Here is a 53,253-nt window from a genome sequence, read left to right on the forward strand (position 1 = left end):
CCGAACCCGGAAGCTAAGCCCTCCAGCGCCGATGGTACTGCAACGGGGACGTTGTGGGAGAGTAGGACGCCGCCGGACAAATATCGCTGTTCAAGGCCCACCCCCCAGGGGTGGGCCTTGACGCGTTTCCGGACTCCTTTACCGATCCTCAGACCGGGTTTAATGGCGTAGCAATCGCAGTAGGCGGGCGGCCTGAGCCTCAGCCGCGCCCGGCGGATTGCGATGAGCGGACCGGCCGCCGGGCAGGAGCAGCCGCAGCCAGAACATCGACCACACCCGGCGGGCCGCCCGCAGGCGCGAGCCGTCCACGTCGAACCGTGTGCAGAACGCCTCGGTGTCGGTCGCGCGCAGCGATAGATGCTCGGACAGGATCGCCAGTTCCACGGCGGGATCCGAGACCGCGGCATCCTCGAAGTCCACTATGCGCACGCGGTGCCCGTCCCACAGATAGTTGGCCAGGTGCGGATCACGCTGCCCGAGCACCGTGGCCGCCGGCGGCCGGCGCAGCGACTCCGGATCGGGGCCGTCCCACCAGGCAACGGCGGCGTCGTACGCCTCGGCGGTGAGGCCACCGTCAGGTCGCGGCCCGCCGGTGAGCATCCGCGCAAAACGGAGATCGTCCGACCAGGGCCAGGCAGCCGCCAGTTCCTCGTGTGGAACGCGCCAGAGCGCCGTCAGCGCCGCGTGGAGCGCATCAGCCTGTGCCGGGGTGAGTTCGCCCGCGAGGGGTTCGCCCGGCACCACCGACATGGTCACCGTCGGCGGAGTGGCGGTGAGATCCGCGGCCAGGGGCTGCGGCACCAGATCAGGTTCGTGGCGGTACGCCAGTCGCAGTACCGCCCATTCGCGCAGATGCTCGTCGCGTTCCCAGGAGACGTAGCGCTTCGTCAGCCGCGTTCCCTCGACCGTCAGCTCATGGGTGTGGGACACACCCGACACCCTAGCCAAAGTGATCGCCGGCAGCCGGGCCCTTCGGCCGGGCACGGCGGCGTTCCCGTCCTTGCGCGATTCCCGATCTCGCCGGTAATCATCGTGCTGCCGCCGACACAGAGCAGGGTGACAATCGCCATCGCAGTAAGGAGTTCGCATGGGCCCGCCGCCCGGCCGCGACGAAGGCTGGTTCACCAAGGTCTACGACGACCACTATCAGCAGATCCTCCAGTACGGCCGGCGGCGGCTGGCCGATATGGACGCGCCTGCTGAACTTGCGCAGGAGGTGTTCGCCGTCGCGTGGCGGCGCCGCGACGAGGTGCCGGACCGCTGCCTGCCCTGGTTGTACGGGGTGTCTCGACGCCTGCTGGCCAACCACTGGCGGGCTCGGCGGGCGGCGGGGCGGCAAGTGCCGATCACCGACGCGGACGTCCTGCGGGAACCGGGCGCGACCGGTGCCGACGCGACCGTCGGGGTGGCGGACGTCCGGGCCGCCTTGCGTTCGCTGTCCGACCTCGACCAGGAGATCCTTCGGCTGATCGGCTGGGAGGAACTGACGGTCGCCGAGGCCGCGCAGGTGCTCGGCTGCAGCCGTACGACCGCGGCGGTGCGGCTGCACCGTGCCCGCGGGCGGCTCATCGCTGCCATGGCGGCACCACCCACCCCACCCGTGCCACACCGCAGGCTGGCCCGATCGTGAGAGGACCTGTGATGTTCGGAGAACAGCGGACCCGTACCCTCCTCGGCTCTGCCGACCCGGCGCGCGAGCTGCCGCCCGAGTCACCCCGGCTCTCGGCTCGCGAGCTGATCGCCTGGGCCGACTCGACCGCCGAGCCGGTCGCTGCCCGCCGCGAAGGCCGACTGCCCCGGCGGATGGTCCTCGCGACCGGGGCGATCGCCGTGGCGGCCGGCGCCGTGGTCGTGCTCGGGTCGCCGGATCCGCCGGAGGTGGAGCTCGATCCCGCCGATCCGTCCGGAGTGACCGCGGGACGGGTTCTCGTTCCCGTGGCGTACCGGCCGGGCTCGGCCGAGGTCGCGGCGGGGCCCCGGCTGCGGGCGCTGGCCGACGGGCTGGTCGTCGCGCCGTACGAGAACAGCGTGGGCCGGTTCACCTATCACCACACGAAGGTGTGGGGTGATCCGGTGATGACGTCGCCCGACGGCCGGTTCTCCGTCGCCTTCGCCCGGGAGTCGAAGGTCTGGTGGACCCCCGGCGGGACGGGTCGGCAGACGACTTCCGAGGGCGTGCCCGAATACCCGGACCAGGCATCGCGCGACTACTGGGTGGGCCTCCTGGCGGTCACCGAGGCTTATTCGATCGACGACCTCCCGCAGCCGCCGTTCGACCCCGTCCTGCCCGTGGACCGGGCGGGGTTGGCCGGACTGCTCAAGACCGACCTGGGTGCGGGCGTCGCCAGCGTGGAGACCAGCAGGATCTTCGGCCGGTACGCCGTCCCGCGGCGGACCCGGGCGGAGATCCTGCGAGTCCTCGCCGACGTGCCGGGCTTCCAGTGGCGTGGTGCGGTGACCGACCGGGCCGGCCGCGACGGCGTGGCGGTCACCTTCGACGACCGCGTGCACGGCACGCAGCACCTGCTGATCTTCCAGGCGCGGACGGGTGAACTGCTCGCCTGGGAGCTGGTCACCCTCGGCCCGGTACGCATGAGCGCCTACGAGCTGATCCTGGCGACCGACCGAACCGACCACGTGGGCTGATCCGCGTCAGCCGGGCCGCCTGCGCCGGGCGGCCCGGCGAGCGCGAGCCGAGCACGATTGATCATGAAGTTAGGGCGCCGACACGCCGTCGACCCGTGCCACAAGTTCATGATCGACGCGGAAGGGGGTGGTCAGCGGGTGAGGGTGGCGGTGCGGATGGTGGTCATGAGGGGGGCGGCTTCGGCGGGGGTGCGGCCGGGGAAGAGGGCCAGGGCGATGCTGCCGTGGTCGGCCCAGCCGCAGACCGCCATCACGCCGTCGGGGCCGTCGGCGGAGCCGCACTTGAGCACGCCGCCCAGGTCGCCGGGCTCGTAGTCGGTCAGGCCGGCGACGCCGCCGGTCTCGTCCTCCATGAGCTTCAGCACGGTGTCGAGCTCCCGCTCGGGGCTGAACATGGTGGTGGTGCCACCGAACACCATGACGCTCTTCGTGGCGTCCTCGGCCGGGTCGGTGTAGATGCCCGAGGTGGAGGAGTCGAGCTCGATGCCGGCGGCCAGCGCGGTCAGCAGGTAGCCGGCCGTGTCCTTGGCCGCGGGGCTGTCGTCGCGGACCATCGCGCCGATCTTCTCGGGCATGGTCAGCTTGGCGTCGTTCTGCTGCGTGATCCGGATCAGCGTGGGGCCGAGCGTGACCGCGGCGGCCACCGCACCGGCGCCGAGCACGGCCATCGCGGTGAGGGTCCAGCGGCGGCGCTTGCTGTGCGCCGCGGGCTCGTCTTCCGGCTCCGCGGCCGTCGGGCCGGGCATCAAACGCACGGCGGGACGGGCATACTGCGGTATCTCGCCGGTGTCCGGCGTACCCGCCTCCGGCCGTACTTTCGCGTCCTGCTCTGACATGTGCCCACCTTCCGCCGACCCGCGGAGCCTAGCAAGCCGCAGCCTGCCAGCGGTGGACCCAAGCGAGCTTCGTAGACTTGGCGGGTGACCGAACTCAGCCAGCAGCCGCGCGAGCCGCGCGCCCCGTTGTCCTCCGAGCTTGCCGCCGCGTACCAGCCCGGCGAGGTAGAGCAGCGGCGGTACGAGCAGTGGGTAGCCGCCGGTCACTTCGACGCCGACGCGAAGAGCGACAAGCCGCCGTTCGCGATCGTGATCCCGCCGCCGAACGTGACGGGTTCGCTGCACGTCGGCCACGCGCTCGATCACACCATTCAGGACTCGCTGATCCGCCGCAAGCGCATGCAGGGCTTCGAGGCGCTGTGGCTGCCCGGCATGGACCACGCCGGCATCGCCACCCAGAACGTGGTGGAGCGCAAGCTCGCCGCGGAGGGTCTGTCGCGTCACGACCTGGGCCGCGAGACGTTCGTCGAGCGGGTGTGGCAGTGGAAGGCCGAGTCCGGTGGCGCGATCCTCGGGCAGATGCGCCGCCTCGGCGACTCCGTCGACTGGTCCCGCGAGCGCTTCACCATGGACGAGGGTCTGTCGCGGGCCGTGCAGACCATCTTCAAGAAGCTGTACGACGACAACCTGATCTACCGCGCCGAGCGCATCATCAACTGGTGCCCGCGCTGCCTGACCGCGCTGAGCGACATCGAGGTGGAGCACAGCGACGACGAGGGCGAGCTCATCTCCATCCGGTACAGCGACGAGATCGTGGTCGCCACCACCCGGGCCGAGACGATGCTCGGCGACACCGCGGTGGCCGTGCACCCCGACGACGAGCGCTACAAGCACCTCATCGGCACCGAGGTCGAGCTGCCGCTGACCGGGCGGCGCATCCCGATCGTGGGCGACGCGCACGTCGACCCGGCGTTCGGCACCGGCTGCGTGAAGGTGACCCCGGCGCACGATCCGAACGACTTCGAGATCGGCCAGCGGCACAACCTGCCCTCGATCACGATGATGGACGAGCGGGCGATCATCACGGTGCACGGGCCGTTCCAGGGTCTGGACCGCTACGAGGCCCGCCCGGCCGTGGTCGCCGCGCTGCGCGAGCAGGGGCGGATCGTCGCCGAGAAGCGCCCTTATCTGCACGCGGTGGGGCACTGCTCCCGCTGCAAGACGACGGTCGAGCCGCGGCTGTCGCTGCAGTGGTTCGTCAGCACCGGCCCGCTGGCCAAGGCGGCCGGGGACGCGGTGCGCGACGGCCGCACCCGGATCGAGCCCGCCGAGCTGTCCAAGCGCTACTTCGCCTGGGTCGACAACATGCACGACTGGTGCATCTCGCGCCAGCTGTGGTGGGGCCACCGCATCCCGGTCTGGTACGGCCCGGACGGCGAGGTCGTCTGCGTCGGCCCCGACGACGAGGTGCCGACCGGCGACGGCTGGCGCCAGGACGAGGACGTGCTCGACACCTGGTTCTCCTCGGCGCTGTGGCCGTTCTCCACGCTGGGCTGGCCCGAGCAGACCGCCGATCTGGCGAAGTTCTACCCGACCAGCGTGCTGGTCACCGGATACGACATCCTGTTCTTCTGGGTCGCCCGGATGATGATGTTCGGCCTCTACGCGATGGACGGCAAGCAGCCGTTCGATGTGGTAGCCCTGCACGGCATGGTCCGTGACCAGTACGGCAAGAAGATGAGCAAGTCGTTCGGCAACGTCGTCGACCCGCTGGACTGGATCGAGCGCTTCGGCGCGGACGCGACCCGGTTCACCCTGGCCCGCGGTGCGAACCCGGGCTCGGACGTGCCGGTCAGCGAGGAGTGGTGCCAGGGCTCGCGCAACTTCTGCAACAAGCTCTGGAACGCCACCCGGTTCGCGCTGATCAACGGCGCGCACACCGACGGCGAGCTGCCCACCGAGCTGTCGACGATCGACCGCTGGATCCTGTCCCGGCTGCAGCACACCATCGCCGAGGTCGACGAGTACTTCGAGAACTACGAGTTCGCGAAGGTCTGCGACAGCCTGTTCCACTTCGCCTGGGACGACGTCTGCGACTGGTACGTCGAGCTGGCCAAGCCGGTGCTGACCGGTGACGACGCGGCCGCGGCCGAGCGCACCCGCCGGGTGCTGGGGCACGTGCTGGACCAGCTGCTGCGGCTGCTGCACCCGGTCATCCCGTTCGTCACCGACGAGCTGTGGTGCGCCCTGAACAAGGTCGAGGGCGACGCGTCGGTGATGGTCGCGGCGTGGCCGGCGGCGAACCCGGCGCTGATCGACGACGCGGCTGAGGCCGAGCTGGAGACGCTGCAGCGGGTCGTCACCGAGGTCCGCCGCTTCCGCGCCGACCAGGGTCTCAAGCCCGGCCAGCGGGTGGCCGCACAGCTCGACGGGCTGGCCGCGGTCGGCATCGCCGCGCACGAGCCGCTGATGCGCTTCCTGGCCCGCCTGGACGTGCCCGCCGACGGCTTCACGGCCACCGGCACGGTCGCGGTCGCGGGCGGCGTGACGGTCTCCCTGGACACCCGGGGCAGCATCGACGTGGCCGCCGAGCGGGCCCGCCTGACCAAGGACCGGGCCGCCGCGGAGAAGGAGATCTCCCAGGCCACGGCGAAGCTGGGCAATGAGGGATTCCTGGCCAAGGCTCCGGAGCAGGTGGTGGCGAAGTTGCGCGAGCGGCTCGCCACGGCCGAAGCCGACGTGACTCGCATCGACGCCGCGCTCGCGCAGCTAGGGTGACATTCGTGAGCTCTTCCGCTCAAGACGGGCAGGACATTTCGTACGCCGAGGTGGAGGCCGCGCTGGACCGGCGCGGCTTCACCCGGATGGTCTTCGACCTCGGCCGCATCGAGGAGCTGCTGGATTTGCTCGGCAGCCCGCAGCGGGCGTACCCGTCGATCCATCTGACCGGCACCAACGGCAAGACCTCGACCGCTCGCATGATCGACAGCCTGCTGCGCGCGCACGGGCTGCACACCGGCCGGTACACCAGCCCGCACCTGGAGACGGTGCGGGAGCGGATCAGCCTGGACGGGCAGCCGGTCGACGAGGAGCGTTTCACTGCGGTGTACGCCGAGGTCGGCCCGCTGGCCGAGCTGATCGACGCGCGCAGCGACGAACCGCTGACCTACTTCGACATGACGACCGCGCTGGCGTTCGCGACGTTCGCCGACGCCCCGGTGGACGTCGCCGTGGTCGAGGTCGGGCTGGGCGGGGCCGAGGACGCGACGAACGTGATCCAGGCCGGCGTCGCGGTGATCACCCCGATCGGGCTGGACCACACCGAGTGGCTCGGTGACACCATCGCCGACATCGCGCTGGCCAAGTCGGGCATCGTGCACGAGGGCGCCACGCTCATCTGCGCCCTGCAGCCGGAGGAGGCGATGGAGCCGATCCTGGAGCGCTGCGCCGAGGTCGGCGCGACCGTCGCCCGCGAGGGCAGCGAGTTCGGCGTCATCGAGCGCAACCTGGCGCTGGGCGGGCAGGTGCTGACCCTGCAGGGCCTGGGCGGGGTGTACGACGAGATCTTCCTGCCGCTGCACGGCGCGCACCAGGCGCAGAACGCGGCACTGGCGCTCGCCGCGGTGGAAGCCTTCCTGGGCGCGGGCAAGGACCGGCAGCTGGAGGTGGAGGTGGTCCGCGAGGGCTTCTCGTCCAGCTCGTCACCCGGCCGGCTGGAGCGGGTCCGCAACGCGCCCACGGTGCTGGTCGACGCCGCGCACAACCCGCACGGTATGGCCGCGACCGTCGCCGCGCTGACCGAGGAGTTCTCCTTCCGCCGCTTGGTGGCCGTGGTCGGCATGCTCGGGGACAAGGACGCCGACGGGGTGCTGGAGCTGCTGGAGCCGGTCGTCGACGAGCTGGTCTGCACCCGCAACTCCTCGCCGCGGTCGCTGCCCGCCGAGGAACTGGCGGAGATCGCGTACGAGATCTTCGGCGAGGACCGGGTGCACATCCATCCCGAGATGCCCGACGCCATCGAGGCCGCGGTGACCTTGGCCGAGGCGGACATCGACGCGGGCATCAGCGGCGTGGGCGTGCTGATCACCGGGTCCGTGGTCACCGTTGCCGACGCCCGGAAGCTGTTCCAGCGATGAGCGGCGCGGCGGGCGGATCCTGTCGCCCGGTGCGGCCCGCGCCGTCCGGCGAGCGCTGGCGAGGAGCAGGCATGAGCGAGCGCCACGGGGAGCGGGCATGACTGAGCACAGCCACCCGGACGAGGCCGCGGCCGGCACCACGCCCGAGGGGCCGGCCGGGCACAAGCCGGGTGAGGCCCGCGAGCGTGACCTGCAGTTGAGCCTGGGCGGCAAGCCGAGCGGCCTGCGCAACCCGTCCCGTGCGGTGCGCGGGCTGGGCGCGGGCACGCTGGTGCTGGAGGCGCTGGTGCTGCTGCTGGCGCTGATGCCGATCTGGGTGCTGCGTCCACCGGGCGGCAGCATGGCCGCGGTGACCGTGGCGCTGGTGGCCGTGGTGGTGTCCATGGCGCTGACGGCGACCCTGCGCTTCTCGTGGGGCTGGTCGCTGGTCTCGGTGTTCCAGGTCGCGCTGCTGCTGCTGGGCTTCCTGCACTGGGCCTTCGCGGTGGTGGGCGTGGTGTTCGGGCTCACCTGGGTGTACGTGCTCCACGTGCGGCGGACCATCGCCGGCTAGCTGCGCGCCTTCCACTCGATGATCGCGATGCCGTGGCCGTCGGGGTCCTTGAACGAGGCGGCCCACAGTTCGAGGCGCTCGCCGTGGTTGACCACCCGGGGCGCGTAGGTGAACTTGACGCCGCGCACCTTCAACTCCCGGTAGACCGCGTCGACGTCGCCGACCTCCAGGTTGAGGTGCACGTGTCGGCGGTTGACCGGGGCCAGCTCAGGGGTGGTGCGCAGCACGAGCCGGGTGTCGCCGGAGGCGAGCACCAGGTTGCCCGGCCCGCCGTCGATCTCGTAGAAGCCGAGCAGGTCGTGGTAGAAGCCGCGGGAGCGCGCCAGGTCGGTGACCAGCAGCGTGATGCCCACGCCCTGGATCGACCCGGCCGACGCGGGCCGGGCGTGCGGTGACGCGACGAGCAGGTCGTCGATGCCGGTGCCGGACGCGGGCGGCAGCGCCACCGGCCCGGTGAAGGTGTCGGAGATCGTGGGTGCGGAGGGTTCCGGCACGTCCGCGAAGTCGATCATGTCGATGGAGGGGAAGTCCGGCGACTCCTCATCCATCGGGGTGCGGGGTCCGGGCACCTCGCCGGTGTACAGCTCGCCTTCCAGCACGGCGACCTGCACGGGGTCCTCGTGGGGGGCCGGGCGGCGGTGCGGGCTCGGCTGGCGGCGCGGCAGCGGGTCTTTCGCCGGCACCGTGTCGAGGTCGATCGGGTCGTCGTCGCGGAAGCCGGCGTAGGTGTCGTCGGACCCGTGCGGGTCGTCGTGGCCCGCGGCGTCGTCGTAGTGCGGGTCGTCGTAGTGCGGATCGTCGTAGTCGTCGCCCGGATCGTGGTAGAACTCGTCGTCGCCGCGGTCGAACCCCTGCTCGTACCGCTCGCCGTGCGTGCCGATCTTCTCCCACTGGATCTTGATGCGCCGCGCGTCGGCGACGGCGACCAGGGCGGGCAGCGTGTCGCCCGCGTCGGGCCACTTCAGCACCGGCACCCGGGGGTCGTTCATGACCACGGTCTGGCCGGGATGGCCCGGGGCGTCCACCAGCACCTGCATCTCGCAGCGGCCGAACTCGGCGTTCAGCGGCGGTTCGGAGGCCTTCACCACGTGCACGGTGCCCACCACGTATGCCTTGTCGGCGCCGAGCATCGAGGCGGTGGTCAGCAGGGCCACCCCGACGACGACCATCGCCGCGCCGACGGCGCCCAGCGGCCAGCTGCCGAGACCGGCGGACATCGAGATGACGAACAGTCCCAGTGCGCCGAGGCACACGGCGGTGGTCACCCGGCCGGGCCGGACCGGTTTGCGCCCTAACCGTGCCAACGCGTGCCTCCCCGAGCGCTGTGTGCACGGACCACAGCGCGCCGCCTCCCCGCAACGCTGTGTCTTCAATCCATGACCTTAGGCGGGTCCGTCGATCGAGGAAAGTGCAGTTCGGTAGGCTGATGAGCCCACCTCGTGTTGCCGCAGGTGGGGACATGTGTCGCCGTCAAGGAGGAAGTTCGTGTCGGAACGTTCACTCGTGCTGATCAAGCCGGATGCCGTGCGCCGTGGCCTGGTCGGGGAGATCATCGCGCGGTTCGAGCGCAAGGGGCTCGCCGTCGACGCGCTCGTGCTGCGGACGATGGACGCCGACCTCGCCGACGCGCACTACGCCGAGCACGTGGAGAAGGCGTTCTACCCTCCGCTCAAGGCATTCATGACCAGCGGGCCGCTGGTGGCCGCGATCGTGTCGGGTGACGAGGCCATCGCGGTGATCCGCCTGCTGGTCGGCGCTACCGACGGCCGGGCCGCGGCCGCGGGCACCATCCGCGGCGACCTCTCCCTGTCCAACCGGGAGAACCTGGTGCACGCCTCCGACTCGGCCGAGTCCGCCGAGCGCGAGATCAAGCTCTGGTTCCCCGAACTGTCGTAGCCCGTCCCTACGGTGGCCGCCATGTCGGTAGCCACCTATTCGTATCCGGGGCCCTCCGCGCTGACCGCGGAGGGTCTGGCGTTGCAGACGTCCGGCGGGTGCGGCACGCATCCCCGGTTCTTCGACGGGTTCATGACCACCCCGCAGACCGTCGCGATCGGCCTGCTGGCCGTCGCCGAGGTCGCCCGCGCCCGCTACCACCAGCGCACCGAGTGGGCCAGCCTCGACCCGGTGGTCACCGGCAGCGAGGACATGCTGCGGTTCGAGTCGTTCAGCGGCTGCTGCGGGGTGTACGCCCGGATGGACGTGCTGCCGTCCGGCCTGGACGGTGAGCGGCCCGAGCACGGCACCACCAACGTCGACGTGAACGTGCCGCTGCAGCTCGCCCTGGCCCGCGTCGGCGGCCTCGACCCGCTGCACCTCGCCGTCGGCCCGCAGGACCTGACCGTGTCCACCATGGACGGCTCGGTCGTCGAGCGCAAGGTGCCGCTGCCCGGCCGCTGGCTGCGCGGCTTCGCCCAGGTGCACGCGGTCACCGCGGGCATGGAGCCGTGGGTCCGGATCGGCGCGGCCGCGGCCGCCGAGTTCCTGCGCCGCCTGCCGAAGGGCCGCGACACGCTGTGGGTGGTGCCCGCGGGGCAGGGCCTGCGGCTGACCGCCCGGCCGGTGCCGGGAGCCGTCTGCCTGACCGGCACCGACCGGCTCGGCGCGCTGCGCGGGCTGCTGCGGCACGCGACCGCCCTCACCGTGTACGGCCCGGCCGTGCGCCCCGGCAGCGCGCCCGTCGCCTCGGTGTGGGAGCTGGAGACCCCGACCCTGCGGTTGTCGCTGACGCTGTCGCCCGAGCCGTACCGCGGCTTCTCCGGCGAGGGCGCGGTGCTGTCCGCGCTGGCCTCTGACGACGCCGCCGACGCGGCGGACCGGATCAGCGAGCTGCTCGCGCTCGCGCCCACCCTCGACGCCGACGCGCTGGCCACCGCCACCGGCCTGACCCCGGCGCAGGTCCGTTCCGGGCTGGCGCTGCTGGGCACCGCCGGGCGGGTCGGCTACGACGTCGCCGAGGCGAACTACTTCCACCGGGTGATGCCGTTCGGCACCGCCGCCGCCGAGAAGCTCAACCCCCGGCTGGCGGGCGCGCGGGCGCTGCTGGAGGCCGGTGCGGTGACCGTGTCCGGCGCGGTCGCCTCGGTATGCGGCACCGAGGGCATGTACCAGGTCCGGCTCGTCGACGGCGCCCCGGCCGGCTGCACCTGCCGGTGGTGGGCGAAACATCGCGGCGACCGGGGACCCTGCCGTCACCAGCTCGCGGTGCGGATCACGGTGACCTCGCAGGTGCCCGCGTGAACGCCGGGGCAGGGGCGGAGGAGCTGCGGCGGGCCGTCGACGCGGCCGATGTCGCCGCCGTCGTGGACTGGCTGCGCCGGGCCGAGGAGAAGCAGCGCCGGTCGGCGTTCGCCGAGCTCGCGGCCGCGGCCCGGCAGACCGAGGACTGGCAGGTGTCGCAGCGGCGGGCGCCGGCCCGGATCGTCGCGCTGGTGGGCTGCGCGTCGACCGCGAAGAAGGCGGTGGCCGCGCTGCACCGGGGTCAGCTGCGGTGGGGGCTGCGGGCGGCGCACCCCGGGCCGGTGCTCGAGGTGCTGCGGCTGCGACAGGTGCCGTGGCTCGGCGAGTTCGCGCAGCTGATGGCCGACCGGCTGCCGGTCGACGGGGGATGGGGTGCGGCGGGCCACTGGCAGCTCGTGGACGTCCTGGTTCGGGAGAGCGGCTGCGTGGTGCCGACCGGCGAGGCGTTCGTGGCCTGCTGGATCGACGCGATGCGGTACGCGTCCGACGCCGATGCCGCGCTGCAGGACAGCCCGTACGCGGCGGCGCTGGTGCCGATGCTGTTCACGCACGACCGGCTCGGGTCGCGGCTGGACTACGAGTACCAGCGGGACGCGCGGGGGTTCGTGCCCGCCCTGATCCGGCGGGGCGGGGGCGACGCGGCCGTGCGCCGGGTGCTCGTCGAGGGCTGCCGGGCCCGGCTGCTGCGCGGGGGCAAGCCGGGGGAGCTGCGCGCGTACACCCGGCTGCACGAGGCGCTGGCCGTGTCGGCGCAGGAAGCGGCGGCCGGGGTCGGCGATTACCTCCGCCTGGTGGAGGCCGGCAGCTCCACGGTTGCGGGCATGGCGCTGAAGGCGCTGCGCGGCGTCGACGAGGCCGGGCTGCTGACCTGGGACACGCTGCGCGAGGTCGCCGAACTCGCGCTCGCCCGGCCGGAGAAGACACTGGTCAAGGCACAGACGACGTGGCTGCGGCAGGTGGCGCGGCGGCAGCCCGAGCACGCGGCGGAGATCGGCGTGATGCTGACCGGGCCGGTGCACGAGCCGTACGCGCCGGTGCCGTCCGCGCTGCCGATGCCGGTCTCCGCACCGCTGGGTCCGCCACTGGGTTCGCCGGCGGAGCTGGGTGAGGAGCTGGCGGCGCTGCTCGCCGGGGACCGGTCGGTGCCGACCGTGGAACGGGTGTTGGCCGCGATCGCGTACTGGCGGGTGCGGGACCAGGATGCGCTGGCCCGTACGGTGCGCCCGCTGGTGGACGCCGACCGGGCTTGGTGGGGCACGCTGGCCGAGCAGCTGCGGGCGGTGCTGCGCGCCGTCGCCACCGTGGACAACCGCCCGGATCGGCTGCGGGAGCTGGCCAGCCGGTTCCGTGGCGAACGGCCGACGCCGACCCAGCTGCTGCGCAAGATGCGCGGCAACAGCAGCGGTCTGCACCTGGTGCTCGCGGCCAGGCTCGCGGAGATGTCGACGCAGTTGGTCCGCCAGCCGGTGCCGCTGCTCACGGCCACGCCGACGCACACCAACGGCCGCCTGGAGCCCGCCGAGCTGCTGCGGCGGCTGGAGCGGGCCGAACGCGACGGGTGGCAGCCGTGGGCGCTGGACTTCGAGCAGGCCCTGCTGCGGCTGCCTCGCGAGACTGATCCACAGGTGGCCAGGGCGGCGCTGCGACTGCGCTCACCTGCCGGGGCTGCTTTCGCCCGGTGGATCAGCGGACCGGCTCCCGACCCGGTGTCGCTGCGCCGGGAGCAGCAAGCCGACACCAGGTCGTGGAGCTACTCGTGGCAGCACCAGCCGGACGTACGGCGGGTGGTGGCGCTCAAGCCTCCGGGGCACGCGGGGCCGCTGGCCCAGGAGGTGATGACGATCGCCCGGAACGACCGTCCGACCCCGTCGCCCGGCCGCATCGAGGAGCCGCAGCTGTGGACGGCGGCGCTGCCGTCGCACCGGGAGGTGGTGGCCGCGTCGGCGCTGCCCGTCCTCGCCGCGAACGCCGACCTGGACTTCGAGAGCGGTGGTCTGCTGCTGGCCCACCTGGCGGAGTGTGCCGGTCCGGTCGGTCCGGCAGTGAACCTGGCTCTGGCGTACGGCCTCGCCGCGCGCTCGACGGCCGACCGGATCGCCGCCGTCGACGGGCTGCTGGGCCTGGCCGCGACCGGAGACCTCGACGCGGGCGCGGTCGGGCGGGAGCTGGGCGAGCTGGCCGCCGCGGGCGCGCTCAAGGTGAACCGGGTGGTGTCCGCGCTGGACGAGGCCGCGCAGGCGGGTGCTGTCGCCGCGGTGTGGCAGCTCGCCGTTGCGGCGCTGGTGCCACTGGTGGCGCTGGACAAGGCGCGCCCGGCGACGGCCGACCTGATGGCGCTCGCGGTGCGGTGCGGGCGCGCCTGCGGCACCGCGCAGCTGCCGCCCGAGGTCGCGGCGCTGGCCGAACGGGGTGGTTCGAGCCGCCTGGTCGCCCACGCCCGCGAACTGCGGGCACTGGTCGCGGCCTGACCGTCCGGCAGACCGGTTCCCGCAGTGGGCGACTGCGCCGCAGGTCAGGGCCATCGAATGTCAAGAAGGGCGCCTTCTTCCACGCATAGCGTGCAGAAGGCGCCCTTCCTTTGTGGATGGTCAGCCCTTGCCGTTGCTGACGCTGGTGTTGGTGAGGGTGATCGCGGTGTCGGCGGCGACCTTGGTGCCGGCCTTCACGGACTGCTTGACGACCTTCCAGCTGACCAGCAGGGTCAGCTCCTTGCCGTCGTCGCCGAGGAACTTCACGTTGGTGAAGCCGGCGTCGGCCAGGATCTTCTCGGCGTCGGTGGCCTTCTTGCCGACCACGTTCGGCACCGCGATCAGCACCGGCCCGGGGGTCGGTGACGGCGACGGGGCGGCGGTCGGCGACGCGGCCGCGCTGGGGCTGGCCGCAGCCGTCGGGCTGGCAGCGGCGCTGGGGCTGGCCGCCGGGGGTGCGACGGTGGCGGTGGCGACCGCGGACGGCGACGCCGCCGGGTCCACGTCCTTCTTCTGCCACCACTTCATGTAGGCGAAGCCGCCGCACAGCAGCAGGAGCAGGATCAGGAGGAGGAGCAGCAGCAGGAGCAGCCAGCGCTTGCGGCCGCCCTTGTCGTCGTCGTCCTTGTCGTCCTTGTCCTTGTCGTCCGCGCCGTGCACCGGCTTGTAGTCGCCGCCCTTGTCATCGGCGGGCGGCGGGGTCGGGGAGGGGGTGGTCTCGTCGGGGTCTGACACGTCAGGTGCCTCTCGCTATCCGATGTGTACTCACGCAGCAGCACGTATGCAAACATCGGCCATGATGGCGGTCCACGAACGTCCGGTCACTAGGCCGCCGGTCGTTTCCCTGGCACCGAACGGTCAGCCATCGACCAAGGCAGCGGCGGCGGGGCCGGTGGGACACCCGGCAGCCCTGGTCCGGATGCCCAGCTCGCGCGCGAGTCGATCACTGTCGGATTCCGGCGCGTTGGCGGCTCGGCGCCGCACTTCATGATCGTCAAAACGGGTGGCGCGGTAAGCGCACCTGGCGGCGACGGACGCGGTACGCAAGCCGATGCGGGAGCCGTACCGCCGCTGAGGTGGCACGCCCGAGGGATTGACTTCGATCTTTGTCACTTGTGTAATGGATCGTGAACTCATCGTGACGTGACGTGACGGCGTGCGCGTGCAGCTGCGCCGTCGTGTGCCCTCAGTGCCCCCGCCTCCCGGAACGGAGGACCGCCGTGTTCGCCATCCCCCCGGTCGACTGCCCCCTCACCTCACGCCTGTCGCCGCACGTGGCCCTCGCCGAACAGGACCTGACCGGCTGGGCCCGCAAGTGCGGCCTGATCAGCGACGGTGACGGGCAGAGCTGGCTGGCCGGGGAGGCGTACGCCGGACACGCGGGCCGCATCTTCCCGGATGCGCAACCAGCCGACCTCGCCCTGCTCGCCATGATCTTCGCCTGGTTCTACCTGGTCGACGACGTCTGCGACGGCACGGCGCACCCCGAGCCGCCCCGCCTGCGCCGCTTCGTCACCGAGCTGCTGGCCCTGCTGCACGGCTCGGATCGGCCCACCGAGATCTTCGCCGGCCCGGCCCGGCTGATGCTCACCGAGATCTGGGCGGCGCTGCGGGAACGCATGCCGCAGGCCTGGCAGAGCCGGTTCGTCGACGCGGTCGCGGTGCACCTCGACGGGGTGATCACCGAGGCGGAGAACAAGGCCGCGGGCCACCTGCCGGGGGTCGGGGAGTACGTCGAGCTGCGCCGTACGGCGTCCGCGGCGGAGATCTCGCACCTGCTCACCGAGCTGGCCACGGGCACCCACCTGCCGGACGCGATCTACCATCACCCGGCGCTGCGCGAGGTCCGGCTGGCCGGCACGGACCTGCTGTCCTGGTTCAACGACCTCTACTCGCTGGACCGCGACATCGCCACCGCCGGTGGCCACAACCTGGTGCTGGCGATCTCGCACGAGCGCGAGCTGTCCATCGAGGCGGCGGTGCAGGAGGCCGTGGACATGTGGCAGCAGCGCATGGACGGCTTCGCCCCGCTGCGGGCCCGGGTGCCGTCGTTCGGCACGCAGTTCGACCCGGCGGTCCATGCCCACCTGGACGGGGTGGCCGGTTCGGTGCGGGGCACCCTGGACTGGACCGTGGTCAGCGGGCGCTACCGCGGCGACTCGCGGACCCGGTAGGGCGACTCACCGAAACCCGGTGGACGGTCCGGGGTGCGGCGGCGGTAACCTGGAGCGCACAGGCATCGACCCGGCCATCACCGGCGAGCCTCCGGAAGAACGGGCCGCACGGCCTCAGTAGAACCGGACGGGACGGCCCGTCACAGCCGACACGAGCGGTCCGCCGTGCACCTGCGGCGGGCAAGCGAGGTGGTACCGCGGGCCATTCCGGCTCGTCCTCGCACTGTGAAACGACAGTGACGAGTGTGACGAGTGTGACGAGGAGCCCGCGATGGCTTATCCATTGCATGACGCGGCGGCCGACGGTGTGTCGGCCAGCCCGGACCTGCCCGCCCTGGAACGGCGCGTGCTCGACTACTGGGCCGCCGACAAGACGTTCGCGGCCAGCGTGGAGCAGCGCGACGCCGGGGCGAAGGGGTCGAACGAGTTCGTCTTCTACGACGGCCCGCCGTTCGCCAACGGCCTGCCGCACTACGGCCACCTGCTGACCGGCTACGTCAAGGACGTGGTGCCGCGCTACCAGACGATGCGCGGACGCCGGGTCGAGCGCCGGTTCGGCTGGGACACCCACGGCATGCCGGCCGAGGTCGAGGCGGAGAAGCAGCTCGGCATCACCACCAAGGCCGAGATCCTCGACATGGGCCTGGCCGAGTTCAACGAGGCCTGCCGCACCTCCGTGCTGCGCTACACCAACGACTGGGAGCGGTACGTCACCCGGCAGGCCCGCTGGGTCGACTTCGCCAACGACTACAAGACCCTCGACCTGGACTACATGGAAAGCGTCATGTGGGCCTTCAAGACGCTGCACGACAGGGGCCTGGTGTACGAGGGCTTCCGGGTGCTGGCGTACTGCTGGCGCTGCGAGACGCCGCTGTCCAACACCGAGACCCGGATGGACGACGTCTACAAGGACCGGCAGGACCCGACGCTGGCCGTCAAGTTCCAGCTGGACAGCGGCGAGAAGGTCGCGGTGTGGACCACCACGCCGTGGACCCTGCCGAGCAACCTGGCGCTGGCCGTCGGACCCGACATCGACTACGCGGTGATGGAGAAGGACGGCGAGAAGCTGCTGCTCGGGGCGGCCCGGCTCGGCTACTACGCCAAGGAGTTGGAAGGCTACGAGCAGACCGGCAGCGTCAAGGGCGCCGACCTGGTGGGCAAGCGGTACACGCCGCTGTTCCCGTACCTGCGCGAGCACGCGGGCGAGAACGCGTACCAGGTGCTCGGGGCCGAGTTCGTGACCACCGAGGACGGCACCGGGGTGGTGCACCTCGCGCCGGCGTTCGGCGAGGACGACCAGAACACCTGCAACGCGGCGGGCATCCCGACCGTGGTGACCGTCGACGAGCGGGCGCGGTTCACCGCGCTGGTCCCGGCGTACGAGGGCCAGCAGGTCTTCGACACCAACAAGGCGATCATCCGTGAGCTCAAGGACCGCGGCGTCGTGCTGCGCCACGAGACCTACACCCACTCGTACCCGCACTGCTGGAGGTGTGACACCCCGCTGGTCTACAAGGCGGTGTCGAGCTGGTTCGTGCAGGTGACCGCGTTCCGCGACCGGATGGTGGAGCTCAACCAGCAGATCAGCTGGACCCCGGAGCACGTCAAGGACGGCTCGTTCGGCAAGTGGCTGAGCAACGCCCGGGACTGGTCGATCAGCCGCAACCGGTTCTGGGGCTCGCCGATCCCGGTGTGGGTCTCCGACGACCCGAACTACCCGCGCACCGACGTGTACGGCTCGCTGGCGCAGCTGGAGACCGACTTCGGCGTGAAGGTCGCCGACCTGCACCGCCCGTACGTCGACGAGCTGACCCGGCCGAACCCGGACGACCCGACGGGCAACTCGACCATGCGCCGGGTGCCGGAGGTGCTGGACTGCTGGTTCGAGTCCGGCTCGATGCCGTTCGCCCAGGTGCACTATCCGTTCGAGAACACCGAGTGGTTCGAGAACCACTACCCGGGCGACTTCATCGTCGAGTACATCGGACAGACGCGCGGCTGGTTCTACACCATGCACGTGCTGGCCACCGCGCTGTTCGACCGCCCGGCGTTCCGCAGCTGCGTGAGCCACGGCATCCTGCAGGGCAGCGACGGCCGCAAGATGTCCAAGAGCCTGCGCAACTACCCCGACGTCTACGAGATGTTCGACCGCTACGGCGCCGACGCGATGCGCTGGATGCTGATGAGCAGCCCGGTGCTGCGCGGCGGCGACATGGCCGTGAACGAGTCGGGCATCCGCGACTCGGTGCGCCAGGTGCTGCTGCCGCTGTGGAACGTGTACTACTTCTTCACGCTGTACGCCAACGCCGCCGGGCACACCGCCCGGCCCCGGACCGACTCCACGCACGTGCTGGACCGCTACGTGCTGGCCAAGACCCGGGAGCTGGTGGAGACCACGACGCAGCAGCTCGACGCGTACGACCTGTCGGCGGCCTGTGCCGGGGTGCGGACCTATCTGGACGCGCTGACCAACTGGTACGTGCGCCGCAGCCGGGACCGCTTCTGGGCCGGTGACGCCGACGCCTTCGACACCCTCTACACGGTGCTGGAGACGGTGGCCCGGGTGGTCGCGCCGCTGGCCCCGCTGACCGCGGAGGAGATCTGGCGCGGGCTGACCGGGCAGCGCTCGGCGCACCTGGCCGACTGGCCGGACGCGGCGACGCTGCCGGCCGACCACGACCTGGTGGCCACGATGGACCGGGTGCGCGAGGTCTGCTCGGCGGCGCTGTCGCTGCGCAAGGCGAAGGGCCTGCGGGTGCGGCTGCCGCTGTCCTCGCTGACCGTGGCGACCCCGGACGCGTCCGCGCTGCGCGACTTCGCGGCGCTGATCGCCGACGAGGTCAACGTGAAGTCGGTCGAGCTGAGCGACGACCTGACCGGCCACTGCGAGCAGGTGCTCACCGTGGTGCCGCGGGTGCTCGGCCCGCGCGTCGGCGGCTCGGTGCAGCAGGTCATCAAGGCGGTGAAGACAGGGGAGTGGTCGCTGGTCGACGGCGCTCCGGTCGCCGCCGGGGTGACGCTGCAGGAGGGCGAGTACGAGCTGAAGCTGGTCGCCGCCGACGCGGAGCACTCCGCGGCGCTGCCCGGCGACGCCGGGGTCGTGGTGCTGGACACGGCGGTCACCCCGGCGCTGGAGGCCGAGGGCCTGGCCCGCGACGTGGTCCGGGTGGTGCAGCAGGCGCGCCGCGAGGCGGACCTGGCCATCACCGACCGGATCGCGCTGACGGTGCAGGCCTCCGCCGAGGTCGCCGCGGCGGTGCGCGAGCACCAGGCCTTCCTGGCGGCCGAGACGCTGGCCGACAGCGTGAGCTACGGCGCGGTCGACGGCGGCTTCACGGGTGAGGCCGGCGACGGCGGCAACGTCACGGTGGCGGTCACTCGCAGCTGACCGCGGCAATCGATGATCGAGGCGCGGCCTGTGCCGGAAATGTCACAGGCCGCGCCTCGTTCCTTTCCGCCGCAAGGTCGGCCCAGGTCAAGGCCATGACGCCGGTCGGAAACGAGCCGGGCAGTATCTCAGACTCCGGGCGCGTAGGCGATCGGTTGCGGGGGTATGGGCCTCCTCAGGGGACTACGGTAAGTTCATCGCCCGGCTAGCTCATTACCTGTGGAGGCAGAAAGTGCCGGTGCTCTATACGGTCGGATTGTGGACGGTGGCGCCCGCGATCAAGCTCGGCTGGCGTCCCACGGTCGAGGGCGCGGAGCACATTCCCGCCACGGGCGGCGCCATCTTCGCGGGCAACCACCTCTCCGTCGCCGACGAGCTGTTCCTCGGGTCCTCGGTCAACCGGCACATCTCCTTCTGGGCCAAGGAGGACTACTTCGTCGGCACCGGTCTGAGCGGCCTGTTCTTCCGCACCCTGATGGGCGGCCTGGGCGCGATCCCGGTGCACCGCTCCGGCGGCCGGGCCGCGCTGAGCGCCTTCGACGCGGCGATCCCGGTGCTCAAGGAGGGCGGCCTGGTCGCCGTCTATCCCGAGGGCACCCGCTCGCCCGACGGGCGGCTCTACCGCGGGCGCACCGGCGTGGCGCGGCTGGCCCTGGGCGCGGACGTGCCGATCATCCCCGTCGGCATGATCGGCACGGAGAAGGTGCAGCCCATCGGCCAGGCGATCCCGTCGCTGAAGCCGGGTCAGGTCACCGTGAAGTTCGGCAAGCCGATCGAGGTCGGGGCGTGGCGTGACGCGGAGTCCGCCAGCACGGCCGCCCGTGAGATCACCGACACCGTGATGATGGCGATCCAGGCGCTCACCGGCCAGGAGTACGTCTCCCGGTACGCTCCGAAGCGAAGCTCGGGCGACGCGGAACAGTAGACATGCAGGTCGCCACCGGACATCGGGTACGCAATCGCCCGAGGTCCGGTGCTCGCGCGCGACCGCGTACCCTTGATACCCATGCGTGGCGACTCGGTCTTTCCCCAGCTTGAGCAATTGCTGCCCCTGGTCAGCAAGCCCATCCAGTACGTCGGTGGTGAGCTGGGCGCCGTGGTCAAACCATGGGAGTCGGCCACGGTTCGCTGGGTGCTGTCGTACCCGGACGCATACGAGGTGGGCCTGCCCAACCAAGGCGTGCAGATCCTGTACGAGGTGCTCAACGAGCGCGAGGACGTGCTCGCCGAGCGCACCTACGCGGTCTGGCCGGACCTCGAGCAGCTGATGCGCGAGCGCGGGGTGCCGCAGTTCACCGTCGACGCGCACCGCGCGGTCGGCGACTTCGACCTGTTCGGCCTGTCCTTCTCGACCGAACTCGGCTACACCAACATGCTGACCGAGCTGAGCCTGGCGCAGATCCCGCTGCTGGCCGCCGACCGCGACGAGTCGCACCCGATCGTGGTCGCGGGCGGCCACGCCGCGTTCAACCCGGAGCCGATCGCCGACTTCGTCGACGCCGCCGTGCTCGGCGACGGCGAGGAGGCGGTGCTCGAGATCACCGACATCGTCGCCGCGTGGAAGCGCGAGGGCAGCCCCGGCGGCCGTGACGAGATCCTGCTGCGCCTGGCCAAGACCGAGTCGGTCTACGTGCCGCGCTTCTACGACGTGGACTACCTGCCCGACGGCCGGATCCAGCGCGTGGTGCCCAACCGCCCGGGCGTGCCGTTCCGGGTGCACAAGCGCACCACCATGGACCTCGACGCGTGGCCGTACCCGAAGAAGCCGCTGGTGCCGCTGGCCGAGACGGTGCACGAGCGGTTCGCCGTGGAGATCTTCCGGGGCTGCACCCGGGGCTGCCGCTTCTGCCAGGCCGGCATGATCACCCGTCCGGTGCGCGAGCGCTCCATCACCACCGTGGCGCAGATGGTGCACGACGGGCTGGAGTTCTCCGGCTTCACCGAGGTGGGCCTGCTGTCGCTGTCCAGCGCCGACCACTCCGAGATCGGCGACATCTGCTCCGGGCTGGCCGACCAGTACGAGGGCACCAACGTCTCGCTGTCGCTGCCCAGCACCCGGGTGGACGCGTTCAACATCGACCTGGCGCAGGAGCTGGCCCGCAACGGCCGCCGCACCGGGCTGACCTTCGCTCCCGAGGGCGGGTCGGAGCGCATCCGCAAGGTGATCAACAAGATGGTGACGGAGGAGGACCTCATCCGCACCGTCACCACCGCGTACTCCAACGGCTGGCGGCAGGTGAAGCTGTACTTCATGTGCGGCCTGCCCACCGAGACCGACGAGGACGTGCTGCAGATCGCGCGCCTGGCGCACAACGTCATCAAGTCGGGCCGCCAGGCGACGGGCAGCAAGGACATCCGCTGCACCGTGTCCATCGGCGGGTTCGTGCCCAAGCCGCACACGCCGTTCCAGTGGGCGCCGATGGAGCGCCCCGAGGTGATCGACGCGCGGCTCAAGGCGCTCAAGAACGAGATCAACTCGGACCGCTCGCTGGGCCGGGCCATCGGCTTCCGCTACCACGACGGCGAGCCGTCGCTGATCGAGGGCCTGCTGGCGCGCGGTGACCGCCGCGTCGGCGCGGTCATCCGCAAGGTGTGGGAGAACGGCCAGCGCTTCGACGGCTGGAGCGAGCACTTCTCGTACCCCCGCTGGGTCGACGCCTGCGCCGAGGTGCTGCCGGGCCTGGGCGTGGACCTGGAGTGGTTCACCACCCGCGAGCGCGAGCAGTCCGAGGTGCTGCCCTGGGACCACCTGGACTCGGGCCTGGACAAGGACTGGCTCTGGCAGGACTGGCAGGACGCGCTCACCGAGTACGAGCAGGACGACTGCCGCTGGACGCCGTGCTTCGACTGCGGCGTGTGCCCGTCGATGGACACCAGCATCCAGATCGGGCCGACCGGCCACAAGTTGCTGCCCATCACGCCGGTCAACACCGGCCTGCGCGTGCCCGCGGGAGCCTGACGTGGGACGTACCAAGAACCAGCCCACGGGTGGCCAGGCCCCCGTCGTGCAGCGCATCCGGCTGCGTTACACCAAGCGCGGCCCGCTGCGTTTCACCTCGCACCGCGACTTCGCGCGCGCCGTCGAGCGGGCGATCCACCGGGCGGGCGTGCCGATCGCCTTCTCGCAGGGCTTCACCCCGCACCCGAAGATCTCGTTCGCCAGCGCCGCGCCCACCGGCGTGGCCTCCGAGGCGGAGTACCTGGAGATCGGCCTGCGGGAGCGGGTGGAGCCGGCGGAGCTGTGCCGGGCGCTGGACGCCGCGCTGTCGCCGGGCCTGGACGTGATCGAGGCCGTGGAGGCCGTCGCGCCGGGCAGCCTGGCCGACCGGATCACCGCCTCGCTGTGGCGGATCGAGCTGCCCGGGGTGACCGACGAGCAGCTCGCCGCTGCGGTGGCGGCCTTCGTCGCGCAGAGTGAGGTGCTGGTCGAGCGCATGACCAAACAGGGTCGGCGCACCTTCGACACCAGGGACGCCGTGGTGTCCATCGAGGCCGTCTCGTCACAGACCTCACCACCTGGCGTGGTCGTGACCGCCCCGTGTGCGATACTCGACCTTGTCGTGCGGCAGGTCACTCCCTCCGTACGGCCCGATGACGTCCTGTCCGGCCTGCGCGTGGTTGCGGACCTGGAGCCGTCGGCGCCCCATTCACTGAAAAGTGCCAGGGCGACCCGGCTGGCACAGGGCACGCTGACCCCCCAGGGGGAGATCGTGGATCCGCTCGACGCGGATCGCGAGCCCGTCGCCATCGGCGAGCGTTGACCCGACCGGTCACCGCTCTCGGCAGACTTCGGCGGATGCCCGTCCGAGCGCCTCGACAGGCGCTTGAACGGGCGACCCCGGCGGCAAACACCGGTGTGCTCCTGAGTGGCTGCGTTGTTACGCGCCCGGGACCGCCAGAACTGGAGAACAGTCCGGATGCTCGACCACGAGCCCGCAGATCGGCACGAGAATGCCGACAACGTTTCGCAGAACGCGCCGAGCGCGGCCTCGGCTGACCAGCCCAGTGCCGTGACCGGCGGGAACACCGGCGGCGACGCCGTCACGGGCGCGCCTGCGACGCCCGAGCCCGCCCCCGCGCCGCCTGAGCCCGTCATGGCCCAGCCCGCGGCACCGGAGCCGGTGGCCGCTGACGCGGCGACCGCCGAGGGCGCACCCGCTGAGGCGGAGCCCGAGGCGGCACCGGCTCGGCGGCGTACCCGTAAGCGTGCTGTCGCGGCGGCGGCCCCCGAGGCCGCGGATGCCGCCGAGGAGCCTGCCGAGGAGGCGGCGCCGGTCAAGAAGACGACCCGGCGCCGGAAGAAAGCCGCAGAGCCGGACATCTCCGGCGAGTCTGGGGCGAATGACGTAGTTGAGCCCGTACCGGCTGTCGCCGAGCTCGCGCCCGCCACCATGGCCGACGCGCTCGCCGAGGAAGCCGAAGAGGACGAGGAGGCGGCGGAGGCCGCCGCCGAGGCCGCCGAGCGGGCGGGCGGAGCCCCGCGCCGGCTGGCCCCGTCCGTGCTGTTCATGGCACCCGAGGCGACCGCCGCGCCGGTGCGTCCCGTGGTCGCCGCGCGCCCCGTCGTCGAGGAGCCGGTGGAGGTGGCGGAGCCGGCCGAGACCGGCCGTCGCCGCAAGCGCCGCCGCGGCCGGGACGAGGAGGAGGCCGTCGTCGAGGCGGAGGCCGCCGAGCCCGTCGCCGCCGACGAGGAGCAGGACGAGGACGAGAGCGAGGAGAACGGCCGCGCCCGTCGCCGCCGGGGCCGTCGCGGCCGTGGCCGCGGCAAGGGCGGCGCGGACGACAACGGCGACGAGGAGCAGCCCGAGGCCGTCGAGGCCGGGGACGAGGAGGAGACGGACGCCGACGGCGAGCCGCTCACCCGCCGCCGTCGCCGCCGCCGCCGCAAGGGCGCCGGGGACGAGGGCGCCGAGGCCGAGGACGGCGTGCACACCGTGGTGCGCATCCGCGAGCCGCGCGCCGTCAGCGACGAGGTGCAGGGCGTGTCCGGGTCGACCCGGCTGGAGGCCAAGCGCCAGCGCCGCCGGGACGGCCGCGAGCAGCGCCGCACCCGCCCGCCGATCCTGACCGAGTCCGAGTTCCTGGCCCGCCGCGAGGCGGTCGACCGGGTCATGGTCATCCGCGAGAACCCGGACCGTACGCAGATCGCGGTCATGGAGGACGGGGTGCTCGTCGAGCACTACGTCACCCGCGCCGCCACCGCCACCATGGTCGGCAACGTGTACCTGGGCAAGGTGCAGAACGTGCTGCCGAGCATGGAGGCCGCCTTCGTCGACCTGGGCCGGGGCCGCAACGCGGTGCTGTACGCCGGTGAGGTCAACTGGGACGCGGCCGGGCTGGAGGGGCGCGCGCGCTCCATCGAGCAGGCGCTGAAGTCCGGCGACTCCGTGCTGGTGCAGGTGACCAAGGACCCGATCGGGCACAAGGGCGCGCGGCTGTCCAGCCATGTCGCCCTGTCCGGCCGGCACCTGGTGTACGTGCCCAACGGCAACGCCTCCGGCATCAGCCGCAAGCTGTCCGACGTCGAGCGCAAGCGGCTGCGCGACATCCTCAAGAAGCTGGTCCCCGAGGGCGCGGGCGTGATCGTGCGCACCGCCGCCGAGGGCGCCTCCGAGGAGGACCTCGAGCGTGACGTGCTGCGGCTGCAGTCGCAGTGGGAGGACATCCAGGCCAAGGCCTCCGACGGCGGCGCGCCCGCGCTGCTGTACGGCGAGCCAGACCTGGTCGTCCGGGTGGTCCGCGACCTGTTCAACGAGGACTTCAAGGAACTCGTGGTGCAGGGCGACAACGCCTACGAGACCGTGCAGGACTACCTCGAGCACGTCTCGCCCGACCTGGTGGACCGGGTGCACCGGCACACCGGCGTCTCCGACGTGTTCGCGACGTACCGCATCGACGAGCAGATCCTCAAGGGCCTGGACCGCAAGGTGTTCCTGCCCTCCGGCGGCCACCTGGTCTTCGACCGGACCGAGGCGATGACCGTCGTCGACGTCAACACCGGCAAGTACACCGGTGTCGGCGGCAACCTCGAGGAGACGGTCACCCGCAACAACCTGGAGGCGGCCGAGGAGATCGTGCGCCAGCTGCGGCTGCGCGACCTCGGCGGCATCGTGGTGATCGACTTCATCGACATGGTGCTGGAGAGCAACCGCGAGCTGGTGCTGCGCCGGCTGACCGAGTGCCTGGGCCGGGACCGGACCAAGCACCAGGTCACCGAGATCACCTCGCTCGGCCTGGTCCAGATGACGCGCAAGCGCATCGGGGCGGGCCTGCTGGAGGCGTTCAGCGAGCCGTGCGAGCACTGCAAGGGCCGCGGGGTCATCATCCACACCGAGCCGGTCTCCGAGCGCCGGGCGCCGGTGCAGGCCGCGCCGCCGGTGCAGCTGCCGCCCGCACAGGTCAAGCAGGCCGCCGTGGCGCCGCCCGCGCCGAAGCAGCAGAAGGCCGCCGAGCCGACGTACTACGACACCGAGGGTTACGACCTGTCGCGGTACGAGGCGGCGGCCGAGGCGGTGGCCGAGGACGAGGACGAGGCGGGCGAGGAGCCCGGCGAGGACGGCGGCGACACGCCGACCAGGCGGCGTACCCGCCGCGGCGGTCGGCGGCGCACCCGCCCGTAGCACGGCACGGAGATCGTTCGCGACGGATGTGTCGGCGGAGGACTTGCGTAAGCTGCCCGGGGTATGTGTTTCCGCATCCCCGGGCAGTACTCTGCCCAGACCCCCTCAGAGCCTGGAGGACGCCCCCATGCGACGCATCCTTGCTGCCGCCGTGCTCGGCGCCGCGCTGTTCACCGCCACCGCCTGCTCGGGCGACCCGGTGCGGCCGAACGCGGGCTCGACACCGTCCGCCGGGGCCTCGACCGAGGCGAGCCCGCCGAGCCCGGGCGCGAGTGTCGTCCCCGGCGCCTCCGGTGCCGTCGCCGGCACCACCGACCCGAAGGCGACCTGCGCCGCGGTGATCGCCGAGAGCAAGAAGTTCGTCTCCAATCTGGTGACGAAGGCACAGCAGCTGGGCGAGTCGCTGAGCGACCCGGAGAAGGTCAAGGTCTTCTTCGCCGAGCTGACCAAGGACTACGTGGCGCTGTCGACCACGGTGAAGGCCGAGGCGGCCAAGACCTCCGACCCGAGGCTGCGCAAGGCGCTGGAGGACGTCGCCAAGGCGCTGGACGCCTCGGTGGCCCAGCTCGGCGACCCGCAGAAGCTCGCCGAGGACCCCTCGAAGATGCAGCAGATCCTGTTCAGCCCGGAGCTGACCACCGCCAACGAGGCGCTGAACGACATCTGCCCGGCAGCCTGACGACGTACGGCGACCGTGCCGTCCCCGGACAGCCACGGCCGCCCAGCCCCACCCCCCTGTAGGAGGCACCTGCCCATGCGACGTTTCCTGACCGCCGTGCTGGTGGCCGCATCTTTGCTCGGCGCGAGCGCGTGCGCCGACGACAAGCCCGCCCCGGCGTCCTCGCCCGGCACGGCCGCCGCGCCCGCACCCAGCGGCTCGACGGAGGCCAAGGCGGTCTGCGCCGAGTTCGACAAGGTCTTCAACGGCAAGGCCCGCACCGACCTGGCCACCGCGATCGGCGGTGTGCTCACCGCTCGTGGCGGCACGGACGCGGCGAAGACGCAGGCCGCGGAGACCAAACTGCGCGAGGCGATCACCGCGCTGGAGACCCAGATCACGACGGTCGGCGCGGTCGCCGCCGACCCCGCGGCCAAGGCCGCCTTCGAGCAGGTCGCGGCGAACGTCCGCCAGTCCGGCGTCGATCTGGCGTTCCTCGACGGCGTCACCAAGCTCGCCGACCTCGAGGCGAAGCTCACCCCGGTGCTGCTGGCCTGGATCACGCCCTTGTCCAGAATCTGTCTCTGACACCCTGTGCCGGCCGCCATCCGGCCGACGACGGCGACGTCCACGAGGTGCTCGACGTCGCCGACCGTGACACCGACCAGGGCGGGACCGTGCGGACCGTGACGCGTGAGGCTGCTGATCCTGTTGTCCGCCACCGTGGTTAGGCTGCCACGGTGGCCACAGACGAGGGTTCGGCGTGTACGAGCCTGGATCCCCGGTCATATGGCAAGTAATCGCGGGTGTTGAGCCGGCGACGGCGACGCACCCGTTTCACCCCGCATAGACAAGGAAGAACATGCGACGGATTCTGGCCACCGCCACTCTCGGTCTCGCCCTGTTCGGCGCCGCGGCGTGCGCGGACACCGAGCCCGAGGCGACCAGCACCCCGACTCCGGGCGCCGCGGCGACCTCCGCGGCCGCCGCCCCCGCCGGCACCGACAAGAAGGCGGCCTGCGCCAACCTCACCAAGGCCATCACCGACCTGGAGACCCAGGGCGCGACCATCGTGCCCGAGGTGCTCAACCCGGCCACCCAGCAGGCCGCGATCCCGAAGCTGACCAAGCTGCTCACGGACTTCCAGGCGGCGTACGGCAAGGACGTCAGCACCATCGCCGACGCGGAGCTGAAGGCGGCCGTCGAGGCTGACCTGAAGGCGCTGCAGACCGGCATGGCCGCTGTGGTCGCCGCCAACGGCGACGCGACCAAGATCCAGGCTGCGATGACCTCCCCGGAGTTCGGCGCGGCGGGCAACAAGGTCAAGACGCTCTGCGCCGCGGCGTGACGGACTGACCTCGGCTCGGCGCGCGGTGATCGGCATCACCGCGCGCCGGGCCTGGGGGTGCCCGGTTTGGGCATCGGGTCGGGCATGACGTAGTCTTCTCCACGGTGCCCGTCACAGGGCGCTGCATGCGTGCGTGTGTGCCGGCCGTCTTCGGCCAGGACTGCCGAGCGCAACCAGTAGTGAAGACTCGGCCCGCCACGCGGGTCGATGAACCAACCGCCAGCACCTACGACAGGAGTCCGCGTCTCATGTACGCGATCGTCAAGACCGGCGGCAAGCAGTACAAGGTCGCCGAGGGCGACGTGATCGAGGTCGAGAAGCTCGCGGGCGCGCCCGGCGACGTGGTGGCGCTGTCCGCAGTGCTGCTTGTTGATGGCAGCGACCTGGTGACCGACGCGGCGAAGCTTGCCAAGGTTTCTGTTTCCGGAGAGCTCGTGGCCCACACCAAGGGCCCGAAGATCCGGATCCACAAGTTCAAGAACAAGACCGGCTACCACAAGCGGCAGGGTCACCGTCAGCCGCTGACGCAGGTCAAGGTCACCGGCATCAAGAGCGGGAAGTAGGCCTCGACATGGCACATAAAAAGGGTGCATCCAGCTCGCGCAACGGTCGCGACTCCGCCGCCCAGCGACTCGGCGTGAAGCGCTTCGGCGGTCAGGTCGTCAGCGCCGGCGAGATCCTCATCCGCCAGCGCGGCACCAAGTTCCACCCGGGCGACCTGGTCGGCCGTGGTGGCGACGACACGCTGTTCGCGCTCGCCGCGGGCTCGGTGCAGTTCGCTCTCAAGCGGGGCCGCAAGACCGTGAACATCGTTCCGGTCTCGGCCTGACAGATCGTCGGAGGCGGGAGGGCGCGCGAAGCGCCTTCCCGCCTTTGCTGTTTCCGCCTCACGGAAGCGTCGAGGTGAGACGCGGCTAACCCCGCGACCCGGAACACCCGGGACCCACCGTGCGCTGCCCTAGGGGGCACGCCCGCACCCCGGCCGCGACTCGTGGAGTCGGTGGGTGGAAGCGGGCATATGCTGTTTTTTGAATCGAAGTATGTGGAGGATGGAACGTGGCGACGTTCGTGGATCGTGTGGTGCTGCACCTGCAGGCGGGTGACGGCGGCCACGGCTGCGTGTCCATCCACCGCGAGAAGTTCAAGCCGTTCGGGGGGCCGGACGGCGGCAACGGCGGGCACGGCGGCGGCATCCTGATGGAGGTCGACCCCAACGTGCACACGCTGCTGGACTTCCACTTCCACCCGCACATCAAGGCGACCAACGGCAAGGGCGGCTCGGGCAACAACCGGGAAGGCGCCAACGGCGGCGACCTGGTGCTCAAGGTGCCCTCTGGCACGGTCGTGCAGACGCTCGACGGCGTGGTCATCGCCGATCTGGTCGGCGCGGGCACCACGCTGGAGATCGCCCGCGGCGGTCGCGGCGGCCGCGGCAACGCCGCGCTGGCCAGTTCCCGGCGCAAGGCGCCCGGTTTCGCCGAGCTCGGTGAGCCCGGAGACCGGCTCGAGGTGGTCGTCGAGCTCAAGAGCGTCGCCGACGTGGGCCTGGTGGGCTTCCCGAGCGCGGGCAAGTCCTCGCTCATCTCGGTGATCTCCGCGGCCAAGCCGAAGATCGCCGACTACCCGTTCACCACGCTGGTGCCGAACCTGGGTGTGGTGCAGGCGGGCGAGCACGTGTTCACCGTCGCCGACGTGCCGGGCCTGATCCCGGGCGCGGCCACCGGCAAGGGCCTGGGCCTGGAGTTCCTGCGCCACATCGAGCGCACCGCGGTGCTGGCCCACGTGGTGGACACCGCGACCCTGGAGACCGACCGCGACCCGGTGGCCGACATCGAGGCCCTGGAGTCGGAGCTCGCGCAGTACGGCGGGCTCGGGGACCGGCCCCGCATCATCGTGCTGAACAAGATCGACGTGCCGGACGGCCGGGACCTGGCCGACATCACCACCCCCGACCTGGAGAAGTTCGGCTGGCCGATCTACCAGGTCAGCGCGGCGACCCGGGAAGGGCTCACGGAGCTCGTATACGCGCTGGCGCGCATGGTCGAGGAGCACCGGGCGGCCGCGCCCGTGCTGGAGCCGACCCGCATCGTGCTGCGCCCCAAGGCCGTCGACGACTCCGGCTTCGAGATCACGCAGGACCGCGCGGGTGTCTGGGTGGTCACGGGCAGCAAGCCCGAGCGCTGGGTGCGCCAGACCACCTTCGACAACGCCGAGGCGGTGGGCTACCTCGCCGACCGGCTCGCCCGGCTGGGCGTCGAGGAGAAGCTGGCCAAGCTGGGCGCGCAGCCCGGCGACCCGGTGCGCATCGGCGAGCGCGAGTTCGACTGGCAGCCGACGATCTACGCGGGCAAGGACTTCACGCCCGGCAACCGCTTCACCGACGAGCGCCTCGAGGACGACATCACCCGTCCGAGGGCTGCGGAGCGGCTCGCGGCCCGCAAGGCGCGGCGCCAGCGCGAGGAAGGCGACACCGCCGGCGACGAGTGGCTCCCCGACGAGAAGGATCTGCGCCTCGACGACGAGGACGACGATCAGTAGACGATCAGTAGGCGTCGGCACCAGGGCGGACACTGTCAGTTAACGGTTCGGTGACAGTGTCCGTCATCTCACCGCAATCCGCCCTGCTGTGCGGTTTGTGAAACAACGCGGAAACAAGCCCTGGCTAGCGTCCTGACGGTGTTGATCCAGCACCGTGAGATCACCCACCCTGATGTCACCGCGCTCGTGCTCGCCGCTGAGGACGAACTCTTCACGCGGTATCCGGGCACCACCCGATCACCCCTGGACCCGCACGCCCGTTTCGTCGTGGCGTACGTGCTGGGCAGGCCTGTCGGCTGCGGGGCGCTCGTCGTGTCCAGCCCGGGTGTAGGCGAGATCAGGCGGATGTATGTACTGCCGGCGCATCGCCGCGCCGGGGTGGCCCGCCGCATCCTCGCGGCACTGGAACGACGGGCCACCGCCCAGGGCTGGGACTCGCTCATCCTCGAGACCGGCGTGAACCAGCCTGAGGCGATCGCGCTGTACGAGTCGTCCGGTTACCAGCGGACCGAGCCGTACGGCAGGTACGTCGACAACCCCTACTCCGTCTGCTTCGTGAAGAAGCTCCTCAGGAGCTGACGAGTCCTATCGCCTCGCCGGCTCGCCGCAACGTCGCGGCGGCCCGCGGGCGTGCCCGCCGCGCCCCCTCCCGGAGCACCTCCTCGACCGTCTCCGGCCGCCGGCGCAGCGCCTCGTAGCGTTCCTGGATGGGCGTCAGCACCGCCACCACGGCCTCGGCCGTCTCCCGCTTGAGCTGCCCGTACGAGCTGAAGTGGCCGGTGGACCCGGTGCAGGCGTGATAGATCTCCAGCAGGTTGGTCACCCCCGGCTGGTGCTCCCGGTCGTGGCGCACCGTGCTTCCGCTGTCGGTGACCGCGCGCATCACCTTGCGGCGCACGACGTCGGGTTCGTCGAGGATGCCGATCACTCCGGTACTGACCACATTGGTCTTGCCCATCTTCGCCGTCGGGTCGGCCAGGTCCATCACCCGCGCGGCGACCGGTGCGGGCACCGCCGCGGGCACCGTGAAGGTAGGGCCGTAGCGGCCGTTGAACCGGTTCGCGACCGCCCTGGCCAGCTCGACGTGCTGCATCTGGTCGTCGCCGACCGGCACCTGCTCGGTGTCGTGCAGCAGGATGTCGGCCGCCATCAGCACCGGGTAGGTGAGCAGGCTGAGCCGCACCTGCTCGCCGCGGCCGGCCTTCTCCTTGAACGCGACCATGCGCTGGGCCTCGCCGTAGCCGGTGGCGCATTCCAGCAGGTAGTGCAGTTGGGTGTGCTCGGGCAGGTGGGATTGGACGTAGAGGGTGCAGCGCTGCGGGTCGACCCCGGCGGCCAGCAGCACCGCGGCCTGTTCCAGGGTGCGGCCGCGTACCGCGGCGGGGTCGTGCTCGACGGTCAGCGAATGCAGGTCGGCGAGCATGGTGACGGTCTCGCTGTCGTCCTGGCCGGCCACCAGCGGCAGGATCATGCCGAACAGGTTGCCGAGTTGCAGGCGCCCGGTCGGCTTGCAGGCGGACAGCCGGCGGGCGCGGGTGCGGGTCGGGGTGATGGTCATGTCGGTCTCCTCGGGAGTCGGGCCACCCCGTCCGGAGACCTCGGCACGGCGCAAGCGGTGCACGAAGAAGGCCGCCCGGAGGGGCGGCCTGGGTCGTCTGCTGGGTTCGCGGAAGCGGGCCGCCCGTCAGGGCAGCCACCACATGGTGTTCGTCGTCCGCATTCCACCATTGTCCCCATCATGGCCTTGATCGGCAAGAACGTTGCCGAAGGTAAGGGGCTACCGCCCGTTCGCCACCTGCCGCCGTCAGGCAGGATGGGCGTCATGTCGCATCGTTGCCTCAGCCACCTCGAAGCCGTCGCGCGGGCCGCCACCGTCCGGAACCTCGCGTACGCCCTGGACGTGGATCTGACTACGGGAGACGAACTCTTCCGCTCGGTCACCACGGTCCGCTTCACCGCCGATCCCGGCGCCGAGACGTTCCTGGAGGCGCGGCCGGAGCGACTGCTCGGCGCCACGCTCAACGGGATCGAGCTCCCCGCCGACGCGTTCGCCGAGGGCCGGCTGCGGCTGGCGGATCTCGCCGCGGACAACACCGTCGTGGTGACCGCCGAGTACGCCTACACCCGCACCAGCGAGGGCGTGCACCGCTTCACGGACCCGGCCGACAAGCAGGTCTATGTCTACGCGCAGCCCTCGATCACCGACGCGCCGCGCTTCATGGCCTGCTTCGACCAGCCCGATCTGAAGGCGCCGGTGACGCTGTCGGTCACCGCCGACCCGTCCTGGCTGGTCCGGGCCAACGCGGAGGGTGTGCAGGCCACGCCGGGCAGCTGGGAGTTCCCGGCCACCAAGCCCGTCGCCACCTACCTGATCACGTTCGTGGCCGGCCCTTACGTCGAGCTGACCGACAGCCACGACGGCATCCCGCTGGGCCTCTACGCCCGCGCCAGCTACGCCGAGGTGCTGGAGCGCGACGCGCCCGAGATCTTCTCGCTCACCAAGGCGTTCCTGGACCGCTACCACGAGCTGTTCGGCGTGCGGTACCCGTTCGGCAAGTACGACCAGGCGTTCGTGCCCGAGTTCAGCTGGGGCGCGATGGAGTTCCCCGGCTGCGTGGTGTTCCGCGACGAGATGCTGTTCCGGGCCGCGGTGACCGACACCGAGCGGCTGGAGCGGGCGGCCGTCATCGCACACGAGATGGCGCACATGTGGTTCGGCGACCTGGTGACCATGCGCTGGTGGGACGACCTGTGGCTGAACGAGTCGTTCGCCACCTACATGGGCTACCGCCTGGTCGGCGAGGTCACCCCGTGGCCGCAGTCCTGGACCCGCTTCGGCGTGGGCCGCAAGGCCTGGGGGTACGTCGCCGACCAGCGCCCCTCCACGCACCCGATCGCGCCCACCGAGGTGGTCGACACCGACGCCGCGTTCGCCAACTTCGACGGCATCTCCTACGCCAAGGGCTGCTCGGCGCTGCGCCAGCTGGTCGCCTTCATCGGCGACGAGGCGTTCCTGGCCGGGCTGCGGGCGCACTTCGACAAGCACGCCTGGGGCAACGCCACCCTGGCCGACCTGCTCGGCGCGCTGTCGCAGGCCAGCGGGCGGGACCTGGACGCGTGGGCGCAGGCGTGGCTGCGCACCCCGCAGGTGAACACGCTGCGTCCGGTGATCGAGTGGGCGCCCGACGGTTCGTACGCCTCCGTCGCGGTGGCGCAGACCGCGTCGCAGGAGTACCCGACGCTGCGCCCGCACCGCATCGGCCTGGGCTGGTTCGGCGAGGACGGCGCCTGGCAGCGCACCGAGGTCGAGGTGACCGGCGCCAGCACCCCCGTGCCGCAGCTGTCCGGCGTACGCGGCCGCGGCCTGCTGCTCAACGACGGCGACCTCACCTTCGCCAAGATCCGGATGGATGAGCGCACCCGGGCGGAGCTGCCCTCGCTGCTCGCCGAGCAGCCCGACTCGCTGGCCCGCGCGCTGAGGTGGAACAGCGCCTGGGACGCCGTACGCGACGCCGAGTGGCCCGCCGCGGAACTCGTCGAGCTGGCCGCCGCGGCACTGCCCGTCGAGCCGGACGTCGTCATCGTGGAGTCGGTCTTCGGACTGGCCCGGTACGCGGCCACCCGGATGGTGCCCGCGGACCAGCAGGAGGCGGCCCGCTCGGCACTGGCCGGCGCGGCCAAGACCCTGCTGGCCACCGCGGCGCCCGGCAGCGGCCACCAGCTCGCCGCGGCCCGCTCCCTCATCGCCACCGCCGCCGACGCCGACCGCACGGTGCTGCGCGGCTGGCTGTCCGGCGCGGACGTGCCCGCGGGCCTGCGCGTCGACGCCGAGCTGCGGTGGGCGGTCCTGGGCCGGCTGGCCGTGCTCGGTGACGTCACCGAGGAGGAGATCGACGGGGAACTGCAGCGCGACACCAGTGACCGCGGCGAGCAGGAGGCCGTCCGGGTGCGCGCGTGCCGCCCCGACCCGGCCGCCAAGGAGCGGGCGTTCGACCTGGTCGTCACCGAGCAGGGCCAGTCCAACCGGATCGCGGTCGCGGCCGCCGACGGCCTGTGGCAGCCGGAGCACGCCACGCCGACCGCGCCGTTCGTCGCCCGGTACTTCGCCGAGCTGCCGCACGCGCAGGGCCGCTCCGGCGACATGCTCGCGCACCTGGCGAAGGCGGCCTATCCGGTGTACGCGGTGTCGGAGGACACACTCGCCGCCGCCCGGACGGCGCTGGCGGGGGACATGCACCCGCTGCTGCGCCGCGCCCTGGCCGACGACACCGACGACCTGGCCCGCTCCCTGCGCGCCCAGCAGGCCGCCTGACCTGCCCCTCCACCCGCCCCGCCGACCCGCTCGGCGGGACGGGGGTCACGGCCCCCGCCTGATGTAGACGTTGGCCTATCCGGATGACTTCGATCGCCGAAAATTCATCCAGATAGGCCAATGTCTATGGCAAATCGGGGCGGCTCGTGCGGCGGCATAGAATCGGCGCGTGGCGACACGTATCGGGATCATGGGCGGCACCTTCGACCCCATCCACCACGGTCACCTCGTCGCGGCCAGCGAGGTGGCTGACCGGTACGCGCTCGACGAGGTCGTCTTCGTGCCGACGGGGCAGCCGTGGCAGAAGACCGAGCACGCGGTCACCCCGGCGGAGGACCGCTATCTGATGACGGTCATCGCGACCGCGTCCAACCCGCGGTTCAGCGTGAGCCGGGTGGACGTGGACCGGGTCGGGCCGACGTACACCGTCGACACGCTGCGCGAGCTGCGCGACCAGTACGGCGAGAAGACCGAGCTGTTCTTCATCACCGGCGCCGACGCGCTCTCCAAGATCTTGTCCTGGAAGGACGCGGACCAGCTGTTCGAGCTGGCCCACTTCGTGGGGGTCACCCGTCCGGGGTTCATGCTCACCGACGCGCACCTGCCCGCCGACGTGGTGAGCCTGGTCCAGGTGCCGGCGATGGCGATCTCGTCGACGGACTGCCGCCGCCGGGTCGCCGCGGGCCAGCCGGTCTGGTATCTGGTACCGGACGGGGTAGTGCAATACATCACAAAACGGCATCTATACCGCTGATGTCCGGGTGTCCCGGCCCACCGCGTGACTATCTCAGCGGCAGACCGGGTAATCCCTGTGAGACTCTGGATGCGAGCCTGATCGCGAGCATCGCGGCCAGGCCACCGACGAAAGGACCAAGGTGCCCGCAACCGAGCGTGCTGTCGAGATGGCCCTGGCCGCCGCGCAGGCGGCCGCCGACAAGAAGGCCGAGGACATCGTCCTGATGGACGTGGGCGAGCAGCTCGTCCTCACCGACGTCTTCGTGGTCGCCTCCGCTCCGAACGAGCGCCAGGTCCTGGCCATCGTCGACGCCGTCGAAGAAGCCCTGCTGAAGATGCCCGAGAAGGCCAAGCCGATCCGCCGCGAGGGCGAGCGCGCAGGCCGCTGGGTGCTGCTCGACTTCGGCGACATCGTCGTGCACGTCCAGCACAGCGAGGAGCGCGAGTTCTACGCCCTCGACCGACTGTGGAAGGACTGCGCCCGGATCGAGTTCAACGACCGCGATCTGGCGACCCAGGACGCTGCGTGAGCGAGCGGCGCGAGCGAACCATGGGGTTCGGCCCTCACGCCGCCGCCGACGAGCGGAGCGAGGAGAAGGCGTGAGCCTGGAACGGGGCCAGGAGCCGATCACGCGCGTGCTGCTGTGGCGGCACGGCAACACCGACTGGAACGCCGCCCAGCGGGTGCAGGGCCAGCTCGACGTGCCCGTCAACGACCGCGGCCGGGCCCAGGCCCAGGCCGCGGCCGCGGTGCTCGCGCGCGGCGAGGCCCAACTCATGATCACCAGTGACCTGAGCCGCTGCACGCAGACCGCCGCGCCGCTGGCCGAGCTGACCGGGCTGACGCCCGAGCGGGACGCCCGGCTGCGCGAGCGGCACTTCGGCTCCTGGCAGGGGCTCACCACCCCGGAGGTGCGCGAGCGGTTCCCCGAGTCGTACGCCCGCTGGCGTGCCGCCGACCCGGATCCCGGCGACGGCCTGGAGCCGCTGGCCGACCTGGGCAAGCGCGTCAGCGAGACGATCCGGCAGGCCGCCGAGCGGGTGCCGGGCGGCACGGCGATCCTGGTCAGCCACGGTGGCGCCATCAAGTACGGGGTGGCCGCGCTGCTCGGCTGGCCCGAGGAGATGCTGCCGACGATCGCGCCGGTGCAGAACTGCCACTGGGTCGACCTGATCCTGCAGCCGTCCTACGGCTGGCGGGTGTCGGCGTACAACGTCGGCGCATGACGGCACTCGCGCAACTTGCCCCCGGGCGGTAGCGTCCGAACTGACATGACCACACGAACCCCCCTCACTCATCTGTTGCTGACCGGCACGCTGCTGGGCGGTCTCCTGCTCGCCGCGTGCGCCCCGACCGAGGAGCCGGAGGTGGGCAGTTCCGTGACCCCGTCACCGTCGGCGTCGGCCGGGATCCCGCCGAGCAGTCCGGCCGGCAAGCCCAAGCCGAGCCTGTCGCCGCAGGTGCCGCCGCCGGCCAAGGACGGCGAGGTCATCTCGGTCACCGGCCGGGTCGAGCGGGTGGAGCTGGAAGGCGGGTGCACCGTGCTGCGCGCCGACAGCGGCACCACCTACCAGCTCATGGGCGGCGATCCGAAGATCGTCAAGCCGGGCGCCACCGTGCAGATCCAGGGACGGGTGCGCACCGACATCATGACGATCTGCCAGATGGGCCCCGTGCTCGAGGTCGTCACGGCGCAGCCGTCGTGACGGGTTAACGTGCCCGCATGCCCGTAGCGGTCGTCACCGACTCCACTGCCTACCTGCCCGCCACCGTCGCGGACGGGTCGCTCACCGTCGTGCCGCTGCACGTCGTGCTCGGCGGCGTGTCCGGCCGGGAGGGCGTCGAGGTCAACCCGGCCGAGGTCGCCGTCGCGCTGGCCGCCCGCCGCGTCGCGGTGACCACCTCGCAGCCCACCCCGGCCGAGTTCGCGCAGGTCTACGACCAGCTGTTCGCGGCGGGCGTGGACGGCATCGTCTCGGTGCACCTGGCCGGCGCGCTGTCGGGCACCCTGAGCGCGGCGTCGACCGCGGCGGGCGAGGCCGCCGGGCCGGTCGAGGTCGTCGACTCCTGCTCGGCCGCGATGGGTGTCGGCTTCCCGGCCCTGGCCGCGGCGCGGGCCGCGGCACGGGGCGAGGACCTCGCGGGCGTACGCGACGCCGCCCTGCACACCATCGACCGCACCAGCACGTTCTTCTACGTGGACACGCTGGAGCACCTGCGCCGGGGTGGCCGCATCAATGCGGCCTCGGCCCTGCTGGGCACCGCGCTGGCGGTCAAGCCGCTGCTGGAGGTGTCCGCGGGCGGCATCACCATGCGCGACAAGGTGCGCACCGCGGCCCGTGCACTGGACCGGCTGGTCGCGCTGGCCCTGGAGGCGGCCGGTGACGGGCCGGTCGAGGTGGCCGTGCATCACCTGGCGGCCGCGGAGCGGGCCGAGTGGGTGGCCGGGGCGCTGCGCGAGCGGCTCGGCGACCGGCTGTGCGAGCTGTACACCAGCGAGGTCGGCGCGGTGGTGGCCGCGCACGTGGGACCCGGCCTGGCCGGAGTGGTCGTGCACCGCCTGCCCGAGGCCGCCCAGTCGCTCCTCGACGACCAACTCTGACCCGGCGCCACGGGTAGCGCCCGGGCGGGGGAGTGTCGATACTCAGCGTTCATGGAGAAGGCTCGTTCTGAACTTCTCGGCCGGGACCTGGCGCATGCGCTGCGTACCGGCCCGTTCTCCGCCGCACTGCACCTGGCCATCGAAGACCGGGGCATTCGGCCGGAGGAGATACAGGAGAAGCTGGCCGTCGCCGGGATCAGCGTCAGCCTGGCCACCCTCAGCTACTGGCGGCGGGGTCGCAGCCGCCCCGAGCGTCCGGAGTCCATGAAGGCGGTGCGGATGCTGGAGCAGATCCTGTCGCTGCCCGCCGAGTCGCTCATCGCCCAGCTCGGCCCGCGCCGGCCCCGCGGCCGCTGGCTCAACCAGCCGCCGGGGACCATCGACATCGACCGGCTGTTCGAGGACGGCAACAGCGTCTCGAAGATCATCCGGGAACTGGACCGGTGGACGTACCACGAGCTCACCCGGATCAGCCTGCACGACCTGTACCAGGTCGGCGCGCAGCGCCAGGAGCTGCGGCTCAACTGCCGCCAGGTGCTGCGGGCCAACGTGGACCGGGTGGCCCGCACCGTCGGCATCTTCCGCACCGACGACCTGGGCGCGCCCACCGGTGTGCACGCCCTGCGCAACTGCCGGCTCGGCCGGGTGCGCTCGGACCCCGAGTCGGGCCTGCAGGCCGCCGAGATCATCTTCGACCGGATGCTCTCGCAGGGTGACACCGTCGTCGTCGAGTACGAGTTCGAGAGCGGCTCGCTGGTCGCCACCGACAACTACTACCGGGGCTTCTCGGTGCCGGTGGGGGAGTACGTGCTGCAGGTGCAGTTCGACCGCGACGCGGTGCCGGCCCGCTGCTACCGCTTCGAGCGGCGCGGCCTGCACGCACCCGACCAGGGCGTACGCGAGGTGTGGATCGGCTCGACGCACGGCGCGCACCTGGTCGCGGCGGACATCCCGCCGGGCATCGTCGGCATGCGCTGGGAATGGGAGTGAGCGGCCGGGCATCGTCGTGAGACGCCCGGCCGCCCGGTCCCCCCGTCAGGCCCCCTGATCAGGAGGCCCCCCGGATCAGGAGACGCTGATGGTCACGTCGTCGATCACCCAGCTGGTCTGCAGCGACTGGTCCTCGACGCCGTTGAACTTCAGCACCACCGTCTGCCCGGCGAACTGGCTCACGTTGACGACCCTCTCCACGTACGCGGAGTTGGCGTCGAGGTTGGTGGCGGTGGCCACGGTCGTGCTGCCCATGGTCACCGTCAGCCGGTCCCAGACCTGGCCGTCGTTCTCGGCGGTGGTGATGCGCACCCAGTAGCGCAGCGTGGCGCTGGTGCAGCCGGCCGGGATCGTCACCGACTGCTGAACCCAGTCGGTCTGGGTCTGGCCCTGGCCACCCAGCCAGGCGCTGCGGGTGCCGGTCCTGCCCGGGTAGCCCGAGCCCGCCCAGGCGCCGACGACGCCCGTGTCGGCCGTCCACGGGGTGGTGCCGCTCTCGAAGCTGGAGTTGCCCACGACCTGGGCCGCGGTGCAGCCGCCGCCACCGGTGGTGATCGTCCAGGTGAAGTTCGCCGTCCCGGTCTTGCTGGCCGAGTCGGTGACCGTCACCGTGACGTTCGCGGTGCCCGCGGTGGTCGGGGTTCCCGAGATCAGACCGCTCGACGAGCTGATCGACAGCCCGGCCGGCAGGCCCGAGGCGCTCCAGGTGTACGGCGTCGTGCCGCCGGAAGCCTGCATCTGCAGGCTGGCCGACTGCCCGACCACGCCGCTCCGGTTGCCCGGGTTGGTGACCGACGGGTTGTTCGGATTGGTCCCGCCGTTCATGAAGCCGGTGTAGAGCAGCCGGTTCGGCGAACCCGTGCCCGGCGAGGTGACCTTGCCGGTGGTGGCGTTGTTGACCAGCGCGTCCCGCACCTGGGCGGGCGTGGCGTTGGGGTTGAGGCCCAGGTACACCGCGGCCGCGCCGGCCGTGTGCGGCGAGGCCATCGAGGTGCCCGTCATCGTCGCGCTGCCGGTGTTGCTGGAGTACGACGCCGAGACGATGCTCGTGCCCGGGGCGAAGATGTCCAGGCAGGAGCCGTAGTTGCTGCTGCTGTTGCGGGCGTCGTTGCTGCTGGTGTTGCCGACGGTGACCGCCGCGGCGACGGCCTGCGGGCTGTAGTAGCAGGCGTCGTCGGAGGAGTTGCCCGCCGCCTGGACGAACTGCACGCCCGACGAGATCAGGCTCGACACGGCGCTGTCCATGGCCTGGCTGGTGCAGCGGCTCTGGCAGCCGATGCTGTAGTTGACCACGGCCGGCTTCTGGGCGTTGGTGCGCACCCAGTTGATGCCCGCGATGAGGTCGTCGTTGGTGCCGCTGCCCTGGCAGTTCAGCACCCGGACGGATGCCACGGAGGCCTTCTTGGCCACGCCGTAGCTGGTGCCCACGGCGGTGCCGGCCACGTGGGTGCCGTGGCCGTGGCAGTCCGTCGGCGTGCTGTCGTCGTCGACCATGTCCACGCCCTGCTTGACGCGGCCGGTGAAGTCGACGTGGTTGGCGTTGATGCCGGTGTCGAGCACATAGACCGTCACCCCCTGACCCGGGTTCGTGGGGTACGTGTACGCCTGGTTCAGCGGCAGGTTGGCCTGGTCGATACGGTCGTCGCCCCAGTTCGGGGGATTGTTCTGGGTGTCCAGCACGCCGATGCGCTGCACCGCCTCGACCGAGGCGACCGCGGGGTCGGCGGCCAGCTTGCGCGCCTGCGCCGCGGTCATGCCGACCGAGAAGCCGCGCAGACCGGCGGTGTACACGTGCCGCGCCTTGCCGCCGAAGCGGCCGGCCAGGTCACGGGCCTTGGTGCCGACGGTGCTCGCGGGCACCGCGGCGTCCTTGAACACCACGATGTAGCGGTCGGCGACCGCGTTCGGGCTGTCGGCGTACAGGATGTGGGCCTCGGGTCCGGTGGGGGCGGCGTTGGCCGTCCCACCCGAGCCGAGCGCCCCGGCGAACGCGACGATGATCGCGAAGCCGAGGGCGGAAACTCGATGCCGCAAGGTTCTCTCCTCCCAGAGATCCCACCCCGCAGCCGGGTCCCGATGACGCCGGCCGCGAAGGGGTGACGCGAACCTAGGAGTAGATGAATCCGTTGCGGCAGTGCGGTTAACAGCGATCGACGATTCGTAACGTCAAAACTGTTTATAGAAACCGACCCATACGATGAGTCGTGATCGGACTCCCGCCCCAGGCTGTCGCGGCCGTAACACATCGGGGTCTTGATCAGGCGGTTGTCCACAAGCGGGCCGTCCTCCACAGGCAAGAGAATTGAGCGGTACGCCCACCGCACACCCACCCCTACCGTGGCCGCGTGCCGTCGACCCCGTTCCGCAAGCCGCAGCCCGCCGAGGCCGACCTCGACCGGCTGCACCGCGTACTCGCCCCGGCCACCGCGCCGCCGTCCTGGCCGGAGCCCCTGGACGCGCCGTTCCTCGACGTGCTGCCCGACTTCCCGCGGCCACGCCCGACCCGGCAGTTATTGCCGCTGGACCCGACGACCTCGGGCGACTCGTCGGCTCATGTCTGGCCGTGGACGCGGCCTGCCGTATCGCAAGCGGACGGGCTGTCGGCGGCAGCCCTTCATGCCGTGCTGCCAGTGGCGACATCACACGGAGTGCTCCCGGCGACGGCGTCTGGTTCCGTGTCGGCCACTGCGATGGCAGCTGCGCCGCCCTCGGGTGCCGTGCCGGGTGCCGTCATGTCGGCCAGGCCAGCGGGTGGCGTCAGGCCGGATCCGGACGTGCCGTCGTCGGCGGAGAGCCCGCCCAGTGCGCTGCCGGGTCGGTCGGCGTTCGATCCGGGGCGGCGCGGGCTGCGAGCGCTGGCGGTGGTGGCCGTGCTGGTCGTGGCGCTCGCCGCGTACCTGGCTTGGCAGTCGCGGCCGTCGGTGGAGCCCGCGCCCGAACCGGTGCCGGTGCCCGTCGCGGAGTCGGGTCGGCCGGTTGCGTCATCCTCACCGGCGATGCTGGTCGTGGCGGTGACGGGGCGGGTTCGCAAGTCGGGACTGGTCAGGCTGCCTCAGGGTGCTCGGGTCGCCGACGCCATCGAGGCGGCGGGCGGGGTCCTGCCGGACACCGACCTGTCCGCGGTGAATCTGGCCCGCAAGGTCACCGACGGCGAGCTGATCGCGATCGGGGTGCCCGGTGTGGCCGCTGCGGACGGTCCGGCCGCGGGGGCGGGACCCGGCGCGGGACCGGTGAACCTGAACACCGCGACCCTCGCCCAGCTCGACGCGCTGCCCGGCGTCGGCCCGGTGCTGGCGCAGCGCATCCTCGACCACCGGTCCCGGCATGGCGACTTCCGCAGCGTCGGCGACCTGCGGCAGGTCGAGGGCATCGGCGAGTCGAAGTTCGCGCAGCTCAAGGATCTGGTCACCGTCTGATGGACGGTCCCGACCTGCGGCTGGTCCCGTTCGCCCTGGGTTGCTGGGCGGCCTCACTCGCGGCGCTGTTCACCGGGCTGGGCGTCACCCTGGCACTCGGCGCGGCGGGCGCACTCGGCGTCGCCCTGGCCTTCGTTCGCGACCACGTCATACGCCGTCACCCGTCGGCTATTGCCCGCGACCACGTCGCACGCCGTCACCTGTCGGGCCAGGACCGGACCGACAGGGCCGCCGCCCAAGGGTGGTGGGGCCGGGGTGTGACGCCTGGCGGGTGGCGGTGGATCGTGGCCGGGGCGTTCCTCGGGGTGGTGTGCGGGGCGGCGGCGACCGGGGCGCGGCTGGCGGCGCGGGACGCCCCCGAGGTCGTCGCGCTGGTGGAAGGGCATGTCTCGACGACGGTGGTGCTGACGGTGCGGGACGATCCACGCCAGGCGGCCGTGGTGGTCGGGCGGCCCGCGACCTGGGTGGTCGCGGCAGACCTGGAGCGGGCCGGTGACCTGCGTGCCGACGTCGGCGTGCTGGTGCTGGCCAGTGGTGACGGCTGGGCGGGGCTGCTGCCGGGCCAGCGGGTGCGGGTGCCCGCGCGGTTCGGCCCGTCCCGCGGCGGTGACCTGCGGGCGGCGGTGCTGTCCACCGAACGGCCGCCGGAGCTGCTGGGGAAGGCGTCGTGGGCGCAGCGGGCGGCGGGCGGCCTGCGGGCCGGACTGCGCCGGGCCTGCGCGCCGTTGGACGCCGCCACGGGCGGGCTGCTGCCGGGCCTCGTGGTGGGCGACACCAGCCGCCTCGACCCGGCGGTCGAGCAGTCCTTTCGCGACACCGGCATGACTCATTTGACGGCCGTTTCGGGAAGCAACGTGGCAATCGTCACCGGATCGGTCCTGCTGCTGGCCCGGTGGACCAGGGCCGGGCCACGGCTGACCGCGGTGGTGTGCGCGGTGTCCGTGGTCGGGTTCGTGATCCTGGCCCGGCCGTCGCCGAGTGTGCTGCGGGCCGCGGTGATGGGAGGGATCGCGCTGTTGGCGCTCGCCTCCGGCCGGTCACGGGCGGCGCTGCCCGCGCTGTCGGCAGGCGCGGCGGTGCTGCTGATGGCCGACCCGGAGCTGGCCGCCGACGCCGGGTTCGCGCTGTCGGTGCTGGCCACGGCCGGGTTGCTGCTGCTCGCACCGCCGATGCGCGACGCGCTGCGCCGACGCGGGGTCCCCGGCGGCGTCGCCGAGGCGCTGGCCGTGCCCGCCGCCGCGCAACTCGCCTGCGCCCCGGTTGTCGCGGGCATCAGCGGCACGTTGAGCCTGGTCGCCGTACCGGCGAATCTGCTGGCGGTGCCCGCGATCGCGCCCGCGACCGTCACCGGCGTGGCCGCCGCGCTGCTGTCGCCGGTGTGGCCGGCCGGGGCCGAGTTCGCCGCGTGGCTGGGCAGCTGGCCCGCATGGTGGCTGGTCACCGTGGCGCGGGTGGGCGCCGAGGTGCCCGCCGGGGTGCTGCCGTGGCCGGGTGGGCCGCCGGGTGCGCTGCTGCTGGCCGGGCTGACCGTGCTGCTCATGATCGGCTTCCGGCGGCCTGCGGTGCGACGGCTGGCCGCGGTCGTCGCGCTGGCGGCGGTGCTCGGGGCGCTGCCGGTGCGCGTGCTCACCGGCGGCTGGCCGCCCGACGGCTGGCTCGTCGTGGCATGCGATGTCGGGCAGGGCGACGCGACCGTGCTCAACGCGGGCCACGGGGCGGCCGTGGTGGTCGACGCCGGGCCGCTGCCCCGTGACGTCGACCGGTGCCTGCGCGAGCTTGATGTCGACGAGGTGCCGTTGTTGCTGGTCAGCCACTTCCACGTGGACCACATCGGCGGGCTCGACGGGGTGCTCACCGGGCGGCGCGTGAGGGCGGTCGTCACCACACCGTGGCCCGAACCCGCAGCCGGCCGGGCGGCCGTGACCCGCGCCGCCGCCGCGCACCGGGTGCCGGTGTCCGACGCCCCGGAGTCCGGCGGCTGGACCGTCGGCGACGTACGGCTGGAGGTGCTGCCCGCGCCGCCGGAGCGCGGCACCCGCAGCGATCCGAACAACAACTCCCTGATGCTCGTGGCGACCGTACGCGGGGTGCGGGTGCTGCTGACCGGGGACGCCGAGACGGAACGGCAGCAGGCGCTGCTGACCGCGGGCGTGGACGTGTCCGCGGCCGTCCTGAAGGTCGCTCACCACGGCAGCGCCTTTCAGGAACCGTCCTTCCTGGACGCCGTAGCGCCAAGGATCGCGCTGGTCAGCGTGGGGGAGGGCAACGACTACGGGCATCCGAGCGCATCCGTGCTGGCGCGGCTGGCCGGGCGCGGCGCACGGGTGCAGCGCACCGACGTCAACGGCGACGTGGCGGTCGTGCTCGCCGACGGGAAGCTTTCCGTCGTGCTCCCGACGCGCCCGTTGGAGTGACGGTGGGCGGCCGCCAGTTCGCACGTGCGACGATAGCGAGGTGGTGAGCCAGGTTCCGCCCCCCGTCCTGACACCCGTGGTCCTCGTGCTGGGCGACGAGGAACTCCTGGTCGCGCGCGCGATCGCCGACGCGGCCGCGCAGGCCCGCGCCGCCGATCCGGCGGCCGAGGTCCGCGAGGTGGAGACGGGCGCGATGCTCGTCGGCGAACTCGCCGAACTGCTCAGCCCGTCGCTGTTCGGCGGCGTACGGGTGGTGGTGCTGCGCGCCGCCCAGGACGCCAAGAAGGACGTCTCGGCGGTGCTGCTCGACTACGCGAAGTCGCCCGACCCGGACGTGACGCTGGTCGTCGCGCACGCGGGCGGGGCGAAGAACAAGGCGCTGGCCGACTCGCTGACCAAGGCGGGCGCGTCCGTGGTGCCCGCGGCGAAGCTGACCAAGCACCGCGACCGGGTCGACTTCGTCACCGGCGAGGTGCGCCGGCTGGGCGGCCGCTGCGCCCCCGACGCGGCCGAGACGCTGATCGAGGCGGTGGGCAACGACCTGCGCGAGCTCGCGGCGGCCTGCAACCAGCTGATGGCGGACACCGGCGGCCGGATCGACCAGGCCACGGTGGCCCGCTACTACCGGGGCAAGGCCGAGGTGAGCGGGTTCGCGGTCGCCGACGCCGCGGTCGCCGGAGACGTGCCGGCCGCGCTGGAGGCGCTGCGCTGGGCCCGGCACAGCGGCGTGGACCCGGTGCCGATCGCGGACGCGCTGGCCGACGGCGTGCGCACCGTCGCGCGGGTGGCCTCGGCGGGACGCGGCAACGCGTACCAGCTGGCCTCGACGCTCGGCATGCCCGCCTGGAAGATCGAGAAGGCGCAGCGGCAGGCGCGCGGCTGGACCCCGGACGCGCTGGTGCTCGCGATGCGGGCGGCCGCCGACTGCAACGCCGCCGTCAAGGGCGGCGAAGAGGATCGCGACTACGCGCTCGAGCGCACCATCGTGGCGTTCGCGCAGGCCAAGCAGGCGGGAGGTGGGCGATGACACCGGGCACCCGATCCCGGCGCGCCGGAGGGATCAGCCCCGAGGAGGCGCGCAACCGGCCGCTCTACGCCCGGGTGCTGGGCCTGCAGTACGTGCGCCCCAGCAATCTGATGTGCTTCCTGTTCTTCGAGGGCACCGTGGCGCTGGCCGTGCTGCTGTCACTGGCCGAGCTCACCGGCTGGTGGGCGGTGGCCGTGCTGCCCGCCTCGGTGGCGGTGATGGTGAAGCTCAACGACGTGATCGCGGGCGCGACGACCCGCTCCGGCGCCCCGGCGACCCGCTCCGAGCGCCCGGCGACCCGGTCGAAGACCGCCGCGCGACGGGCCCCCGCCCAGCCGACGGTGCGCCTGCGGGTGGCCGCCCCGGCCGAGACCGCCCGGCTGCCCCGGCGCGTCGAGCAGCCTGCGGACGACGAGCGCGACCCGTACGCGACCCGCTCCGGATACGGCGCGCCGGAGGGGTTCGCCGGCCGGTTCGGCACCGGCGGCCAGGAGTTCCACCCTGGCCGGTCCGGATCCGGCGAGCAGGACACCTATGCAGGTCAGAGCAGCTACGGCGAGCAGGAGACGTACGCGGGCCAGACCGGTTACCGCGCGCAGGACACCTATGCCCAGGGCGGGTACGGCGAGCCGGAGGCGTACGCCGGACAGTCCGGGCACGGCGCACCGAGCCAGGCCGCACTGGCCGGGTCGGAGGGCGAGGAGCCGTGGCTGGGCACCGCCGAGCAGCGCGCCCGTCAGTCGGCGGCATACCGCTACGAATGACGTGCGCTCCGTCGCGAGCGCCACGTGACGCCGCTCATGCGGCGACGGCTCGGCGGGTTCAGGGGACACCTGACGGAATCGAACCGTCGACCTTGTCATGACGAATGACACGTGCTGCGGACCCCGCTCGGCATACACAGATGCCCGGCTCCCTGAGGGAGCCGGGCATCACGCGATGTCTTGGCGGCGCCGTGAAGGCACGCTGCGACGATCAGGCAGAGAGCGAAGCCAGCTTCTTGGCGATCGACGACTTGCGGTTCGCCGCCTGGTTCTTGTGGATCACGCCCTTGCTGACGGCCTTGTCAAGCTTGCGCGAGGCGTCGCGCAGCAGCGCGGTGGCGTTCTCGACGTCACCGGCGACGGTCGCCTCGTGGAACTTGCGGACAGCGGTCTTCAGCGACGACTTGACCGACTTGTTGCGCAGCCGGGCCTTCTCGTTCTGCCGGTTGCGCTTGATCTGGGACTTGATGTTCGCCACGCGACAGCCTCGTCCTGCTCGTTTCGGTTGACTGGTTCGGATGGGCCGGCGCAACGAAGCACCAGCCGCGACGTGCCAGGTTACCAGGTGGCCTGGGTGTCAGCCAAAACGGTCGACGTGACACCCGTCGCGGTGCCCTACCCGGACAGCCTACCGCGCCCGGGGTGGCCCCGCGCCGGGCCGGGTGTCCCGGCGGCTCATGATCGTCGTTACATGTCGAAAAGTGAAGTCCTGCCGCACTTCTCGACACGAAACAACGATCATGGCGCTGCGGCCGGCGGCGCGGGAGGGCGGGGGACCGACCGTACGGGTGATGGGACGCGACACCCGCTCGTAGATCGAGGGTGGGCGGGGCTCGGGTGGCAGACTGTGTTGCTGTGGACATCGAGCGGTTCTGGGCTCTGATCGAGCAGGCGCGTACGGACGTCGAGGGTGACATCGGCGAGGACGGCACCGGGCTGGCGAAGGCGTTGACCGCGCGGCTGTCGGCGCTGAGCCTGTCGGAGATCGCCGCCTTCGCGACGCACTTCAAGACGCTGCGCGACGCCGCCGACCGCTACGACCTGTGGGGCGCGGCACATCTGATCGGCGGCGGCTGCTCCGACGACGCGTTCGTCGACTTCCGCAGCGGGCTGATCGCGGCGGGCCGCAAGTGGTACGAGGCGGCGCTGGCCGACCCGGACGCGCTGGCCGGGCACCCGTCGGTGGTCGAGGCCGTGGAGTGGGACGACGACAGCGCGATCTTCGCCGAGCTCGTCGGGTACACGGCCGCGGACGCGTTCCGCGAGGTCGCCGGGGCCGAGCTGGTGCTGCCCGAGGTGGCGAAAGCGCCCACCGCGGGCGAGGACTGGGACTTCGAGGACGACGACCAGATGCGGCACCGGCTGCCGCGGCTGAGCGCGCTGGTGCTGGGCTGGCCCGCCAACGAGGGCTGCCGCTGCTGAGCGAGGCTGCCGCAGCGGCGCTGGCGGCGGTAACGTTGAAGCCCGCTTCGGCACGGTCGGCGGGCGTGGGATCATAGGGGCGGCATCGACCGCCTCACGCCGAACGCGGCCCGCCGCCAGCGAACCGCTTTCCGCCTCACGCTCATAGAACGGATCACCGTGCCTCCGCTGCTCGGATCTAACAAGCCCGGCGACACTGACCCGGCCGCCATCCGCAACTTCTGCATCATCGCCCACATCGACCACGGCAAGTCGACGCTGGCCGACCGCATGCTGCAGATCACCGAGGTGGTGGACCCGCGGCAGATGCGGGCGCAGTACCTCGACCGGATGGACATCGAGCGCGAGCGCGGCATCACCATCAAGAGCCAGGCGGTGCGCCTGCCGTGGACCGTGCGTGAGGGCGACCGGACCGGTGAGCAGGTCGTCCTCAACATGATCGACACCCCGGGGCACGTGGACTTCACCTACGAGGTCTCGCGCAGCCTGGCCGCCTGCGAGGGTGCGATCCTGCTGGTCGACGCCGCGCAGGGCATCGAGGCGCAGACGCTGGCCAACCTGTACCTGGCGATGGAGAACAACCTCACCATCATCCCGGTGCTCAACAAGATCGACCTGCCCGCGGCGCAGCCGGAGAAGTACGCCGAGGAGCTCGCGCACCTGATCGGCTGCGAGCCCGAGGACTGCCTGCGGGTGTCCGGCAAGACCGGTGACGGCGTGTCGCACCTGCTCGACGAGATCGTCCGGCAGCTGCCCGCGCCGACCGGCGGCGACGCCAAGGCCCCGGCCCGCGCCATGATCTTCGACTCGGTGTACGACGTCTACCGCGGCGTCGTCACCTACATCCGGGTCATCGACGGCCGCCTGGACGCCCGCGACCGGATCAAGATGATGTCCACCGGCGCGGTGCACGAGCTGCTGGAGATCGGCGTCATCTCGCCGGAGCCGATCAAGTCGCCGTCGCTCAGCGTCGGCGAGGTCGGCTACCTGATCACCGGCGTGAAGGACGTGCGCCAGTCCCGGGTCGGCGACACGGTCACCCTGAACTCCCGTCCCGCCACCCAGGCGCTCGGCGGGTACAAGGACCCCAAGCCGATGGTGTACTCGGGCCTCTACCCGCTGGACGGGTCCGACTACCCGGAGCTGCGCGAGGCGCTGGACAAGCTCAAGCTCAACGACGCATCGCTGGTGTACGAGCCGGAGACGTCGGCGGCGCTCGGCTTCGGCTTCCGCTGCGGCTTCCTCGGCCTGCTGCACCTGGAGATCATCCAGGAGCGGCTGGAGCGCGAGTTCGGCCTCGACCTGATCGCCACCGCGCCGAACGTGGTCTACCGCGTGGTCACCGACGACGCCAAGGAGATCACGGTCACCAACCCGAGCGAGTACCCGAGCGGCAAGGTCGCCGAGGTGTACGAGCCGGTGGCGCGCGCGACGGTGCTGACGCCCAACGAGTACGTCGGCGCGGTGATGGAGCTGTGCCAGGGCCGGCGCGGCGTGCTGCAGGGCATGGACTACCTGTCCGCGGACCGCGTCGAGCTGCGCTACACGCTGCCGCTCGGTGAGATCATCTTCGACTTCTTCGACCAGCTGAAGTCGCGCACCAAGGGATACGCCAGCCTCGACTACGAGCCCAACGGCGAGCAGGCGTCCGAACTGGTCAAGGTGGACATCCTGCTGCAGGGCGAGCCGGTCGACGCGTTCAGCGCGATCGTGCACAAGGACAAGGCTTACGCGTACGGCACCACCATCGCGTCGAAGCTGCAGAAGCTGATCCCGCGCCAGCAGTTCGAGGTGCCGATCCAGGCGGCCATCGGTTCCCGGGTCATCGCCCGCGAGACCATCCGCGCCATCCGCAAGGACGTGCTGGCCAAGTGCTACGGCGGTGACATCAGCCGGAAGCGCAAGCTGCTGGAGAAGCAGAAGGAAGGCAAGAAGCGCATGAAGATGGTCGGCCGGGTCGAGGTGCCCCAGGAGGCCTTCATCGCCGCGCTGTCCACCTCGGAGGCTCCCGAGAGCGGCAAGAAGAAGTGACCTTCGCGGGACACTGTTTCCGGTGCGGCGCGGCCCTTGCGGCCGCGCCGCCCTCCGTCTGCGGGACCTGCGGGTACGAGCACTACCTCAACGCCCGCCCGACGGCCAGCCTGATCGTGCTGGACGGCGCCGGCCGGTTCCTGGCGCTGCGCCGGGCCCGGCCGCCCCGCGAGGGGCTGTGGGAGACGCCGGGCGGGTTCTGCGACGGCTGGGAGGAGCCCGCCGCCGCGGCGCGCCGGGAGGCCCGCGAGGAGCTCGGCGTCGACGTCGAGCTGGGCGCGTTCGTCGGCATGTACGTCGGCGACTACGAGTTCCAGGGCGAGCGCCTGCCGGTGCTGGACTGCTTCTTCCTGGCCACCCTGCCGGACGGGGCACGACTGCGGCTGGACCCCGACGAGTCGTCGGAGGCCACCTGGCTCCCGCTGGCCGACCCGCCCCCGCTGGCCTTCACCACCATGGACCGCGCCCTGCGCGACGCCGTCACCCTCACCCGCTGACGCCCCCGCCCTTGCGCCACCGGTGGGGTGACCCGGGCGTGGGACGCCTGTCGCCCATGTGGGTTATGGCCGTCCGATCGATGGGGTGGGCCGATCGGCCAAGATCTACCGACAAAAGGCCTGGAGCCGTAGTAACTGGGCAATCTACCCATCGTTACCCCAAGTGCAGTGTTTTGCCGCTTTCGCCCGATATGAGGGCAAAGCAGGTTCCAAAGTCGCACAAGGAGTGACGATGCAGATGAAGAAGGCCGGAGCCGTCGCCACGGGCGCTCTCGCTACAGTGGCGATCATGGGGGCTCCTGCCGCTGCGGCGCCCAGCACGGACGCCTCTGCGCTGACCCAGGCCAGCACCTCCACCGAGGGCAAGACCAGCTCGATGCGCCAGGTCGGGGCCAACCAGCTGAAGCTCGCCCGCGGCGGCGGCTTCGACAACAACGGCTGGGACGCGCCGTGGGACATCGACTCGGCGTCGGTCGTCGCACTGCTCAACGGTACGGTCGTCAACGTGGCCGCCCTCCAGCAGTGTGGCTCCACCAGCGGCAACGTGGTGGGCATCTCGGTGCCGATCACCTCGCCGAACACCGTGGTCTCGGGCTTCGGTCACGATGACGGTTACGGCCACAAGAACGACATCGCGTGTGCCAACGCCAACGTCAAGATCAAGCAGACCGACAAGCGCGCGGCGATCCTCGGTGTCGGCAACGACTCCGCGGTCAACATCGCGTCGATCCAGTCCTGCGGCTCGACCGACGGCCAGATCGTCGGCATCACGGTGCCGATCACCTCGCCGAACACGGTCATCGGTGACTGCCAGAACAGCAACATCGAGATCAACGGCGCCGACGAGTGGGACGACAACGACCACTGGCAGGAGTCGGGCCGGGTCGAGGCCATGCCCATGGGCCAGTCGGTCGCCATGGACATGGCTCGTCAGGCACTGGTCAAGAAGGTCAGCGCGCTGAAGAACCGCAGCGCGTGGGCCAAGCGGGGGGCCAACGCCCGCGTCGCCCCGCAGGCGCGCGGTGGCGGCTGGGACGCGCCGTGGGACCAGGACTCCGTGAGCCTGATCTCCGCGCTGAACGGCACCGCCGTACAGCTGATCACGACCCAGGCCTGTGGCTCGACCTCGCCCGACGTGATCAGCGTGGCGATCCCGATCACCTCGCCGAACACCGTCATCGGTGACTGCAAGAACGCCAACGTGAAGATCAGCAAGGACGACCCCAAGGGTGTCATCTCCGCCCTGGACAACACCTCGCTGAACGTGCTCCCGCTGCAGTCCTGCGGCTCCACGAGCGCGAACCTCATCGCCGCGGCGATTCCGATCACCTCGCCGAACACGGTCATCGGCAGCTGCTACAACGCCAACACGGTCATCGACTAGTCGCTGAACCGGCACGGCAGACGGGGCGGGTCGCGCCAGCGCGACTCGCCCCTTCGAATGCTCGCCAACGACAACTCATGCCGCGCTGCCGTTGCCCTGCGACTCGGGTGCCGGCGGCCAGAAATCCTACAAGGAGTGACGATGCAGATAGGAAAGGCCGGGGTTGTCGCGGCCGGAGCGCTCGCTACGGTGGCGGTGATGGGTTCCGCGGCGACCGCCGCGCCCGCGGCCGGACCGGCGCATGCGGATCCCGTCAGGACCGCCGCGACCACCTTGAAGCAGGCGGCGGTGCAGCAGGCCGCTGGGCAGGCACTCGCTGCCGTGCAGAACGTCGCCCGCGGGCCCCAGCGGGAGGTGCGCCAACCGCTGATCTCCATCGCCAACGGCAGCGCGCTGACCACCGGGGCATGGCAGGCGTGTGGTTCCGCGTCGGCTCAGGTCGTGTCCGCCGCGGTCGCGCTCCGCTCCCCGAACACCGTGCTGGGCGACTGTGCCAACGGCAACGTCCTGATCCGGCAGAACCAGGTGCAGGGGGTCATCTCGATCCTGGACGACACGTCGGTGAACGCGCTGCCGATCCAGGTCTGCGGCTCGAACGCGGCCATCGCCGGCGTCACGGCCGCGGTCAGCTCGCCCGCCACCGTGGTGGGCGACTGCTTCAACGCCAACACGTACATCGTCGAGCCCAAAGAGGGCGCGCAGAAGGGCCCGCAAAGCCTGGTGTCCCTGCTCAGCGGCTCGGTCGTCAACGCCGCGGCGGTCCAGGTCTGTGGTTCCACCGCCTCGATCGTGGGGGTGGCCGCGGCCGTCCAGTCGCCCACCACCGTGCTGGGTGACTGCTACAACAGCAACAGCACCATCCAGAAGCGCAAGGACCCGGCGGTGATCCCGCTGCTCAGCAACCAGGTCCTGGACATCCTGCCGCTGCAGACATGCGCGTCGTCCGGCCTGCTCGGCCAGCTCGGTCCGGCGCTGCCGATCGGCAGCTCGGCGTTCGTCGGCGGCCAGTGCGTCTCCGGCGGGCAGAAGATCCTGGACTGACCGCCCGTACCGACAGAGAGGCGGGGGGGCGCGGGGCGGCGGCGGCGCCCGCCGGGGGGGGGGGGACGCCAC

At 71.7% G+C, this 53,253-nt stretch carries 42 protein-coding genes, 1 tRNA gene, 1 rRNA gene and 2 pseudogenes; 38 read left to right on the top strand and 8 right to left on the bottom strand.

From position 1 onward, the window contains the following. Positions 1 to 78 (top strand): 5S ribosomal RNA (rrf, locus tag F9C41_RS09110); the annotation flags it as partial. An 81-nt stretch (positions 79 to 159) separates the two neighbouring features. Here the strand turns inward: rrf and F9C41_RS09115 are convergent. Next, positions 160 to 930, bottom strand: a complete 771-nt coding sequence (locus F9C41_RS09115) for an aminoglycoside phosphotransferase family protein (protein ID WP_196279693.1) — start codon at positions 928 to 930, stop codon at positions 160 to 162. A gap of 157 nt (positions 931 to 1,087) precedes the next feature. Here F9C41_RS09115 and F9C41_RS09120 point away from each other — a divergent pair, with 157 nt between their 5' ends. Then, a complete protein-coding gene (locus tag F9C41_RS09120; protein WP_155386280.1) occupies positions 1,088 to 1,630 on the top strand; it encodes an RNA polymerase sigma factor in 543 nt (180 codons plus the stop codon). 11 nt (positions 1,631 to 1,641) lie between these two features. Then, entirely contained in the window at positions 1,642 to 2,646 is a 1,005-nt protein-coding gene (locus F9C41_RS09125; protein ID WP_155386281.1) for a CU044_5270 family protein, read from the top strand. A gap of 131 nt (positions 2,647 to 2,777) precedes the next feature. On the opposite strand, the gene F9C41_RS09130 is transcribed toward F9C41_RS09125, so the two are convergent. Continuing rightward, complete coding sequence (locus F9C41_RS09130) at positions 2,778 to 3,482, bottom strand: hypothetical protein (RefSeq protein WP_155386282.1); 705 nt, start codon at positions 3,480 to 3,482, stop codon at positions 2,778 to 2,780. A gap of 126 nt (positions 3,483 to 3,608) precedes the next feature. Between F9C41_RS09130 and F9C41_RS09135 the strand changes: the two genes are divergently transcribed. The 3 genes from F9C41_RS09135 (at position 3,609) to F9C41_RS09145 (ending at position 8,111) form a co-directional block, all read left to right on the top strand. Then, a complete protein-coding gene (locus F9C41_RS09135; protein ID WP_155386880.1) occupies positions 3,609 to 6,200 on the top strand; it encodes a valine--tRNA ligase in 2,592 nt (863 codons plus the stop codon). A gap of 86 nt (positions 6,201 to 6,286) precedes the next feature. Continuing rightward, positions 6,287 to 7,558 (top strand): bifunctional folylpolyglutamate synthase/dihydrofolate synthase, encoded by a 1,272-nt coding sequence (locus F9C41_RS09140; RefSeq protein WP_155386881.1) that lies wholly within the window; start codon positions 6,287 to 6,289, stop codon positions 7,556 to 7,558. Positions 7,559 to 7,655: 97 nt separating this feature from the next. After that, complete coding sequence (locus F9C41_RS09145) at positions 7,656 to 8,111, top strand: DUF4233 domain-containing protein (RefSeq protein ID WP_155386283.1); 456 nt, start codon at positions 7,656 to 7,658, stop codon at positions 8,109 to 8,111. On the opposite strand, the gene F9C41_RS09150 is transcribed toward F9C41_RS09145, so the two are convergent. Further along, positions 8,108 to 9,415 (bottom strand): VOC family protein, encoded by a 1,308-nt coding sequence (locus F9C41_RS09150; RefSeq protein WP_155386284.1) that lies wholly within the window; start codon positions 9,413 to 9,415, stop codon positions 8,108 to 8,110. The genes F9C41_RS09145 and F9C41_RS09150 overlap by 4 nt on opposite strands. A gap of 181 nt (positions 9,416 to 9,596) precedes the next feature. On the opposite strand from F9C41_RS09150, the gene ndk reads away from it, so the two are divergent. From ndk to F9C41_RS09165, 3 genes are read left to right on the top strand one after another with little or no spacing between them, the layout of a single operon-like run. After that, positions 9,597 to 10,007: a nucleoside-diphosphate kinase gene (ndk, locus tag F9C41_RS09155; protein WP_155386285.1), complete on the top strand. Its 411-nt coding sequence runs from the start codon at positions 9,597 to 9,599 to the stop codon at positions 10,005 to 10,007. Positions 10,008 to 10,028: 21 nt separating this feature from the next. Then, complete coding sequence (locus F9C41_RS09160) at positions 10,029 to 11,351, top strand: SWIM zinc finger family protein (RefSeq protein ID WP_155386286.1); 1,323 nt, start codon at positions 10,029 to 10,031, stop codon at positions 11,349 to 11,351. Beyond that, on the top strand, positions 11,348 to 13,819 hold the full coding sequence (locus F9C41_RS09165; RefSeq protein ID WP_155386287.1) for a DUF7824 domain-containing protein: 2,472 nt from the start codon (positions 11,348 to 11,350) through the stop codon (positions 13,817 to 13,819). Before F9C41_RS09160 ends, F9C41_RS09165 begins: the two co-directional genes overlap by 4 nt. Positions 13,820 to 13,939: 120 nt before the next feature. Here the strand turns inward: F9C41_RS09165 and F9C41_RS09170 are convergent, their stop codons facing one another. Then, positions 13,940 to 14,554: a PASTA domain-containing protein gene (locus tag F9C41_RS09170; RefSeq protein WP_155386288.1), complete on the bottom strand. Its 615-nt coding sequence runs from the start codon at positions 14,552 to 14,554 to the stop codon at positions 13,940 to 13,942. A 485-nt stretch (positions 14,555 to 15,039) separates the two neighbouring features. On the opposite strand from F9C41_RS09170, the gene F9C41_RS09175 reads away from it, so the two are divergent. The 13 genes and pseudogenes from F9C41_RS09175 to F9C41_RS09235 all read left to right on the top strand — a co-directional run bounded on the left by F9C41_RS09175 (position 15,040) and on the right by F9C41_RS09235 (position 31,124). Beyond that, positions 15,040 to 15,993 carry a terpene synthase family protein gene (locus F9C41_RS09175; RefSeq protein ID WP_155386289.1) on the top strand — a complete coding sequence of 318 codons (954 nt, stop codon included), beginning with the start codon at positions 15,040 to 15,042 and terminating at the stop codon, positions 15,991 to 15,993. A gap of 271 nt (positions 15,994 to 16,264) precedes the next feature. Then, positions 16,265 to 19,381 carry an isoleucine--tRNA ligase gene (ileS, locus tag F9C41_RS09180; RefSeq protein ID WP_155386290.1) on the top strand — a complete coding sequence of 1,039 codons (3,117 nt, stop codon included), beginning with the start codon at positions 16,265 to 16,267 and terminating at the stop codon, positions 19,379 to 19,381. 232 nt (positions 19,382 to 19,613) lie between these two features. Next, a complete protein-coding gene (locus F9C41_RS09185; protein ID WP_155386291.1) occupies positions 19,614 to 20,306 on the top strand; it encodes a lysophospholipid acyltransferase family protein in 693 nt (230 codons plus the stop codon). 81 nt (positions 20,307 to 20,387) lie between these two features. After that, positions 20,388 to 22,340 (top strand): TIGR03960 family B12-binding radical SAM protein, encoded by a 1,953-nt coding sequence (locus tag F9C41_RS09190; RefSeq protein WP_155386292.1) that lies wholly within the window; start codon positions 20,388 to 20,390, stop codon positions 22,338 to 22,340. 46 nt (positions 22,341 to 22,386) lie between these two features. Further along, positions 22,387 to 23,142: a TIGR03936 family radical SAM-associated protein gene (locus F9C41_RS09195; protein WP_155386882.1), complete on the top strand. Its 756-nt coding sequence runs from the start codon at positions 22,387 to 22,389 to the stop codon at positions 23,140 to 23,142. A 1,392-nt stretch (positions 23,143 to 24,534) separates the two neighbouring features. Beyond that, a pseudogene (locus tag F9C41_RS42160) lies at positions 24,535 to 25,665 on the top strand (Rne/Rng family ribonuclease); the annotation flags it as partial. 463 nt (positions 25,666 to 26,128) lie between these two features. Next, a complete protein-coding gene (locus F9C41_RS09205) occupies positions 26,129 to 26,680 on the top strand; it encodes a hypothetical protein (protein WP_155386294.1) in 552 nt (183 codons plus the stop codon). A 75-nt stretch (positions 26,681 to 26,755) separates the two neighbouring features. After that, the gene (locus F9C41_RS09210) at positions 26,756 to 27,247 is read left to right on the top strand and encodes a hypothetical protein (protein WP_155386295.1); all 492 of its coding nucleotides are present in this window, start codon (positions 26,756 to 26,758) and stop codon (positions 27,245 to 27,247) included. A gap of 274 nt (positions 27,248 to 27,521) precedes the next feature. After that, positions 27,522 to 28,007 (top strand): hypothetical protein, encoded by a 486-nt coding sequence (locus F9C41_RS09215; RefSeq protein WP_155386296.1) that lies wholly within the window; start codon positions 27,522 to 27,524, stop codon positions 28,005 to 28,007. A 248-nt stretch (positions 28,008 to 28,255) separates the two neighbouring features. Further along, positions 28,256 to 28,570, top strand: coding sequence for a 50S ribosomal protein L21 (gene rplU / locus F9C41_RS09220; protein ID WP_120316523.1), 315 nt, complete (start codon positions 28,256 to 28,258; stop codon positions 28,568 to 28,570). An 8-nt stretch (positions 28,571 to 28,578) separates the two neighbouring features. After that, positions 28,579 to 28,836, top strand: coding sequence for a 50S ribosomal protein L27 (gene rpmA / locus F9C41_RS09225; RefSeq protein ID WP_155386297.1), 258 nt, complete (start codon positions 28,579 to 28,581; stop codon positions 28,834 to 28,836). 227 nt (positions 28,837 to 29,063) lie between these two features. Then, the gene (obgE, locus tag F9C41_RS09230; protein WP_155386298.1) at positions 29,064 to 30,545 is read left to right on the top strand and encodes a GTPase ObgE; all 1,482 of its coding nucleotides are present in this window, start codon (positions 29,064 to 29,066) and stop codon (positions 30,543 to 30,545) included. Between the two features lie 138 nt (positions 30,546 to 30,683). After that, the gene (locus tag F9C41_RS09235; RefSeq protein WP_196279695.1) at positions 30,684 to 31,124 is read left to right on the top strand and encodes a GNAT family N-acetyltransferase; all 441 of its coding nucleotides are present in this window, start codon (positions 30,684 to 30,686) and stop codon (positions 31,122 to 31,124) included. Here F9C41_RS09235 and trpS read toward each other — a convergent pair. Then, a complete protein-coding gene (trpS, locus tag F9C41_RS09240; protein WP_155386300.1) occupies positions 31,114 to 32,103 on the bottom strand; it encodes a tryptophan--tRNA ligase in 990 nt (329 codons plus the stop codon). The genes F9C41_RS09235 and trpS overlap by 11 nt on opposite strands. A gap of 264 nt (positions 32,104 to 32,367) precedes the next feature. Between trpS and pepN the strand changes: the two genes are divergently transcribed. From pepN to F9C41_RS09275, 7 genes are all read left to right on the top strand, one after another. Further along, positions 32,368 to 34,857: an aminopeptidase N gene (gene pepN / locus F9C41_RS09245; protein ID WP_155386301.1), complete on the top strand. Its 2,490-nt coding sequence runs from the start codon at positions 32,368 to 32,370 to the stop codon at positions 34,855 to 34,857. A 169-nt stretch (positions 34,858 to 35,026) separates the two neighbouring features. Continuing rightward, on the top strand, positions 35,027 to 35,611 hold the full coding sequence (gene nadD / locus F9C41_RS09250) for a nicotinate-nucleotide adenylyltransferase (RefSeq protein ID WP_155386302.1): 585 nt from the start codon (positions 35,027 to 35,029) through the stop codon (positions 35,609 to 35,611). A gap of 121 nt (positions 35,612 to 35,732) precedes the next feature. Then, entirely contained in the window at positions 35,733 to 36,122 is a 390-nt protein-coding gene (gene rsfS / locus F9C41_RS09255; RefSeq protein WP_144119411.1) for a ribosome silencing factor, read from the top strand. Positions 36,123 to 36,219: 97 nt separating this feature from the next. After that, complete coding sequence (locus F9C41_RS09260) at positions 36,220 to 36,819, top strand: histidine phosphatase family protein (protein WP_155386883.1); 600 nt, start codon at positions 36,220 to 36,222, stop codon at positions 36,817 to 36,819. Between the two features lie 45 nt (positions 36,820 to 36,864). Next, entirely contained in the window at positions 36,865 to 37,299 is a 435-nt protein-coding gene (locus tag F9C41_RS41175) for a DUF5818 domain-containing protein (protein WP_230689460.1), read from the top strand. A 17-nt stretch (positions 37,300 to 37,316) separates the two neighbouring features. Further along, positions 37,317 to 38,195, top strand: coding sequence for a DegV family protein (locus F9C41_RS09270; RefSeq protein WP_155386303.1), 879 nt, complete (start codon positions 37,317 to 37,319; stop codon positions 38,193 to 38,195). A 51-nt stretch (positions 38,196 to 38,246) separates the two neighbouring features. Further along, entirely contained in the window at positions 38,247 to 39,185 is a 939-nt protein-coding gene (locus F9C41_RS09275) for a hypothetical protein (protein ID WP_155386304.1), read from the top strand. Between the two features lie 75 nt (positions 39,186 to 39,260). Here F9C41_RS09275 and F9C41_RS09280 read toward each other — a convergent pair whose 3' ends face one another. Continuing rightward, positions 39,261 to 41,219 carry a S8 family peptidase gene (locus F9C41_RS09280; RefSeq protein ID WP_230689461.1) on the bottom strand — a complete coding sequence of 653 codons (1,959 nt, stop codon included), beginning with the start codon at positions 41,217 to 41,219 and terminating at the stop codon, positions 39,261 to 39,263. A gap of 656 nt (positions 41,220 to 41,875) precedes the next feature. Here F9C41_RS09280 and F9C41_RS09285 point away from each other — a divergent pair. The 4 genes and pseudogenes from F9C41_RS09285 to F9C41_RS09300 all read left to right on the top strand — a co-directional run. Then, positions 41,876 to 42,601 carry a ComEA family DNA-binding protein gene (locus tag F9C41_RS09285; RefSeq protein WP_155386886.1) on the top strand — a complete coding sequence of 242 codons (726 nt, stop codon included), beginning with the start codon at positions 41,876 to 41,878 and terminating at the stop codon, positions 42,599 to 42,601. Then, positions 42,601 to 45,015, top strand: a complete 2,415-nt coding sequence (locus F9C41_RS09290) for a ComEC/Rec2 family competence protein (RefSeq protein WP_155386305.1) — start codon at positions 42,601 to 42,603, stop codon at positions 45,013 to 45,015. Before F9C41_RS09285 ends, F9C41_RS09290 begins: the two co-directional genes overlap by 1 nt. Before the next feature lie 43 nt (positions 45,016 to 45,058). Next, the gene (gene holA / locus F9C41_RS09295; protein WP_155386887.1) at positions 45,059 to 46,042 is read left to right on the top strand and encodes a DNA polymerase III subunit delta; all 984 of its coding nucleotides are present in this window, start codon (positions 45,059 to 45,061) and stop codon (positions 46,040 to 46,042) included. Next, positions 46,039 to 46,288 (top strand): annotated as a pseudogene (locus F9C41_RS09300) (hypothetical protein); the annotation flags it as partial. The gene holA and the pseudogene F9C41_RS09300, both read left to right, overlap by 4 nt. A 581-nt stretch (positions 46,289 to 46,869) precedes the next feature. Here the strand turns inward: F9C41_RS09300 and F9C41_RS09305 are convergent. Further along, positions 46,870 to 46,951 (bottom strand) — tRNA-Thr (locus F9C41_RS09305). 66 nt (positions 46,952 to 47,017) lie between these two features. After that, the gene (gene rpsT, locus F9C41_RS09310) at positions 47,018 to 47,284 is read right to left on the bottom strand and encodes a 30S ribosomal protein S20 (protein WP_120316509.1); all 267 of its coding nucleotides are present in this window, start codon (positions 47,282 to 47,284) and stop codon (positions 47,018 to 47,020) included. 377 nt (positions 47,285 to 47,661) lie between these two features. Here rpsT and F9C41_RS09315 point away from each other — a divergent pair, with 377 nt between their 5' ends. The 5 genes from F9C41_RS09315 (at position 47,662) to F9C41_RS09335 (ending at position 53,181) form a co-directional block, all read left to right on the top strand. After that, the gene (locus F9C41_RS09315; RefSeq protein WP_196279696.1) at positions 47,662 to 48,228 is read left to right on the top strand and encodes a DUF4240 domain-containing protein; all 567 of its coding nucleotides are present in this window, start codon (positions 47,662 to 47,664) and stop codon (positions 48,226 to 48,228) included. A gap of 159 nt (positions 48,229 to 48,387) precedes the next feature. Further along, entirely contained in the window at positions 48,388 to 50,259 is a 1,872-nt protein-coding gene (lepA, locus tag F9C41_RS09320; RefSeq protein ID WP_155386307.1) for a translation elongation factor 4, read from the top strand. After that, positions 50,256 to 50,756, top strand: coding sequence for an NUDIX domain-containing protein (locus F9C41_RS09325; protein ID WP_155386308.1), 501 nt, complete (start codon positions 50,256 to 50,258; stop codon positions 50,754 to 50,756). Before lepA ends, F9C41_RS09325 begins: the two co-directional genes overlap by 4 nt. A 232-nt stretch (positions 50,757 to 50,988) precedes the next feature. Continuing rightward, a complete protein-coding gene (locus tag F9C41_RS09330; protein WP_155386309.1) occupies positions 50,989 to 52,140 on the top strand; it encodes a hypothetical protein in 1,152 nt (383 codons plus the stop codon). A gap of 141 nt (positions 52,141 to 52,281) precedes the next feature. Beyond that, positions 52,282 to 53,181, top strand: a complete 900-nt coding sequence (locus tag F9C41_RS09335; protein ID WP_155386310.1) for a hypothetical protein — start codon at positions 52,282 to 52,284, stop codon at positions 53,179 to 53,181. Positions 53,182 to 53,253: the final 72 nt, after the last annotated feature.

The organism is Catellatospora paridis, from assembly GCF_009720365.1.
GTDB classification, from domain to species: domain Bacteria; phylum Actinomycetota; class Actinomycetes; order Mycobacteriales; family Micromonosporaceae; genus Catellatospora; species Catellatospora paridis.

Coding starts and splice junctions, on each gene's coding strand:
- F9C41_RS09120 (WP_155386280.1), top strand. CDS start 1,088: ATGGGCCCGCCGCCCGGCCGCGACGAAGGCTGGTTCACCAAGGTCTAC.
- F9C41_RS09125 (WP_155386281.1), top strand. CDS start 1,642: ATGTTCGGAGAACAGCGGACCCGTACCCTCCTCGGCTCTGCCGACCCG.
- F9C41_RS09130 (WP_155386282.1), bottom strand. CDS start 3,482: ATGTCAGAGCAGGACGCGAAAGTACGGCCGGAGGCGGGTACGCCGGAC.
- F9C41_RS09140 (WP_155386881.1), top strand. CDS start 6,287: ATGGTCTTCGACCTCGGCCGCATCGAGGAGCTGCTGGATTTGCTCGGC.
- F9C41_RS09145 (WP_155386283.1), top strand. CDS start 7,656: ATGACTGAGCACAGCCACCCGGACGAGGCCGCGGCCGGCACCACGCCC.
- F9C41_RS09160 (WP_155386286.1), top strand. CDS start 10,029: ATGTCGGTAGCCACCTATTCGTATCCGGGGCCCTCCGCGCTGACCGCG.
- ileS (WP_155386290.1), top strand. CDS start 16,265: ATGGCTTATCCATTGCATGACGCGGCGGCCGACGGTGTGTCGGCCAGC.
- F9C41_RS09190 (WP_155386292.1), top strand. CDS start 20,388: ATGCGTGGCGACTCGGTCTTTCCCCAGCTTGAGCAATTGCTGCCCCTG.
- F9C41_RS09205 (WP_155386294.1), top strand. CDS start 26,129: ATGCGACGCATCCTTGCTGCCGCCGTGCTCGGCGCCGCGCTGTTCACC.
- F9C41_RS09210 (WP_155386295.1), top strand. CDS start 26,756: ATGCGACGTTTCCTGACCGCCGTGCTGGTGGCCGCATCTTTGCTCGGC.
- F9C41_RS09215 (WP_155386296.1), top strand. CDS start 27,522: ATGCGACGGATTCTGGCCACCGCCACTCTCGGTCTCGCCCTGTTCGGC.
- rplU (WP_120316523.1), top strand. CDS start 28,256: ATGTACGCGATCGTCAAGACCGGCGGCAAGCAGTACAAGGTCGCCGAG.
- rpmA (WP_155386297.1), top strand. CDS start 28,579: ATGGCACATAAAAAGGGTGCATCCAGCTCGCGCAACGGTCGCGACTCC.
- trpS (WP_155386300.1), bottom strand. CDS start 32,103: ATGACCATCACCCCGACCCGCACCCGCGCCCGCCGGCTGTCCGCCTGC.
- pepN (WP_155386301.1), top strand. CDS start 32,368: ATGTCGCATCGTTGCCTCAGCCACCTCGAAGCCGTCGCGCGGGCCGCC.
- F9C41_RS41175 (WP_230689460.1), top strand. CDS start 36,865: ATGACCACACGAACCCCCCTCACTCATCTGTTGCTGACCGGCACGCTG.
- F9C41_RS09270 (WP_155386303.1), top strand. CDS start 37,317: ATGCCCGTAGCGGTCGTCACCGACTCCACTGCCTACCTGCCCGCCACC.
- F9C41_RS09275 (WP_155386304.1), top strand. CDS start 38,247: ATGGAGAAGGCTCGTTCTGAACTTCTCGGCCGGGACCTGGCGCATGCG.
- F9C41_RS09285 (WP_155386886.1), top strand. CDS start 41,876: ATGGCAGCTGCGCCGCCCTCGGGTGCCGTGCCGGGTGCCGTCATGTCG.
- F9C41_RS09290 (WP_155386305.1), top strand. CDS start 42,601: ATGGACGGTCCCGACCTGCGGCTGGTCCCGTTCGCCCTGGGTTGCTGG.
- F9C41_RS09330 (WP_155386309.1), top strand. CDS start 50,989: ATGCAGATGAAGAAGGCCGGAGCCGTCGCCACGGGCGCTCTCGCTACA.
- F9C41_RS09335 (WP_155386310.1), top strand. CDS start 52,282: ATGCAGATAGGAAAGGCCGGGGTTGTCGCGGCCGGAGCGCTCGCTACG.